General features: G+C 71.9%; 34 protein-coding genes and 1 tRNA gene. 16 read left to right on the top strand and 19 right to left on the bottom strand.

Translation table 11 applies throughout. From position 1 onward, the window contains the following. Window positions 1–208: 208 nt before the first annotated feature. A complete protein-coding gene (locus ACERUN_RS18040) occupies window positions 209–715 on the bottom strand; it encodes a cell division protein CrgA (protein WP_370291485.1) in 507 nt (168 codons plus the stop codon). Window positions 716–819: 104 nt separating this feature from the next. Between ACERUN_RS18040 and ACERUN_RS18045 the strand changes: the two genes are divergently transcribed. Beyond that, window positions 820–1,623: a DUF881 domain-containing protein gene (locus ACERUN_RS18045; RefSeq protein ID WP_370291486.1), complete on the top strand. Its 804-nt coding sequence runs from the start codon at window positions 820–822 to the stop codon at window positions 1,621–1,623. A 38-nt stretch (window positions 1,624–1,661) separates the two neighbouring features. Here the strand turns inward: ACERUN_RS18045 and pknB are convergent, their stop codons facing one another. From pknB to ACERUN_RS18080, 7 genes are all read right to left on the bottom strand, one after another. Beyond that, window positions 1,662–3,566 (bottom strand): Stk1 family PASTA domain-containing Ser/Thr kinase, encoded by a 1,905-nt coding sequence (gene pknB, locus ACERUN_RS18050; RefSeq protein ID WP_370291487.1) that lies wholly within the window; start codon window positions 3,564–3,566, stop codon window positions 1,662–1,664. After that, a complete protein-coding gene (locus ACERUN_RS18055) occupies window positions 3,566–5,119 on the bottom strand; it encodes a serine/threonine-protein kinase (RefSeq protein ID WP_370291488.1) in 1,554 nt (517 codons plus the stop codon). Before ACERUN_RS18055 ends, pknB begins: the two co-directional genes overlap by 1 nt. Beyond that, window positions 5,116–6,627, bottom strand: a complete 1,512-nt coding sequence (locus ACERUN_RS18060) for a peptidoglycan D,D-transpeptidase FtsI family protein (RefSeq protein ID WP_370291489.1) — start codon at window positions 6,625–6,627, stop codon at window positions 5,116–5,118. The genes ACERUN_RS18055 and ACERUN_RS18060 overlap by 4 nt, the downstream gene beginning before the upstream one ends. After that, window positions 6,624–8,024, bottom strand: coding sequence for an FtsW/RodA/SpoVE family cell cycle protein (locus tag ACERUN_RS18065; RefSeq protein WP_370291492.1), 1,401 nt, complete (start codon window positions 8,022–8,024; stop codon window positions 6,624–6,626). The genes ACERUN_RS18060 and ACERUN_RS18065 overlap by 4 nt, the downstream gene beginning before the upstream one ends. Before the next feature lie 72 nt (window positions 8,025–8,096). Continuing rightward, a complete protein-coding gene (locus ACERUN_RS18070) occupies window positions 8,097–9,476 on the bottom strand; it encodes a PP2C family serine/threonine-protein phosphatase (protein WP_370291494.1) in 1,380 nt (459 codons plus the stop codon). Then, a complete protein-coding gene (locus ACERUN_RS18075) occupies window positions 9,477–9,977 on the bottom strand; it encodes an FHA domain-containing protein (RefSeq protein ID WP_370291495.1) in 501 nt (166 codons plus the stop codon). Next, window positions 9,970–10,743: an FhaA domain-containing protein gene (locus ACERUN_RS18080; RefSeq protein WP_370291496.1), complete on the bottom strand. Its 774-nt coding sequence runs from the start codon at window positions 10,741–10,743 to the stop codon at window positions 9,970–9,972. Before ACERUN_RS18080 ends, ACERUN_RS18075 begins: the two co-directional genes overlap by 8 nt. Before the next feature lie 283 nt (window positions 10,744–11,026). Between ACERUN_RS18080 and ACERUN_RS18085 the strand changes: the two genes are divergently transcribed. Further along, window positions 11,027–11,110 (top strand) — tRNA-Leu (locus ACERUN_RS18085). 373 nt (window positions 11,111–11,483) lie between these two features. On the opposite strand, the gene ACERUN_RS18090 is transcribed toward ACERUN_RS18085, so the two are convergent. Next, window positions 11,484–13,409: an AAA family ATPase gene (locus tag ACERUN_RS18090; protein ID WP_370291497.1), complete on the bottom strand. Its 1,926-nt coding sequence runs from the start codon at window positions 13,407–13,409 to the stop codon at window positions 11,484–11,486. Between the two features lie 159 nt (window positions 13,410–13,568). Here ACERUN_RS18090 and ACERUN_RS18095 point away from each other — a divergent pair, with 159 nt between their 5' ends. The 5 genes from ACERUN_RS18095 to ACERUN_RS18115 all read left to right on the top strand — a co-directional run bounded on the left by ACERUN_RS18095 (window position 13,569) and on the right by ACERUN_RS18115 (window position 17,928). Next, entirely contained in the window at window positions 13,569–14,108 is a 540-nt protein-coding gene (locus ACERUN_RS18095; protein ID WP_370291498.1) for a helix-turn-helix domain-containing protein, read from the top strand. Window positions 14,109–14,143: 35 nt separating this feature from the next. After that, a complete protein-coding gene (locus ACERUN_RS18100) occupies window positions 14,144–14,734 on the top strand; it encodes a PIN domain-containing protein (RefSeq protein ID WP_370291499.1) in 591 nt (196 codons plus the stop codon). Window positions 14,735–15,594: 860 nt separating this feature from the next. Further along, on the top strand, window positions 15,595–15,993 hold the full coding sequence (locus tag ACERUN_RS18105) for a hypothetical protein (RefSeq protein ID WP_370291500.1): 399 nt from the start codon (window positions 15,595–15,597) through the stop codon (window positions 15,991–15,993). A gap of 307 nt (window positions 15,994–16,300) precedes the next feature. Beyond that, the gene (locus tag ACERUN_RS18110; protein ID WP_370291501.1) at window positions 16,301–16,645 is read left to right on the top strand and encodes a helix-turn-helix domain-containing protein; all 345 of its coding nucleotides are present in this window, start codon (window positions 16,301–16,303) and stop codon (window positions 16,643–16,645) included. 44 nt (window positions 16,646–16,689) lie between these two features. Then, window positions 16,690–17,928, top strand: coding sequence for a type II toxin-antitoxin system HipA family toxin (locus ACERUN_RS18115; protein ID WP_370291521.1), 1,239 nt, complete (start codon window positions 16,690–16,692; stop codon window positions 17,926–17,928). Window positions 17,929–18,007: 79 nt separating this feature from the next. Here ACERUN_RS18115 and ACERUN_RS18120 read toward each other — a convergent pair whose 3' ends face one another. Together ACERUN_RS18120 and ACERUN_RS18125 are read right to left on the bottom strand one after the other, a co-directional pair. Further along, window positions 18,008–19,003 (bottom strand): LLM class F420-dependent oxidoreductase, encoded by a 996-nt coding sequence (locus tag ACERUN_RS18120; RefSeq protein ID WP_370291502.1) that lies wholly within the window; start codon window positions 19,001–19,003, stop codon window positions 18,008–18,010. Window positions 19,004–19,084: 81 nt separating this feature from the next. Continuing rightward, window positions 19,085–20,662, bottom strand: coding sequence for a sulfatase-like hydrolase/transferase (locus tag ACERUN_RS18125; protein WP_370291503.1), 1,578 nt, complete (start codon window positions 20,660–20,662; stop codon window positions 19,085–19,087). Between the two features lie 321 nt (window positions 20,663–20,983). Between ACERUN_RS18125 and ACERUN_RS18130 the strand changes: the two genes are divergently transcribed. Both ACERUN_RS18130 and ACERUN_RS18135 read left to right on the top strand, forming a co-directional pair. Continuing rightward, window positions 20,984–23,959 carry a fibronectin type III domain-containing protein gene (locus tag ACERUN_RS18130; protein ID WP_370291504.1) on the top strand — a complete coding sequence of 992 codons (2,976 nt, stop codon included), beginning with the start codon at window positions 20,984–20,986 and terminating at the stop codon, window positions 23,957–23,959. Between the two features lie 171 nt (window positions 23,960–24,130). Beyond that, a complete protein-coding gene (locus tag ACERUN_RS18135) occupies window positions 24,131–25,363 on the top strand; it encodes a hypothetical protein (RefSeq protein WP_370291505.1) in 1,233 nt (410 codons plus the stop codon). Window positions 25,364–25,375: 12 nt separating this feature from the next. Here ACERUN_RS18135 and ACERUN_RS18140 read toward each other — a convergent pair whose 3' ends face one another. From ACERUN_RS18140 to ACERUN_RS18160, 5 genes are all read right to left on the bottom strand, one after another. After that, the gene (locus ACERUN_RS18140; protein ID WP_370291506.1) at window positions 25,376–27,571 is read right to left on the bottom strand and encodes an alpha-galactosidase; all 2,196 of its coding nucleotides are present in this window, start codon (window positions 27,569–27,571) and stop codon (window positions 25,376–25,378) included. Continuing rightward, window positions 27,568–28,518 (bottom strand): carbohydrate ABC transporter permease, encoded by a 951-nt coding sequence (locus ACERUN_RS18145; protein ID WP_370291507.1) that lies wholly within the window; start codon window positions 28,516–28,518, stop codon window positions 27,568–27,570. Before ACERUN_RS18145 ends, ACERUN_RS18140 begins: the two co-directional genes overlap by 4 nt. Further along, window positions 28,515–29,486 (bottom strand): carbohydrate ABC transporter permease, encoded by a 972-nt coding sequence (locus ACERUN_RS18150; protein ID WP_370291508.1) that lies wholly within the window; start codon window positions 29,484–29,486, stop codon window positions 28,515–28,517. Before ACERUN_RS18150 ends, ACERUN_RS18145 begins: the two co-directional genes overlap by 4 nt. A gap of 166 nt (window positions 29,487–29,652) precedes the next feature. Then, a complete protein-coding gene (locus ACERUN_RS18155; protein WP_370291509.1) occupies window positions 29,653–30,945 on the bottom strand; it encodes an ABC transporter substrate-binding protein in 1,293 nt (430 codons plus the stop codon). A gap of 211 nt (window positions 30,946–31,156) precedes the next feature. Beyond that, the gene (locus ACERUN_RS18160; RefSeq protein ID WP_370291510.1) at window positions 31,157–32,764 is read right to left on the bottom strand and encodes an alpha-amylase family glycosyl hydrolase; all 1,608 of its coding nucleotides are present in this window, start codon (window positions 32,762–32,764) and stop codon (window positions 31,157–31,159) included. A 182-nt stretch (window positions 32,765–32,946) separates the two neighbouring features. Between ACERUN_RS18160 and ACERUN_RS18165 the strand changes: the two genes are divergently transcribed. From ACERUN_RS18165 to ACERUN_RS18180, 4 genes are read left to right on the top strand one after another with little or no spacing between them, the layout of a single operon-like run. Then, the gene (locus tag ACERUN_RS18165) at window positions 32,947–33,918 is read left to right on the top strand and encodes a LacI family DNA-binding transcriptional regulator (protein ID WP_370291511.1); all 972 of its coding nucleotides are present in this window, start codon (window positions 32,947–32,949) and stop codon (window positions 33,916–33,918) included. A 13-nt stretch (window positions 33,919–33,931) separates the two neighbouring features. Continuing rightward, entirely contained in the window at window positions 33,932–35,020 is a 1,089-nt protein-coding gene (locus ACERUN_RS18170) for a family 43 glycosylhydrolase (RefSeq protein ID WP_370291512.1), read from the top strand. A gap of 1 nt (window position 35,021) precedes the next feature. Beyond that, window positions 35,022–36,101: an ABC transporter ATP-binding protein gene (locus ACERUN_RS18175; RefSeq protein WP_370291513.1), complete on the top strand. Its 1,080-nt coding sequence runs from the start codon at window positions 35,022–35,024 to the stop codon at window positions 36,099–36,101. Further along, window positions 36,082–37,989 (top strand): alpha-amylase family protein, encoded by a 1,908-nt coding sequence (locus tag ACERUN_RS18180; protein ID WP_370291514.1) that lies wholly within the window; start codon window positions 36,082–36,084, stop codon window positions 37,987–37,989. The genes ACERUN_RS18175 and ACERUN_RS18180 overlap by 20 nt, the downstream gene beginning before the upstream one ends. An 82-nt stretch (window positions 37,990–38,071) precedes the next feature. Here ACERUN_RS18180 and ACERUN_RS18185 read toward each other — a convergent pair whose 3' ends face one another. Continuing rightward, window positions 38,072–39,004 carry a PfkB family carbohydrate kinase gene (locus ACERUN_RS18185; RefSeq protein WP_370291515.1) on the bottom strand — a complete coding sequence of 311 codons (933 nt, stop codon included), beginning with the start codon at window positions 39,002–39,004 and terminating at the stop codon, window positions 38,072–38,074. Between the two features lie 80 nt (window positions 39,005–39,084). Between ACERUN_RS18185 and ACERUN_RS18190 the strand changes: the two genes are divergently transcribed. From ACERUN_RS18190 to ACERUN_RS18200, 3 genes are all read left to right on the top strand, one after another. Then, complete coding sequence (locus tag ACERUN_RS18190) at window positions 39,085–39,696, top strand: nitroreductase family protein (protein ID WP_370291516.1); 612 nt, start codon at window positions 39,085–39,087, stop codon at window positions 39,694–39,696. 46 nt (window positions 39,697–39,742) lie between these two features. Continuing rightward, the gene (locus ACERUN_RS18195) at window positions 39,743–40,228 is read left to right on the top strand and encodes a glutathione peroxidase (RefSeq protein WP_370291517.1); all 486 of its coding nucleotides are present in this window, start codon (window positions 39,743–39,745) and stop codon (window positions 40,226–40,228) included. Between the two features lie 190 nt (window positions 40,229–40,418). Beyond that, window positions 40,419–41,732, top strand: coding sequence for a glycosyltransferase 87 family protein (locus ACERUN_RS18200; protein WP_370291518.1), 1,314 nt, complete (start codon window positions 40,419–40,421; stop codon window positions 41,730–41,732). Here ACERUN_RS18200 and ACERUN_RS18205 read toward each other — a convergent pair. Together ACERUN_RS18205 and ACERUN_RS18210 are read right to left on the bottom strand one after the other, a co-directional pair. Further along, window positions 41,719–44,112 (bottom strand): MMPL family transporter, encoded by a 2,394-nt coding sequence (locus ACERUN_RS18205; RefSeq protein ID WP_370291519.1) that lies wholly within the window; start codon window positions 44,110–44,112, stop codon window positions 41,719–41,721. The genes ACERUN_RS18200 and ACERUN_RS18205 overlap by 14 nt on opposite strands. A 61-nt stretch (window positions 44,113–44,173) precedes the next feature. Then, a complete protein-coding gene (locus tag ACERUN_RS18210) occupies window positions 44,174–44,761 on the bottom strand; it encodes a TetR/AcrR family transcriptional regulator (RefSeq protein ID WP_370291520.1) in 588 nt (195 codons plus the stop codon). Window positions 44,762–44,872 lie beyond the last annotated feature (111 nt).

Here is a 44,872-nt window from a genome sequence, read left to right on the forward strand (position 1 = left end):
CCCCCCCCCCCCCCCCCCCCCCCCCCCCCCCCCCCCCCAACCCCCCAACCCGAGCGCCGCCGATTTCCCCAGGGTTCTCCACCGATGTGGAGAACTACACGCATGTCATTCATCCCCAGCGGTGGAAAAGCCTGTGGAAAAGCAGCGCCGCCGGCGTCCTGTCGAGGACGCCGGCGGCGCGTTGCAGCAGCGGGAGAAGGAGAAGCGCCTACTCCCAGCGCGTGGCGAAGGTGAAGCCGACGGCCATGAAGCCGATGCCGACGAAGAGGTTCTTCTGGCCGAGGTCGTTGAAGATCGGGACGTCGCTCGGGTTGTCGCCGGTGAGGAAGATGTAGAACACGCAGATCCAGATCAGCCCGACGATGAAGCAGCCCAGCATCGCCGCCACGACGCCGCGGCCGCGGCCCAGGGGCGTGGAGGGGTGGGCGGCGACGACGAGGCCGAGGAAGAGCGCGATGAAGCCGAAGAGGTAGTTCTTGCCCTCGAAGTCGGCGATGAAGCCCGGGCCCGTGGGCTGGTTGGGCTTGCCGGCCGAGTTGAGGCTGCCGAAGCCGTCGGTGGGGCGCACGCCGATGTAGTAGTAGGCGATCCAGGCGATGCCCGCCACGATCAGCAGCAGCGCGATCACGAAGCGGGCGCTCACCGCCGGTCCCTGGACGGGGTCGGCGAAGGGGTCGCTCTCCTTGCTCTTGGACAGGCGGGGCAGCTTCGCCACGTCAGGGCTCCTCGGGTCGGATACGTGCGTCGGGGGGCGCGTGTCGCCCCGCCGGGCGGAGTGTACGTCGACCGGCGGTGGGCCGGTCATGGACACTGGTCAGTATGACGGGTTCGCACGCCGACCACTCGACCGGCCAGGGCGGGGGCCATGCCCCGGGCCAGGCCGAGCGGAGGCGACCCCTGGCGTGGCGGGTGGCCACGCCGGCCGTAGTGCTGCTGTGCGGCGGCCTGCTGGCGGTGTCGGCGGCCAACAGCGACGGCACCGACCTGCGCCCCGGCCGCTACACCGACCTGGCGGGCCTGGTGAAGGCGGAGGCGCAGGACTACCAGCGCGTCGAGCGCCGCTTCACCTCGCTGTCGGCGGAGGTGGACCGCCTCGGAGCCGGCACCGGCGACGAGAAGGTCGTCGAGGCGCGGCGCTCGGCGAACCAGCTGCGCGACCCTGCGGGCCTTACGCCGCGGCGCGGCCCGGGCGTGCGCATCACTCTCTCCGATGCTCCCGAGGATCTCCTCGACGCCGCAGTGGCGGCCAAGTCCGACAACCTCAACCGCTACGTGGTGCACCAGCAGGACATCCAGGCCGTGGTCAACGCGCTGTGGAACGGCGGCGCCAGCGCGGTCACGATCGCCGGGCAGCGCGTCATCTCCACCACCGGCATCAAGTGCCGCGGCAACGCGGTGCAGCTGCAGGGCGTGCCCTACCCGCAGCCCTACGTGATCGAGGCGGTGGGCGATCCCGCCGTCCTCGAGGCCTCGGTGGACGCCGACCGCCTGGTCGCCGGCTACCGCGAGGACGCCGCCGACCCGCTCATCGGCATCGGCTGGGCGATGGAGGGTCGCGACGACGTCGACGCCCCCGCCTTCCGCGGCGTGATCGACCTGCAGTACGCCCGCCCGCTGCGCTGAGCCCGGCACCCCTCGCGGGAGCCGGGCGCAACCCGGGGTCAGGGAGTCGGCGTCGCGGAGGGGGTCGGCACCGGGTCGAGCGGGTTGAGCGGGTCGGTGCCCTGGCTGACCTCGGTGCCGTCGGGGATGCCGTCGCCGTCGGAGTCGGGGTTGTTCGGGTTCGTGCCGCGGCTGGCCTCGTCGGTGTCGGAGAGCCCGTCGCCGTCGGCGTCCGGCGGCGGGGTGGGCTTGACGTAGGTGGAGACGAAGAAGACGACGTCGGCACCCTGGTCGCGGGTCTCGCCGGGGTTCGGCACCTGCTCGGTCACGCGGCCCCTGGGCTGGCTGGAGTCGGTGGGGTCGGCGTCGCGGGCCACCGGGTTGAAGCCGGCCTCCCTGATCAGCTGCTCGGCCTGGGCGCGGGTCTTGCCGCGCACGTCCGGCACCTTCTCGGGCCCGTCGGAGACGCACAGGGTGATCTGGGTGGTGGTGTCGATCGAGGTGCCCGGCTGCGGCGTCTGCTCGACCACCGTGCCGCGCGGGTCGTCGGCGTCGCACGGCTTCACGGTGATGTTGCCCTGGCGCACGTCGGACTGGGTGAGCGTCGTGACGGCGGCCTCGCGCAGCTGGCCCGTGACCGAGGGCATCGGGAACTCGCACGCTCCGGTGGAGATGGTGAGGTTCACCGTGGTGCCCGGAGCCTTGTAGTCGCGCGCCCCCGGGTCCTGCTTGACGATCCGCCCGGCCTCCTGCTGCCCGCTGCACTCCGAGGCGGAGCTGTCGACCTTGAAGCCGGCCTCGCCCAGCTGCTGGCGGGCGTCGTCCAGGGTCAGGCCGATGACACCGGGCACCAGCACGTCGGTGGGGGTGTCGTCAAAGAGCCTGGGCAGCACGAAGGCGCCGAACACGATCAGCGCGACCAGCACGGCGGCCAGCACGGTGTAGAGCGCGGCGCGGTTGCGGCGGTCGTCGTCCGCGCGTCGGCGGCCGCCGGAGGTGGTGGCCGTCGCGGCGGTGGGCTGGACGACGGGCACGGGCGCCACCACGGCCGTCGGCGCGGTCACGGGGCCGTCGGCCGCGGCCTGCACCGGCCGACCGGCGAGGTAGCGCTCGATGTCGGCGCGCATCTGCGAGGCCGACTGGTAGCGGTCCTCGACGCGCTTGGCGAGCGACTTCATCACGATCGCGTCGATGTCGGGGGTGAGGTCGTCCTCGTGGCGCGACGGCGGCACGGCGGGCTCGCGCACGTGCTGGTAGGCCACCGCCACGGGCGAGTCGCCGACGAACGGCGGGCGGCCGGTGAGCAGCTCGTAGAGCAGGCAGCCGGCGGAGTAGACGTCGGAGCGGGAGTCGACGGTCTCGCCGCGGGCCTGCTCGGGCGAGAGGTACTGCGCGGTGCCGACCACGGCGGCGGTCTGGGTCATCGAGGACTGGGCGTCGCTCATCGCGCGGGCGATGCCGAAGTCCATGACCTTCACGTCACCGGCGGGGGTGAGCATGACGTTGCCGGGCTTGATGTCGCGGTGGATGATCCCGGCGCGGTGGCTGTAGTCGAGGGCGGAGAGCACGCCGCTGGTGATCTCCAGAGCCCGCTCGGGCAGGATCTTGCGGCCCTCGCGCAGGATGTCGCGCAGCGTGCGGCCGCCGACGTACTCCATGACGATGTAGGGCACGATCTCGGTGCTGCCGTCGGGCTGGGTGGTGCGCTCCTCCCCGGTGTCGTAGACCGACACGATCGAGGGGTGGTTGAGCGAGGCCGACGACTGCGCCTCCCGGCGGAAGCGCGCCTGGAAGGTGGCGTCGCTGGCGAGGTCGGTGCGCAGTCGCTTGACCGCGACCACGCGCCCGAGGCGGGTGTCGGTGCCCTTGCGGACCTCCGCCATGCCGCCGCGCCCGAGCAGCTCGCCGAGCTGGTAGCGCCCGCCGACCACGGGGCCGGTGGTGCCCTCGCCGGTGTTGGTCATCAGTTCCCTCCGGGTGCTGGGGGAGTCGCGTTGCCGGCGCCCGGACCGCCGTTGCCGGGCCCGCCGTTGCCCGGGCCACCGTTGCCGTTCCCGTTGCCGTTGTCCGGCTGCTGGCTCGGCGTCGGGTCGGGGGTCTCCTCGACCACGGGACCCCAGTAGAAGACGGTGATCTGGTCACCCTCCTCGAGGGTGCCGTTGCGCGAGAAGCGCGACACGGTGCCCTCGTCGCAGGTGCCGTCGTTGGGGGTGTCGTCCTGCTCCCAGGTGACCTGCAGACCGGCGTCCTCGAGATCGTTGACCGCGCGCTGGTAGTCCTCGCGGCACGCGTAGTCGTTCTCGTTCACCTCGACCGTGGTGGGCTCGGGCGGCGCCGTCTCGCTGGGCGTCGGCTCGGCGCTCGAGCTCTGCTCGGTGGGGGTGGATGCGGCGCTGGTGGGGTCGTCGGCGGCCGTGGTGGCGTCGTCCTCGCCGTTGTTGAGCAGCAGGGCCGCGGCGAGCACGCCGCCCACCAGCAGCAGCACGAGGGCGATCGCGAGCGGCCACGGGGAGCGGCGACGCTCTTCCTCCTCCTCGCCGGCGTAGGCGGTGGGGGAGTCGAGACGCTGGAACGGCGCGGTGCCCGGCACCGGCACCGGCGCGGGGACGACGGGGGGCAACACCGAGGTCGCGGGCATCACCTGCGTGGCGGCACCGGTGGCCGGCGGCGGGCCGACGGAGGGATCGCGCAGCGCGGCCGCGAACGCCGCACCGTTGGCGTAGCGCTGCTCGGGCTCCTTGCTCAGCGCGCGGGTGACCACGCTCGCGAGGCCGGGCGGCACGGAGGCCGGCAGCGGGGGGACCGGCTGCTGCAGGTGCGCCAGCGCCGTGGCCACCGGTGTCTCGGCGTCGAACGGACGACGGCCGGTGAGGCACTCGTAGGCCACCACGCCGAGGGCGTAGACGTCGGAGGCCGGCACCGCCGGGTTGCCGCGGGCCTGCTCCGGGCTGAGGTACTGGGGCGTGCCCATCACCGAGCCGGTGCGGGTGAGCGCCACGGAGTCGGCGGCCCGCGCGATGCCGAAGTCGGTGATCTTGACCTGCCGGTCGGGCGTGACCAGCAGGTTGGCGGGCTTGACGTCGCGGTGAACGATCCCCGCGCGGTGGGCCACGCCGAGGGCGTCGGAGGCCTGGGCGAGGAGGTCCTGCACGACGGCGGTGTCGAGCACCCGGCCGTTAGCGGCGGCACCGGCGAGCAGCGCCGAGAGGGGCTGACCGTCGACGAGCTCCATCACCAGGTAGGGCGGGAGGACATCCTCCTCGCCCGCGCCGTAGTCGTAGACGCCGGCGATGCCGGGGTGGTGCAGCGCGGCGGCGTTGCGGGCCTCGGTCTCGAAGCGGCTGCGGAAGGCCGGGTCGTCGGCGTACTCGGTCTTGAGCACCTTCACGGCGACCTGGCGGTCGAGGCGCGTGTCGGTGGCGCGCCAGACCACGCCCATGCCGCCGGTGGCGATGCGGGAGTCCAGCCGGTAGCGGTGCGCGGTGTCGGCGAAGCCGAAGGGAGTCTGGTCGTTCACTGCTTCAGCACCGCTTCCATCACTGCCTTCGCGATCGGGCCACCGAGCTGGCCGCCCGCGATCTCCTTGCCCGGTGCCTCCTGGATCATCACCGCCACCGCGACCTGCGCGTTGCGCGCCGGCGCGTAGGAGACGAACCAGCCGTACGGCGGGGCGCCCTCGACGCCGCGCTGGGCGGTGCCCGTCTTGCCGGCCACCTGGACGCCGGGGATCGCCGCCGGCGAGGCGGTGCCGTTGTCGACAGTGGAGACCATCAGGTCGGTGACCTGCTGGGCGGTGCCGGGCGACACCGCCTGGCGCAGCTCCTCGGGCTCGGTGGTCTTCAGCACCTCGAAGGCCGCCGACTGCAGCTCCTGCACGAGGTAGGGGCGCATCAGCTTGCCGTTGTTGCCCAGCGCGGCGGCCACCATCGCCATCTGCAGCGGCGTGGCCTGGACGTCGAACTGCCCGAAGCCGGTGCGGGCGGTCTCGGCGTCGTTGAGCTCGCGCGGCGGCTGCTTCACGCCGTCCACGGTGTCGACGACGCTCTTGGGGTAGATCGACACCGCCTGGTTGGTGAGGTCCTTGAGGTAGTCGCTGTTGAAGCCGAACTTCTCGGCCTGCTCGCGCATCTTCTCCGGCCCCACCTTGACCGCCATCTTGGCGAAGGCGGTGTTGCAGGAGTCCTCCATCGCGGCGGCGAAGGTGATCTGCGCCGGGTTGCAACCCACGCGACCCTCGTTGTCGATGACGTTCTGCTCGCCGCGGGTGCCCGGCGCCTGCCAGGTGGCGCCCGCGGGCACGCGGTCGTCGGCCTGGTAGTCGCCGTTCTCGATCGCCGCGGCCGCGGTGACGACCTTGAAGGTCGAGCCCGGGAAGAGGCGGGTCTGGATGGCGCGGTTCAGGAGCGGCTGGCGGTCGTCGGCCTCGAGCCGGTTGTAGGCGGCCTCGCGCTCCTTGGCGTTGTGCGAGGCGAGGTCGTTGGGGTCGTAGCTGGGGTAGCTGACCATCGCCAGCACCTTGCCGGTCTTCGGCTGGATCGCCACGACGGAGCCCTCGCCGTCCGGGCCGACGGTGTCGCGCAGGGCGCGGTAGGCCGCGCGCTGCGCCGCCGAGCTGAGGGTCAGCACGACGTTGCCGCCCTGGTTGGTGTCGCCCTTGAGGAGGTCGACGAGCCGGTTGACGAACAGCCGGGGGTCCTCGCCGGAGAGGATCTCGTTCTGGCTGCGCTCGATGCCGGTCTGCGAGCCGAGCTGCAGGTAGCCGGTGACGGGCGCGAACACCTGGCGGCCGGGGTAGACCCGCTGGAACTTGTACTGGTCGTTGCTCGGGTCGCTGCGTGCCACGGGGTTCTCGCCTACGAGGATCAGCCCTCGCTCGCGACTGAACGCCTCGGTGACGACCCGCACGTTCTTGGGGTCGGTGTTGTAGTCGTCGGCCTTGATGAACTGCAGGTACGTGGCGTTGGCCATGAGGGCCAGGAACAGCACCATGCAGAAGATCGAGACGGCCCGGATCGGCTTGTTCACCGCACGCCTCCCTCTTCGGTGACGACCCGCACGATCTGGGTCTGCTGGTCGTCGGGGTCGTCGGCGTCGTCCTCGAGAGCGGGCAGAGGACGACGCGCCTGGTCGGAGATGCGCAGCAGGATCGCGATGATCACCCAGTTGGCCACCAGCGACGAGCCGCCGTAGCTGAGGAACGGCGTGGTGAGGCCGGTGAGCGGGATGAGACGCGTGACGCCGCCGATCACCACGAAGACCTGGAGCGCGAAGACGGCCGCGAGGCCGGTGGCGACGAGCTTGCCGAAGCCGTCGCGCGAGATGAGAGCCGCGCGCAGGGCCCGCTCGACCACCACGCCGTAGAGCAGGAGCACGGCCATGACGGCGGTGAGGCCGAGCTCCTCACCGATGGTGGCCATGATGAAGTCGGACTCCGCGTAGGGCACCCGCTGCGGGGCGCCCTCGCCGAGGCCGCGGCCGATGAGGCCTCCCCACGCGAAGCCGTAGAGCCCCTGCACCAGCTGGAAGCTGGCGCCGGAGGGATCGACGAACGGGTGGAGCCAGATGTCGACGCGGTTCTGCACGTGGCCGAAGAGCCGGAACGCGACCGCGGCGCCGCTGAAGAACATCAGCGCGCCGACAACGATCCAGCCCGGTCGCTCGGTGGCCACGTAGAGCATCACCAGGAACAGGCCGAAGAACAGCAGGCTCGAGCCGAGGTCGCGCTGCAGGATGAGGATGCCGAGGCTCACCACCCACATCGACAGGATCGGGCCGAGGTCGCGACCGCGGGGCAGGTCGACGAAGAGCACGCGTCGTCCGGCCAGGGCGAGGGCGTCGCGGTGGACGACGAGGTAGCCGGCGAAGGTGATGACGAGGAGAACCTTGGCGACCTCGCCGGGCTGGAAGCTGAAGGGGCCGAGCGCGATCCAGATGCGGGCGCCGTTGATGGTGCGCCCGATGACGGGCAGCATCGGCAGGATCAGCAGCGCGATGGCGCCGAGACCGCAGGTGTAGGTGAAGCGCGCAAGGTTGCGGTGGTCGGGCAGCACGATGAGCGCCACCACGAAGAGGACGACGCCCAGCGACATCCAGGTGAGCTGCTGCGGCGCGAGGCTCTTGTCGTTGGCGAGGTCGAGGCGGTGGATCATCGCCAGACCGAGCCCGTTGAGCGCGGCCACCACGGGCAGCAGGACCGGGTCGGCGTAGGGGGCCACGACCCGCACGACGATGTGGGCGGCCACGATCAGCACCGTGAGCCAGGTGCCGTAGCCGACGAGGTTGGTGGGCACCTCGCCGTTGACGCCGAGACCCACGGCCGCGTACGCCCCGATCCCGACGGCCAGCGCCAGGATCAGCAAGAAGAGCTCGGCGCCCCGCCGACGGCGGTGCACGAAGCCCATCAGGGCGGAGTTGGTGGCCATTGTCCTATCCGTTGCTGTCGTGGTGGCGGCTGTCGGTCGCGGCGAGCGGTCCGTCGGAGGCGGTCACGGTCCTCAACCGGCGGAGGTGGCCGAGGGTGACGGGGTGGGCGTCGGCGTCGGGCTCGGATCGATCGGGTCGCCCGGACGCGGGTCGTCGCTGCCGGCGTCGCGCCCGAGGTTGTCGAGGGTGTTCTGCGCCTCGGGCAGGCCGTCGACCTCGATGCCGTCGCTCACCCGCGTCTGCTCCACCTCGCTGAGGTCGGCGAAGCGCAGGCTCGAGACGCGGTAGACCTCCGACAGCCCCGGCACCTGCACGCCCCGGTAGATCACGACGCGATCGCCGTCGCGGCCCACGTAGTACTGCTGCTGGCTCCACCAGTAGGCCGCCGCCCCACCCATGCCGAGCAGGCCGAGCACCACGGCGAGGGCCGAGAGTCGCCGCGCCAGGCCGAAGCGCCGCGGCGGGCGCGGGGCGTAGCGCGCGGCCTCAGGGTCGAGGATCGGGTCGCTCGGGATCGCGTAGTCGACGCCCTCGGGGATCTCGGCGGTCACCGGCTCCAGCTCGCCGGTGTCGCGGTGGCTCCTGAAGAGAGGACGACGCCGCTGCCGCGGGTCCGCTGCAGCCCCCACCACCTGGGCGTGCTCCTCGGCGGGCAGCGTGCCGGCGGCGGCGACGTCGGCGACCACGCACGTGACGTTGTCGGAGCTGCCCGCATCGAGGCTGGCACGCACCATCTCGGTGGCGCTGGCCTCGGGCGTGCCGGTGGCGAGGATCGCGGCGATCTCGTCGTCCTCGAGGACGCCGCAGGCGCCGTCGCTGCACAGGAAGAGCCGGTCGCCGGGCACGAGCTCGAGGGCGAAGAGGTCGGGGTCGACGTCGTGGATGCCGTCGAGGGCCTTGAGGATGAGGTTGCGGTGCGGGTGGACCCGCGCCTCCTCCGGGGTGATGCGGCCCTCGTCGATGAGGCTCTGCACGAAGGTGTGGTCGTTGGTGAGCTGCGACAGCTCGCCCTCGCGGTAGAGGTAGGCCCGCGAGTCGCCGACGTGCGCCAGCGCGAGGCGTCCGCCGTCGAAGAGGGCCACCGTGGCGGTGGTGGAGGTGCCGTTGAGGCTCTGGTCGGCGTCCACCTGGGCGCCGATGGCCACGTGGGCCTCCTGGATGCCGTCGCTGACGCGGGCGAGCAGGTCGACGGGGCCGGGCGGCTCGTCGAGGTGGCGCAGCTCGTTGACGGCGGTGGAGGAGGCGATGTCGCCGCGGGCCGCGCCGCCGACGCCGTCGCACACGGCGAGCAGCCACGGACCGGCGTAGCCGGAGTCCTGGTTGTCCTTGCGCACGCGGCCCACGTCGGAGACGGCGTGGTAGGCCAGCTCGAGCCGGGCGCGCGCGGTCGCTCCGGGCGACCCTGCGGCGCCGGTGCCGCCCTGGTCGTCGAGGGGAGTCGATGCCGACATCTACTTCCTCAGCTCCACGATGGTCTTGCCCACCCGGATCTGCGAGCCGAGCCCGATGGGCACGGCCTGGGTGAGGCGCTGGCTGCCGAGGTAGGTGCCGTTGGTCGATCCGAGGTCCTCGACGTACCACTGGCCGCCGGAGCTCACGATGCGCGCGTGGCGGGTGGAGACGTAGTCGTCGTCCAGGCGGATGGCGGCGTCGTTGCCACGGCCGATGAGCACCGGGGCGAGCGCGAGGTCGGCGACGATGCCGGTGTTGACGCCCTGGACGACGACCGCCTGCGTGGGCTGCCCGCGCTTGGGCGAGGGCGCCTTCGGAGCCTTGCCCGCCTTTGCCTTGCGGGGAGTCTTGGCGGGCTTGGCGCCCTTGCCGGCGGCTGCGGCGGTGGGCACCCGAGCGCCGAACATGTCGGAGCGGATCACCGAGATCGCCGAGAGCACGAAGATCCACAGGATCGCCAGGAAGGCGATGCGGATGAGGAAGAGGGTCAGCTCAGACACCGGTGCCTCCGTTCATGGCGCCGCTGGGGCTGGCGGCGTCGACGAGGCGCAGCACCAGCGAGGTGTGGCCGATCTGCACGCGCGAACCGTCGCGCAGCACCGCGCGGGCGACCTTCTGCCCGTCGACGCGGATGCCGTTGGTGGAGCCCATGTCGTGCACCTCCACCTGCAGCGGGCCCTCGCCGGGGGCGTAGGCGCCGCTGCTGTCGGTGGTGACGAGGAACTCGGCGTGGCGCCGGCTGACGCCGGGGTCGTTGATGCGCAGGTCGGCCTCGCTGCCGCGGCCCACCACGAGTCCCGGCGCCTGCAGCGGCTGCCGCGTGCCGTTGACCTCGAGGACGGCGCGGGTGCGCTGCGCGCTCGGACGGGCGCTGGGCCGCGCCTGGTTGCTCACCTCGGCCTCGGCGTGGCTGCGCACGCGGAAGCGGCCGGTCGTGAGGTCGTCGGCTGGCTCGAGCGCGATGCGCACGGGACCGGGGAAGACGTAGGCCTGGTTGGCGGCGTGCTCGTCGAGCTGCTGGCGCAGCTCGGCCTCGAGGGCCGAGTCGAAGCCCGCCATGCGCTCGAGGTCGCCGGCCGAGAGTTCGACGACGAAGCTGTTGGGCACGATGCGGCGCTGGCGTGAGAGCACCTGCGCCTTGTTGTCGAGCTCGCGCTGCAGGGCGGCAGCGATCTCGACCGGCTGCACGGCGCTGCGGAAGGTGCGCGCGAAGACGTTGCTGATGGCCTGCTCGAGCCGCTGCTCGAAGCGCTGGAGTCCGCTCACGTGTCCCTCCTCTTCTCCGTGTGGTCGTCGACGGCCGCGGTGCCCGTCTCCTGATCAACGTCGGTGACCCCACGGTGGTGCCCAGGACGTCGCGAGGCATCCGCGTGGGATGCCCCACCCGTGGGCAGGGGTCCCCGCGATCGTATCGGGGGCGGTGCTCCGCACCCGGGACGCGGCGTGCCCGGTCGGGTCGTCGCCGCTGTCCCGCGGATGTTGTTCGGGCGGTGGTTCGGTGGGGTTTTGGGTGGTTCGGCGCGACTGGGCTAACCTTGCGGGGCTTCACGCGCGAGTGGCGGAATAGGCAGACGCGCACGGTTCAGGTCCGTGTGCCCGAAAGGGCGTGGGGGTTCAACTCCCCCCTCGCGCACGTGAGTGACCGGCCCCGGGTCTCGGACTCGGGGCTTTGTCATTCTTGACGTCGCCCGGTCGGGGTCGGTATGCCCGATGTTTAGTTGCCGCCGTTGCCGCGGCGTCGTCCTCCTCGTGTGGGTATGCGTCGTCGTCTCAGTCACCTAAGTCGCGGCGGTAGGCGCGGGCGATCAATCCGTGGCAGCTTTCTTGACGCGATCTGCCAGTACCCCGTGCACCCCTCGGGGTGCACGCCCCTGGGAGAGGAGCGCCGAGAGCTCTTCGCTCGACTCATCAACGATGGAGGAGGGACAGCCGGTATGCATCTCCGGCCCCTTCGTGGGCTCGGACATGACGAACTCGCCGTGCCAGCGCGATCGAGGAGTCCTCAGTTAGCCCTGCGGCGGGAGGGCCGCGGTGATGGCCGCGATGAGAGTGGCGAATCGCTCAATGGTGGCTGGCGACAGGGCATCGAGGGAGCCCTCGAGGTTGCGAAGGAAGTGCGCGGCGACCTCGCCGTGATCGAACTCCTCCTCGGCTCGGGCGATCCGCTTCACGATCCGGTCGGTGCCCTTGAGAGTGGTCATCTTGACCTTCTTGCCATACGTGGCGTTGTAGAGGTCGAGGTACTCCTGCGGCTCGAAGAGGTCCTCGATGTCCGCGCCGGGGACGGTGCAGTAGGACGCGATCGACAGGATGCGTGCTTCCTTCACCCGGCCGGCGGCGATCGAGTTCTGGATCCGCTGGTCGCTGGTGTTGCCGTCGAGTAGGACAACGACGTCGAGATGGGTGCCGAGAAGCGCGAGGAATGTCGGGATGTTGGTTGCGCCGCCGGCAGGGATGAGGCGGCAGTCGATCGGGAGTCCGGGCTTGCCGTTGCTGGTGAGGTGGCCCGAGATCGCGGTGAGGTAGATGAAGTCTGAGACACCTTCGACGAGGACGTTGCGTCGGCCGATGAAGAGGTTCTGAGCGATGTCGTAACCCAGGGCGGCCTCGAGCGGGAAGAGGGTGTCGGGGTCGGACACGGCGCCAGCGTCGTTGTCGACGACCGTCCCGACCTCGGGGCCGCGGTCCTCGACGACGCGGGCGTAGTTGAGGTGTTCGGAGCGGACCATGAAGGGGGAGTGGGTGGAGTAGAGGACCTGCCGGTTGCGGGCCAGCTTGCTTTCGATCGCGTCCAAGAGGTCCATCTGAGCTCGGGCGTGCAGGGACAGCCCGGGCTCGTCGAGCAGCAGGATGAGGTTCTGGTCGGCCTCGAACTCCAGGAAGGAAGCGAGGAAGGAGACGAACCACTGGAAGCCGGTCGACCGGCGGTCAAGCCGGTTGCTGAAGTCGTGGCGCTGGTCCTCCACGCGGAACTGCAGCCACCGTCGGATCCGCTCGTGTCCCTGGATGGTGTAGGTCTGGGCCTCGATCGCCACCCGAAGCTTGAGGTGGTCATTCTGCTTCCAGTGTTCCCGGACCCGCTTGGTCAACAAGCTCGAGGTGGCCTCAAGCTCGGAGTTGGACTGCTCGTAGTCCGCGTCCTCCATCGACTCTGGCACCGCCCGCGCGATGCGCAGGAAGTCGGCGGCCGCCTGGATGGAGTCGTCTTCGCTGCCCTCGGAGACGGCCTCGATAACCTCCTCGAGGTTGTAACGGCCCCCCAGTTGCGAGTAGGTGCTGAAGTAGAACGTCCGCGGAAGCGCGTCGCTGAGCGCAGCGTCGACGGCGCCCCTCAGACCGCGACCCTCGGCGCCAGTGATATCCCACAGACGCTTGAGGGCGTCACCAGCGTCGGTGGCGAGCGCTGTTGCCTCGGTGTCTTCGGCAGGCGCGGCCTCGGCCAGGCCGCGGAGCGCCTTGATGAGGTCGGTCGAGTTCGCAGGCTTTCCGATCGCCTTGCCCAGCTTGTCGGACAAGGTGGCCACGAAGGCGCCTACGAATGCGCCGTAGTCGATCTGAGCCCCGATCTCGATCTTGTCCGGCTTGGCGTAGGAGCGGGAGGCGGTGAAGCGAGGCGAGGTGAGAACCTCGGCACCGAACCGGTCGGTGAAGGTCGCGACCTCGTCCTCAGTCAACTCGAAGGTCGCGGTGATGGGCACGGCGTCCTTGATCTCGCCGGTGACCTCGTGCTCCTTCTTCAGCCAGCGCGGGTACTCCTCGAGCAGGGTGAGCGGCTCGGCGGCGTTCGCGGGATTGAGGGCATGCAGAGCCTGGAGGATCGCAGACTTGCCAGCCTCGTTCTTACCGACCAGGCAGGTCACGTCGTCGACCTTGACCTCGGTCGAATCGAGCACGTTGCGGAACGTCTTGACGTGAAAGGAGATCAGCCGCACAAGCGGGCCCTTCTCTGAGAGTCCGAGAGGCACGCTCGCTTATCAGTGGTTCGGACGTCCTCCCCGAACCGGGTTCGTGGGTACAGATCCACATCGTAGGGTGTGTACGAACGAAACGAAAGAGCGTATGCTTCTTTCGTAACGAAGGAGTTGGTCACCGTGACATCGCAGGCACTTGAGCAGCACACCTACCTTCCGGAGCAGACCGAGCAGATGGCATCGGTACTGAGCTTCCTCAGAGCACATGAGGATCGCGCAGGTGCTCGGCCGGAGCCTCGCTACTTCCTTGCCGGAGCCGGTGAGTATGACCAGGTGGAGATGCCCGCGTCGGCGCATAGGGTCTTGCTGCAGGTCCTGGAGGCGATGAAGGCCGGGAGAGCCGTGACGGTGGCGCCTCAGAGCAAGCTCCTAACGACTCAACAGGCGGCCGACCTCCTAGGAGTCAGTCGGCCTACGGTGGTGAAGCTGATTGACGCCGGAGAACTGCCCGCGGAGACTCCAGGCACCCGGCGTCGGATGGTGAAGCTTCACGACCTGCTGGCCTATCGCGAGCGGCGCCGTGATGCGCAGTATCGGGCGCTGTTGGAGACCTCCGGAGACTATGCCGAGGAACCCGAGGACACAGAGACGGCCGAGGAACGGTTCCGGCGGATTCGCGCCGAGGTGGCGGCGGAACGGCGGGCACGCGCGGCAAAGTAGAGCGCCTGGATCGTTAGGGCTGAGAGGATGGCGGCGTGTTCGCCGCCATCCTCGACACCTGCGTGCTCTGGCCGAGCGTCCAGCGAGACTTCCTGATGTCGATGGCTATCGAGGGCCTGTACCGTCCGCTGTGGAGCGAGGCGATTCTCGAGGAACTGCACCGCCACGAACAGCGCAAGCTCGTCGACCGCGGCACCGACGCGGCTGTAGCTCTGATCGCAGCCGACAAGTTGCTGAGTAACCTGCGTGAGCATTTCGATGATGCACTCGTAGTCGGCTGGGAGCCCCTAGAGGGCTCCTACGGGCTGCCTGACGTTGATGATGAGCATGTGGTTGCGGCCGCCGTAGTGGGCGGCGCTGGTGCCATCGTGACCGAGAACCTCAAGCACTTCCCGGTCGACTGCGTGCCGGCAAACATCCAAGTCCTCACGGCGAAGGAGTTTGCTGCCAACACGGCCGACGTTAGTCCCGAACTCGCAGCGCGCGCCATCTGCCAGATGTCGTCCCGGCGGACCGGGGAGTCGCCTCACGAGATCGTGCGACTCCTGGTCTCGCGCTACGGAATGGACGAGGTCGCGGAGGTGGTCCTGCCGGTGCTTGACGAGGTGGCCGAACGCCCCACGTAGCGACTGCCCGGGGGCGGGATTCCGAACCGTGGCGCCTGCCTGTGAAGCCTGGCCCGAGCGCCGCAAGGACCGGAGTCGCCCGGCGGCAGCGGCGTGCGCTTGCAAATCTGGGCGGCGACACCCGGCGAGATCGGTTCAATCGACTCCCAGCCGATTGAGCGCTGACGGCAGTGCTGGCGGCACGTGGTTCTGGAGGGTGGTCGACCAGCGGACCCTCGAGGGCATGGACACCTCCGGGCGAGCTCCCGTTCGCCGATTCGACCTCGGACCGGGGTGCGCTGCCTACTGGACCACCGTAGTCGTCCGTGGGCGCTGGGTGCTGGCCCGTTGCCACGACGGACCTGTCGTCTTCGATCTCGACGGCGTGGTGGCGCCCTACAAGCTCCCCGACACCAGGTTCGGAGCAAATCAATGGCACCTTGGCGCCGGTTTCGTGTACGCGCCGAACGTCGGGCCCGACGACTCGATCCAGGTCACTTCTCTCGACGTCGGGCACGAGACGAGTTACGTCGGTAGGGGGGGTCGCTCGCGTCGCCGATGACGATGCTGGCGCGCAATCTTTGGTCTGGTCGGATGCCTTCGGGCGTGTCCACCGCGCCGACCTCGACTGGCTGACCACTCCCCACCTCGGCGCCGACCAGACCGCGCCGAGCCTGGTCGCGACCACGGGATCGGCACGCTACGTGCCTGGCGAAGGAGTGTCCGGCAGCTCGGTTGCACTCACCTTCGGTTGGCGGTTCGACGACCCGTCTCCTCCGCGCGGAGCCGTGCCTGCGGGTGTCGCCTCCTACAATGTCCGGGTCCGCACCCTGAGCCCGACCGGAAGGTTGTCTGCGTGGTCGACGATCCGTTCCGCCCCCATGCAGCGCTCCGTGCGGCGTTCGTACGCCGACGAGTGGACCGCCTGCTTCCAGGTCCGCGCGCGTGACCTTGCCGGCAACCTGTCGGCGTGGTCCCCAAGCCGCTGCACCAGCGTCGACGGACGCGATCCAGAGGTCACTCGGGCGACGATCGATACTTCACGGCTGCGAACGCTCGGCTTCGTCTTCCGTGCCAGCGACCACTTCGGAATCAGCCACTATTCAGTGCGCTACCGCAGGGGGGCGAACGCGGCCCGCTGGATCGCGCCGTCGGAGTGGCGCCACCTTGCCACCACCTCGGTCCGCCTGGGGCGTGACGGAGGTCGTACCTGCTTCGAGGTGACAGCGGTGGACCGGGTCGGCCACCGCGACCGGGTGGTGCGGTGCGTGCGCCGGTAACGGTCAGGCTGGTGCGGCGGCGCGCAGCTCCTCCAGCAGCGGCCCGGCCGCCTCGGCGAGGAAGCGGTCCTGGCCGTCGTCCGCGACTGCACGAGCGCGCGTCGTCGGATGTCTTGCTGGGCTACCGCTCGGGCGAAGGGATGGGGATTCCTCGGTCGGCGAGGCTCTGTTCGGCGCGAACGACGAGTTCGCCGTCGGCCGCCGAACTCGTCGACTGGTTCAACCATCGCCGTCTGCCGTCGGCTGTTTCGCATTCTCGGTGTTCCTGGAAATGTCGCCGAACAACGACAAATGCTAGTGTCGCCGTATGGCGACAGTGCGCGTTCGGAGGGCCAGTGACCTCGGCCCGGCGTTGCGCGACGTCCGCACGGCCGAGGCCATCACCCAGTCGGCCCTGGCCAACCTTGCAGGCGTGGGCCGCCAGTGGCTCAACGCCTTCGAGATGGGCGACAAACCCACCGCCCCGATCGACATGGTCATGCGCGTCGCGGCTGCCCTCGGTGTGAGCATCAACCTCGACGCCAGCCCGAACGCCAGCGGCAAGGCAACTGCGCTCGTGCCCTCCCATGCCACCGAGACAGGTCTCGCCCCCACCGCAGCAGAGCAGGAGGAGGTCGTCGACCTCGACGCGCTACTGGATGACCTGTCGTGACGGCCAGGCATAGGTCCGCAGACGAGTTCGTCCTGCACGTGGTCATGAACGGTCGCGTCGTCGGCGAGGTTCAACGGACCGGCCCGAAAGCCACCCGACTGCGCTACGACACCGACCCCGGCCCGACGCCACTGTCAGTGGCGATGACGGACCGCTCCCAGCGGTACCGTGACAAGGCACTCACCCCGTGGCTCGAAGGACTTCTGCCCGACCGGCCCGAGACGCTGTACCAGTGGCGAAGGCGATTCGGCATCGCTGACGACCTGAGCGCATTCGCGCTCCTGCGTCACGTCGGCGAAGACGTGGCCGGCGCGGCCCAGTTCGTGCGCCCCGACCGGCTCGACGTCGTCCGAGGTGGGGGTGGCGTCCTGAAACCCCTGACCGACGCCGACATCGCCGAGATGCTGCGGCGCGCGAAGGCCAACATGCCCGTCAGCCTCGACGACGACGCCGTCGGCAAGTTCTCCCTCGCGGGCGCCCGAGCCAAGATCGCTCTGCATCGCACCGGCGGCCCCGGCGATGGTTGGTCCGACCCATCGGGCGCCGTCCCGTCGACCCACATCCTGAAGCCCGCCATCCCCGGCATGGACGACCAGGACCTCCTTGAAGCCGTCACGATGCGCACCGCCAGAGCCCTCAAGCTGACGGCCGCGCCGGTGGCCATCGAGGAGTTCGACGATGAGCGCGCCATCGTCGTCACCCGCTACGACCGGCGCCGCACCAGTGACGGCAAACGCTTCGTGCGCGTCCATCAAGAAGACATGTGCCAGGCGCTCGCGGAGTGGCCCGGCCGCAAGTACGAGAGCCAGGGTGGGCCGGACGCCGTCCGTGTCGCCGACCTCATCCACACCACGAGCAGCAGGCCAGCCGAGGACACCCGGCGGTTCGCCCAGGCCCTGATCTTCAACTGGCTCACCTGCGGCACCGACGCCCACGCCCGCAACTACTCCCTGCTGCTGTCCGGCGACACCGTCCGTCTCTCCCCGCTCTACGACCTCAACAGCCACCTCGCCTACGCCAACGGCAGCGGCACAGACCTGTCGATGAGCGTTGACGGCACCTTCCGCGCCACCAGCGTCACCGTCAGCACGTGGAAGCGCGCCGCCAGGGCCCTGCACGTCGACACCGACTGGCTCCTCGCCGAGATCGACAGGCAGGCAGCCGAACTCCCCGCGGCCGTCGCCGAGGCCGCCGCGAGCTCGGACGTCGCCCGCTACGACAGCCCCACCATCGCTCGGCTCGTCGACAACGTCGAGCCGTGGGTGACCCAACGCATCGGGTGAGCACTGCCGCGCTGGCAGGCGCAGGTGCCGCCGTTCTCGAGGCCGAGGACGAGTCAAGAACGGAACGCCGGAAGGCTCGTCAGTCGGGGGCTGCCGCGCGCAGCTTCTCGAGCAGCGGCCCGGCGGCCTCGTCGAGGAAGCGGTCCTGGCCGTCGTCCCCGATCTGCACGAGCGCGATGTCGGTGAAGCCTGCCTCCCAGTAGGCGCTGACGGCCGCGACGACGGCGTCGAGGTCGGGGCCGCAGGGGATGGAGTCGGCGACGTCCTCGGGGCGCACGAACTGGGTGGCGCCGGCGAAGCCGGCCGGGGTGGGGAGGTCGGCGTTGACCGACCAGCCGCCGGCGAACCAGCGGAACTGCTCGTGGGCCTTCGCGATCGCGGCGTCGCGGTCGGGGTCCCAGCAGATCGGGATCTGCCCGATCGCGCGGGCAGAGCCAGTCGCGCCGATCTGCGGGGCGCCGTCCACGCCGTTCCAGCTCTCGACGAGCGAGGACTTCGGCTCGACGGCGATGAGGTGGTCGGCCAGCGGTGCGAAGCGCTCGATGCCGCGGTCACCGGCCACGGCGACGCCGATGGGCACGCCCTGTTCCGGCACGTCCCAGACGCGCGCGGAGTCGACCTGGAAGTACTCGCCGCGGTGGTCGACGAGGTCGCCGGTGTGGAGCGAGCGGATGATCTCGATGGCCTCGACGAGCATCGCCTGGCGGTCCTGCACCGCCGGCCAGCCCGCGCCGACCACGTGCTCGTTGAGGTTCTCGCCGCTGCCGAGCCCGAGGGTGAAGCGACCCTCGGCCAGGATCTGCAGCGTCGCGGACTTCTGGGCCACGACGGCCGGGTGGTAGCGCAGCGTCGGGCAGGTCACGTAGGTCATCAGCTCGACCTGCGAGGTCGCTTGTGCGACCGCACCGAGCACCGTCCACGCGTAGGGGGCGTGACCCTGCTCGGTGAGCCAGGGGGAGTAGTGGTCGCTCGAGACCTCGAAGTCGAAGCCGGCGTCCTCGGCCGCCTGCGCGTAGCGCACCAGCTCGCGCGGCCCGCTCTGCTCGGTCATGAGGGTGTAGCCGAACCTCGTCATCGCACGTCTCCTGCTCGCTGTGGCACCGACGTCGACCGATACCCGCTCCACCGCCGAGCATCCGCGCCCGGGGTGCGGGGGTCAGCGGCGGGCGAGGCGGCGGGCCGAGCCGGTGGACGACGGAGCGACCGTCGTGTCCGGACCGCTGAGCGACGAGGCGTCGTGGAGGTCCTTCGGTGCGGTGTCGCCCGCGCAGTCGCGGTAGCGCAGCGTGAGCTGCGCCAGCGTGGCGCGCACGTCGGCGTACTCCGGGAGGTCGGCGAGGTTGCGGATCTCGAACGGGTCGGTGGACCGGTCGTAGAGCTCGGCGCCGCCGCGGCGGTACTCCACGTAGGTCCACGCGCCCACGCGCAGGCCGGCGAAGATCTCCCGCGCCTCCTTGCGGGCCCCGACCGCCGACCACGCGGCGATGGGGACGACGCGCACCTGCGGCGCCGCGCCGACCAGCGGGCGGATGTCGATGCCGTCGTGGGGCCGGGCGGGGGGCACGCCGGTGGCGGCGTACACGGTGGCGGCGAGGTCGGGCACGGTGACGGCCGTGTCGACCTCCACCCCGCGGGGCAGGCCGGGGCCGCGGAGGTAGAGCGGCACCCGCAGCGCCTCGTCGTAGTGGAAGCGCTTGCCGTTGAGGTTGTGCGGCCCGATGGCGTAGCCGTTGTCGGAGTGGAAGATCACGAGCGTGCGGTCGAGCTGCCCGGAGCGCTTGAGGGTGCGGAACAGCGCTGCGACCGCGCGATCGAGGCCGCGCGCCGCCTCGATGCGACGCCGGTAGACGATGCCGAGGGCCCGCTTCTCCAGCGCGTCGAAGCGCTGGGTGTTCGCGGGCGCGTGCGCCGGGACGGTGGGGTCGCCGTCCGGGAAGGAGTTCGGGAACAGCGGCAGCGGCACGCGACGGTAGCGGTCGCGGTCCTTCGGCGCCGGCACGGTGGTCTCGAAGCGACCGGCCGGGCTGTCGGGGAACAGCGTCTGCGGATCGCCCGGCCCGGCGGGGCCGCCCACGTGCGGCGCCACGTAGTTGACCCAGGCGAACCAGGGGCGCTCGCCGCGCTCGGCGGTGATCATCTCCTGCGCGTGCCGCGTCATCACGTCGGTGGTGTAACCGCGCGAGCGCTGCACGGCGCCGTTGATGTTCATCAGGGGGTCGAAGAAGTTGTAGGTGGACGGGTCGACCGTGGCGCGCCAGTCGGTCCAGCCCCGCGGCACGTGCGTGCGGTCCTCGCGCCCGTAGCCGTTGATGTACTTGCCGGTGAAGAGGGTGTCGTAGCCCGCGCCCTGCAGCGCGGTGGCCAGGGTGTCGCGGTCGTCGAAGGCGATGAAGCCGCCGTTCGGTCCGTTGACGGTGCGCGCGCCGTGGTTGTGGGCGTACTGCCCGCTCAGCAGCGAGGCCCGCGACGGCGCGCACAGCGGCGTGGGTGCGAGTGCGTCGCTGAACGCGACGCCGCCCCTCTCCATCAGCCGCCGCACGCGCGGGAGGTAGGGCATGTCGATGCTGGCGAGGTCGTCGATCGTGATGATGAGGACGTTGGGCCGCTCGGTGCTCGATGACGGGAGGGCCGCGGCGGGCGGCGGGGTCGCGCGGGTGGAACCGTCGGCCAGCGATCCGAGAGCATCGGCATCGAGGGGGAGGGCGATCCGCAGATCGCGAAGCCGGCGCGTCATGGTGACTCCCTAAAGACAGTAGTTCACTCAACTTTATCAGTAAACCGAACAGAAGAGTCCCATGGGCTCGCCGGATCGCCCCGAATGCCCCGCCGCGACCCACGCAGGACTGATCGTTCGATCAGTCCTGCCCCGGTGCGTGAGCGCGCACGACATCTCCCCGAAATGGGACTTCGGCTCATCTGGCGCCCGATCTTCGGAATCGGCTGCGGACCGATGCATCGATGGTGCTGAATGACCCACGCGTCTGCTCCCAGGCGCCCGCGTCGGCATCTCGGCTCTGCATCGGTGCGCGATCAGCAGTTCACACAGGGGTGACACATGGGGTTCTCGATCAGGTTCTCGACCCGCAGGACGACGGCCGCGGCCGTCGCTGCGGCAGCCGGTCTCGCCGGCCTGGCGGCGGTGGGTGGGGCATCGCCCGCCGGGGCGGCCGCGGCCTGCCCGACCAGCTTCTCTCTCGACGGCAACGTCTGCGTGCTCGATCTCGAGTACGCCGGTAAGCAGGAGACGTTCACCCTCCCGTCGTCGGTGGGCGACGTGACCGTCGAGGTGGCCGGAGCCTCGGCCGACAGCCTCGGCACGAGCGGCGGCAAGGGCGGCAAGGTCCGCGGCGTCCTCAAGGGCGCCGGGGGCAAGGAGCTGGTGTTCGTGATCGGCGCGCCCGGTAACTACGCGACCAGTGGGCGAGCTTTCGGCGGCGGCGGCGCGAAGGGCGTCAACGCGGGCGACCAGACCGGCGGCGGCGGCACCTTCCTCGGCCTGACCTCGACCAAGACCATCGTGGCCGCCGCAGGCGGTGGCGGCGGCAACAGCGGCAACCCGGCTGCGGTCGGCGGCAACGGCACCGGGGCACCCAAGCCCGAGATCTACTACAGCAAGACCCGCGCCTCGCGCGCGGGCACCTCGACGGTTCCGCCGGACTTCGGCACCGGGCCCGCGACGATCACCTCCGCGGGTGCCATCACCCCGGGCCTGGGCGGCAACGGCGGCGACCCCGGGGTCTCCGCCGGTCAGCGCCTCGGCGGCGGTGGCGGCGGCGGCTACTTCGGCGGCGACGGCGGCGTGCAGTCCCTCGCCAGCACCGGCGGCTACGGCTACTCCGCTGGCCTGACCGGCTCGATCGCCACCGAGTCGACCCTCGGGCTCAACAGCGGGGTGGGCTACATCCGCCTCACCACCGCTCCCCAGGTGCCGGCCGCCACGGCGCCCGGCTCGCCCACGGGCGTGTCGGCGGTGGCCGGAGCGGCCTCGGCCACCGTGTCGTGGACGCCGCCCGCCTCCGACGGCGGCTCGCCCATCACCAAGTACGTCGTGGTGTCCTCGCCCGGCATGAACCGCTGTGAGACCACCGGGCCCACCCAGACCTCCTGCGTGGTGCCCGGGCTGACCCCGGGTACGTCGTACACCTTCCAGGTGGGAGCCCTGAACAGCGTCGGCGGCAGTGTGCCGTCCGCGCCCTCCGCCGCTGTGACCCCGCTGTCCGCGTGGACCGTGACGCCGGAGCCGCTCGCCAGCGGCCCGTCGCCGTACGGCCCCAACGGCGTCGCCGGAGCGGCCATCGTCGGTATGCTCGGCGTGCCGGGACCGGTCCAGAACGCCGAGCAGGCCTACCAGTGGCAGGTCTCGACCGACGGCACCGCGTGGACCGACGTGTCGGGCGCGTCCGGAGTGGTGCGCGCGAGCGCGGGCAGCACGTCGTCCGGTGGACCCGGTGGGTTCCAGATCACCTTCCCGCCGGTTCCCCCGCCGCCGGTTCGGCTCGCCAACGCCGTCCAGGGCTCCTACTACCGACTCGGCGTGACCTACAAGGCCAGCGGCTACCCCGACGTGACGAAGTACTCCACCGCGGTGGGGCCGGTGCTCGGCACGTTCAGCTTCACGGTGACGCCCTCGACGACCGCACCGAAGGCGGGTCTGCCGTTGACGGCTCAGGTCAGCGACGCCACGCAGGGTGACGTGACGTACTCCTACCAGTGGATCGACGCGACCGCGAACAGCTCGATCTCCGGAGCGACGAGCGCGAGCTTCACCCCCACCGCCGACCTGATCGGCAAGAAGCTCAGCGTGCGCGTGATCGGGAAGAAGACGGGCTACACCGACACCTCGGTGACCGCCAGCGCCGGAGTCGTGGCGAAGGCGACCACCGTCCCCGGCGCCCCCACGGGCGTGCAGGCGGTGGCCGGCGACGGCTCCGCGACGGTGTCCTGGCTGCCCCCGGTCTCCGACGGCGGCACGAGCATCACCCAGTACACGGTCACCGTGGTCGGCCAGGACACGGCGCTCGACCTCCTCCCGCCGTTCACGCCGGGCTCCGACGGCCGACTCTCGCTGGCGGTGCCCGACCTCATCAACGGTCAGGCGTACACCTTCACGGTCACGGCCTCCAACGCCGAGGGCGTCTCGGCGGCGTCCGAGGCATCGGTCGCCGTGACCCCCGCGGTGCCCGCCGTGGCACCGCAGGTCACCACGCAGCCCAAGGATGCCGACGTCATGGACGGCCGCGTCGCCGAGTTCACCGTCGAGGTCAGCGGCACCCCGGTCCCGACCGTCACCTGGGAGCGCTCGCTCGGCAACGGCCCGTGGACGACGCTCACCACCGCCGACTCCGCCACGCTCAGCGTGACCGGATCGGCCCAGGTGGACGGCGCCCGCTACCGCGCGGTCGTCACGAACTCCGCCGGAACCGTCCGGTCCGAGGCAGCCACCCTGCGCGTCTCGCGCCTGCTGCGGGCCCCGCAGAACCTGAAGGCCGTGCGCGGCGACGGGACGGTCTCGCTCACCTGGGCGCCGCCGTCGGTCGCCAACAACCCCCAGCGCCCCACCGGCTACGTCGTCGTGCAGACCACGGCCGAGGGCTCGAAGACGGTGTGCCTGGTGCCCGGGGGAGCCACCCTCGGGTGCACGGTGGAGGGCCTGACCAACGGCAAGCTCCACACCTTCTCGGTGGCGGCCGTGAACGGCGCCGGTGCGGGCCGCACGGCCTCGGTGAAGGTGGTGCCGCTGCGTGCGGTGACCTTCACCGCGCAGCCGGAGTCCGTCACCGTCGCGGCCGGTGGGTCCTTCTCGCTGAGCGCCTCGGTCGACGCCGACCCGGCCCCCAGCCTGCGGTGGGAGGTCAAGGGCTCCGACGGCAAGTGGCGCAACGCCGGCAGCGCGGTGACCGGCACGTCGTCCACGCTGACGGAGAAGAAGGCCCTCCTCGCGCGCAGCGGCTGGCAGTACCGGCTGAAGGTGTCGCAGCCCGGCGCGAGCGTGGTCTACAGCCGCGTCGTGACGGTGACCGTCACCAGGTAGCGCCGAGCGGGACCGGTCCCCCGGTCCCCGCCGCGGAGGAGCTCCGGCCCCCGATCCGACACCAACCCCAGGCCGGATCGGGGGCCGGTCCCGTTCGCTGCGCCACCGACGCCGCGCGGTCATTCGCCCGGATGTCTGCACGGTCGAGAGTCGACGGTGGATGATGCCGACATGCTCCCCATCGGGCCGCGACGGCGACTCCTCCTCACGGTGCCGGTGACAGCACTTCTCGCCGTGCTCGCGCCGCCGGTGGCCTCCGAGGCGACGAAGCCGGTCGGACCCCACCTGCCCACGCGCGTGAACGCGCCCGGGCCGTGGTCGGACGACGAGACCGTTGACGGGCCGATCGCCGCCGTCGGCATCGCCATGCGCCGCGAGCCGCGCGGACTCACCGACGACCTGGAGCGTCTCGCCCTCTTCGCCGTCTCGGCCACCGACGGCCACTCCTACTGGCTGCCCGCGTCCGATGCGTCCCTCGACGATCTCGCCCTCTCACCCGACGGCCGCTACGTCGCCTGGGCCCGCACGACTCCCGCGCCCTCGGGATCGGCGGAGGGACTCTTCGGCGACGATCCCGACCAGGGCGAAGACCCCATGACCGACGACGAGGACGTCCCTCCCGCGGCCGACGGCTTCTCGCTGCTCGACACCCGCAGCGGCCTCGATCGGCAGCTCGCCGTGCCTGCGGGCGAGCGGTACGACCTGGCGATGACCGGCCTGGCCTTCTCGGGGGACTCCCGCCACCTCCTGGCGAGCAACGGCGAGACCACCGGCGCCGGTGGAGCCCTGACGACCGACGCCGCATGGGACGTCGCCACCGGCCGGTACGTGCGGCTCGAGCGGCCCGGCAAGCGATCCGGTGTGGTCTACGGGTCGTCGCCCGAGGGCGTCGTGCTGATCCGCGGGCGCGACGTGGTCCGCCGCGAGGGCGTCACGGGTGCGGGGACCACGACGCGCTTCGCCACCGACGTCGTGGACGCGTCCTGGGCACCGGAAGGAAGCGGCTTCGCCTACATCGCCGCGCCGCGCAAGGGCGGGGACTCGGTGCTCCACGTCGGCCGCGACGTCGCCGCCGCGCGCACGACCACGGTCGCGCTCGCCGACGGCCCGCCCGGGCGCATCGTGGGCTGGCGCGACGCCGACCACGTGGTCGTCGACCACTTCCGCCGCGACCTGGACGTCGTCGACGTCCGCGACGGGTCGGTGCGCACCATCGACCTCGCGGGCGGCGGCAAGCAGCTGAACACCCCGATCTACGCCGCGGACCTGTGGCAGGCACCGCTCGTCGACCCGCCGGAGCGCGAGGGCCTGCGCGACCCGCGCGTGATCTGGCGCTGGGCCGCGATGGCCGGTGCCGTCGTCCTCGGGGTGGTGGTGCTGCGCCGCATCCGCGTGCGGCCCTGACACGAGGCCGGCTCAGCGTGCCTGCAGCTCGATCACGCACGCCGTGCCGGGCGGACGACGCGGCAGCCACAGGCCGCGCTCGGCCAGCTCGGCGCCGGTGACCGTGTCCTCGCCGATCGGCCCCAAGGCCGGGAGCGGGGCGCTCTTCGACACCTCGCGCCGCTCGACGCGCCCCACCCAGCGCGCGGTGAACGAGGCGGCGGACTCCAGCCCGGGCACGCGCACCCACACGCCGCGGTTGTGGGTCGACTCGTCGAGCTGGGCGTGGCTCAGCACGGCCCGCCGGCCGTCGGGTGCCACGACACCGTGCAGCACCACCGCAGGATCGGACGACGACGGCCGCACCGTGCGCCCGCCGTGCAGCAGCGGCCGCAGCCGCCGGTGCTCGCCGACCCACAGCGCCAGCACGTCGAGGTCCTCCTCGGAGGCGGTGGTGAGGTCCCACTCGATGCCGAGGGCGAGGGGGAGCGCCACCGCGCAGCGGAAGTCGAGGTCCCAGGTGCGCCCGGTGGTGTGCGAGCGGGGCGCGCTCACGTGCGCGCCGAGGTACTCCGGCGCCACCAGCTGCAGCGCCCAGCGCTGGATGGAGACGCGCGCGTGGGCGTCGGTCATGTCGGAGGTCCACACGCGTTCGACCCGCGTGAGCGTGTCGAGGTCGATGCGTCCGCCGCCCGACGCGCACGACTCCCACGCCACGTGCGGGTGCCGGCGGCGCAGCGAGTCGAGCAGCCGGCGGTAGGCGAGGGTCTGCTCGCGGGCGGCGGGGCGGCCGCCGGCGCCGCGACTGATCGCCTCCACGAGGGGCCGGTTGTGGTCCCACTTCACCGCGTCGATCCTCGCGGAGGCGAGCACGGCGTCCATCCGGTCGTGCACGTGCGCCCAGGCCTGCGGAACCGTCAGGTCGAGCACCTGCTGGTGGCGCTCGAGCAGCGGGTCGCGGTGCACGGGTCCGAGGATCCACTCGGGGTGCGCCCGGGCGAGGTCGGAGTCGGGGTTGACCATCTCGGGCTCGAACCACAGCCCGAACTCCATGCCCAGCTCGTGCACTCGGTCGGCCAGGGGAGCCAACCCGTCGGGCCACACGGCCGGGTCGACCTCCCAGTCGCCGAGCCCGGCGTGGTCGTCGCGGCGGTGCAGGAACCACCCGTCGTCCAGCACGAAGCGTTCGACGCCGACCCGAGCGGCGCGCTCGGCGATGGCGAGCAGCCGCGGGAGGTCGTGGTCGAAGAACACCGCCTCCCACACGTTGAGGGTGACCGGCTGGTGGCCGCGACGCCCCGGGTGTGCGGCGAGCTCGCGCTCGTGGAGGTGGAAGCGGTGGGCGATGCCGTCGAGCCCGTCGTCGCTGACGGCGAAGAGCACCAGGGGCGTGGCGTAGGAGGCTCCCGGGGCGAGGACGACCTCGCCGGGCAGCAGCAGCTCGCCGCCGCCGATCGTCGCCGGCGTGGCGGAGTCGCGCTCGACACGGTGCACCGTGTTGCCGGCCCACGCCACGTGCACGGCGGCCACGCGACCGCGGTCGGTGTCGACGCCGGGCGAGCCCACGCACACCAGGCCCGTGCCCTCCAGCCCGGGTCGGCCGCCGCGGGCCTCGCGCAGGTAGAGCCCGTCGGTCACGGTGCTGCGCTGCGGGCTGCGCTCGCGCTCGTGGCGCCCGGTGAAGTCGACGACCTCGACCGCCCAGTCCGCCACCGGCAGCACTACCTCGAGGCCGTCGAGCGCGTAGTCGCCCTCGCCGATGTTGGTGAGCTCGTAGCGGACGCCGAGCAGCCCGCCCGCCTCGGCGGTGGCGCGGACGTCGAGGGCGAGCCCTGCGGCGTCGTCCTCGAGTCGGGCGCGCCACTCGCGGGTGGTGGTGGAGGTGGAGACGACGGTGAAGCGCGTCGTCCACCCGTGGTCGGGGGCGGCGGCCGGCAGGCGCCGGTGCCCGCGCAGGTGCGGACGGGTGAGCAGCCCGTGGGCGTGCTCGCCGAGCAGCAGGAGGGTGGCGCCGCGCCCGGCCGGCAGGGCACCGGCGACCGTGGCGCCTGCCCGCAGCGGTGCCAGCTCGAGTGCGCCCGCCCTGAGGTGCAGGCGCGCGCCCCCACCATCGCGCGCCTGCACCAGCGGCAGCACCGTGCGGCTGCTGAGCGGGGAGCGGGGCGCCGTGCGGTCACCCCCGTGACCGGTCACGGCCCCCGCTCCCCAGGTGACGCCGGAGGAGCTCATCCCTTCACGGCGCCGGCGGTGAGGCCGCGCACGAAGAACCTCTGCATGGTCAGGAACACGAAGATCGGGAGGACCATCGTGATGAAGCCGCCGGCCGTGGTGAGGTTCCAGCCCTGGCCGAGCTGCCCGCGCAGGCTGGTGAGGCTGACCGTGACCGGCTCGTTCTCGCCGGGGCCGATGAACACCAGCGCCACCAGCAGGTCGTTCCAGACCCACAGGAACTGCAGGATGGCGAAGGAGGCCAGCGCCGGCATCGACATCGGCAGCACGAGGCGCCAGAAGGTCTGGAAGTGCGAGGCGCCGTCGATCTTGGCCGACTCGATCACCGTGCCGGGCAGGGTGACCATGTAGCTGCGCAGGATGTAGACGGCCAGGCTCATGCCGAAGCCGATGTGCGCCAGCCACACGGCCGGGAAGGTGCCGTTGATGCCGAGGTCGCCGTAGATGCGCAGCAGCGGCACGAAGGCGACGAAGTTCGGGATGACGAGCAGGCTCACGATCACCAGGAACAGCGCGTCGCGACCCGGGAACCTCATGAAGGTGAACGCGTACGCCGCGAACGCCGCGATGAGGATCGGGATGACGGTGGCCGGCAGCGCGATGGCGAGGCTGTTCACGAACGCCCCGGCCATGTCGGCGCCGTTCCACGCCTCCTTGTAGTTGTCGAAGGTGAAGCCCTGGAAGGCGTTCTCGCCCACCAGCGCCGTCCACCACCCGGTGTTCTCGGCGTCGCGCAGCGGGCGGAACGAGGTGATGAGCGTGCCCAGGATCGGGGTGAGCCAGAGCAGGCACAGCACCGTGAGCACGATGCGGGCGAACCACCCGGCGCGGGCCGGGTTGGGATCGAAGTGCGTGGCCGACTTGCGGGCGCGGCGGCCCTGGACGGCCTCGCCCTTCTCGTTGCGGCGGCGGGCGGGCTTCGCGGGGGTGGGGACGACGGCGGTCATCGTGCTGCCTCCTCGGCCCGGAAGTGGCGGACCTGGTAGACGAGGATGGGGAGGACGGCGACCATCAGCAGGACGACGATCGCCGATGCCTTGCCGTTGTTGAAGTACGTGCTGAGCTGGTTCCAGAACTCGTTGGCGAGCACGTTGGTCTTGTAGTTGCCGTTGGTCATCACGTAGACGATGTCGAAGATCTTCATCACCGCGATCGTCACGGTGATGAAGACGGTGATGACCGTTCCCTTGATCTGCGGCAGCACCACTTGGAAGAAGATGGCACGCTCGCCGGCGCCGTCGATGCGGGCCGCCTCGAGGGTCTCGGCCGGCACGCCCTTGATGGCCGACGAGAGCAGGACCATGGCGAATCCGGCCTGCATCCACATCAGCACCAGCATCAGGAGCATGGAGTTGACGCGGAAGCCGCTCTGCTCCAGCCAGGAGACCGGGTCGCGGCCGAGGAGGCCGATGGCGGCGTTCTGCAGACCCACCTCGGGCTTGGCCTCGTAGACGAAGCGCCACACCACCGCGGCGCCGATGGCGCTCACGGCCATGGGCAGGAAGATGATGGTCTTGCTGAGCTTCTCCGAGCGCGGGCCGAGGCGGTCGGCGAGGGTGGCGACGACGAGTCCGAGCACCACGGTGCCGGCGGGGACGATGATCACCCACAGCAGCGAGTTGAGCAGGGTGACGGAGACGAAGTCCTTGTCGTCGAAGAGGTCGGTGTAGTTGTCGAACCCGACCCACTCGACGCCGGCGGCGTCCTTGAAGCTGGCGATCACCGTGGCGGTGGCCGGGTAGAGCAGGTAGACGCCGATGGCCAGGAAGGCCGGTGCGACGAACAGGTAGGGCTTGACGCGGTGCTCCCAGCGGCCGGGGAGCAGCTCGGCCAGCTTGTTGAGCACGAAGTAGAGCGCGACGGCGAAGCCGATGCCGGCGAGCACCGTGAGGAGCGCGGTGACGAGCTTGATCATGGGCGGGGGCCCTCGATTCGAAGTCGGGTGGTGGCGACCGGTGAGCGCCGGTGCACCGGGGAGCGGTGCGCCGGGGGCGGGTGGGGATCACCCGCCCCCGGCACCGGTCCGCGAGCGGACCTGGATCACGCGGCCGAGCTCGCCTCGACCGGCTCGATCGCCTCGATCAGTTCGACGGCCAGCTGTCGTCGATGTTCTTCAGCGTGTCGTCGAGCGACTGCTGGTCGCTGATCCACGCCGTCATCTCCTTCCAGAAGGTGCCCGCACCCACCTCGCCGGGCATCTGGTCGGAGCCGTCGAAGCGGAACGCCGTGGCGTCGTAGGCCACCTTCGCCATCTGCGAGGTCAGCTCGTCGGGGTAGAGGCTGAGGTCGAAGGTGGTGTGGGGCGAGATGAAGCTGCTCTTCGGAGCGGCGTCGACGCCGAGCTCGGGGTCCGACATCCACTTCATGACCTGGCGGGCGTTCTTGGAGTCGTTGAGCAGGACGGCGAGGTCGCCGCCGCCGAGGACGGGGTTCTCACCGCCGGCGCTGGCGGCCGGGAAGCCGAAGAGGCCGATGTCGCTCAGATTGACGCCCGTGCCCTCGGTGATGAAGTTCGGGATGAAGGAGCCCTGCTTGAACATCCAGCACTTGGGGCCGGACTTGTCGAACATCGGGAAGCCGGCCTTCGCGAAGCCGGTGCTGGCGATGGACTTGCGACCGCCGAGCACGTTGCCGTCGGTGAACATCAGCTTCTCGAACTCGGCGGCGGCCTCCTTGACCACCGGGGAGTCGAACTTGACGTCGTGCTTGACCCACTTGTCGTACTCGTCGACGCCGCCGTAGCGCAGGATGAGGTCCTCGAACCAGTCGGTGGCCGGCCAGCCGGTGGCGGTGTCGGACTCGATGCCCATGCACCAGGGGGTGCCGCCGTCGGCCTTGATCTGGTCGGTCAGCGCGTTGAGCTCGTCGATGGTCGTCGGGGCCTGGTAGCCGGCCTTCTCCCACGCGGCCTTGTTGTAGAAGACGAAGCTCTTGACGTTCATCTGCACGAGCAGGCCGTAGAGCTTCTTGTCGACCGTGCCGGTCTCGAGGGTGCCGGGGATCATCGTCTTCTTCAGCGCGTCGACGTCGACGACGTCGTCCAGCGGGGTCGCCGCGTTGCGCTTGACGATGTCGCCCACGACGCCGGGCTGCGGGATCAGCGCGATGTCCGGGGTGTCCTTGGCCTGGATCTTCGTCATGATCAGCTGGTTGATGTTCTCGACCTTCTCCAGCTTGACCTTCACGCCCGAGCCCTTCGACTTCTCGTCGAGCCAGGTCTGGAAGCCGTCCACGATCGGCTGGTCGACACTCATCCAGACCTTGATGGTGGTCGGGCCGTCGCCGCTCGCGTCGCTGTCGCCGCTGCCGCAGGCGGTGAGGCCGGTCGCGGCCAGGGCGAGTGCCGACGCGGCGATGATCTTGCGCGCGTTCATGGGTTCTCCTCGTGGGGTGTGATGTCCACCGGCCCGGCCCGGGGGAACGGGAGCGTCCGATCGTTGTGACCGGTGTCACTGCTGAATCGAATCAGCGGAATCATGCGCCCTCCTGCCCGGGGGCTGTCAAGCGTTTCGTGAGAATTGCCTGAGCGTGGCCGTCCGGTGTCGCGATCACGGGGCGTGATGAGCCGGGGCCGGCGGGCGGGCGTTACGCGGGGTTGGCGACGACCCATGCCGCGGCATCGCCCGGGAGACGGCCGTCGAGGAGCGGAGCGCTCGTCAGCAGGACCTCGCCCGGAAGCTCCACCGGTCGCTCACCCAGGTTCACGACCACGGCGACCCCGGCGTCGCGGCGGAAGGCCACCACGGCGTCCTGGTCGTCAGGGTCGTCCTGGCCCACCCAGGCGAAGCCGTCGCCGGCGAAGCCGGGGTGGGTGCGGCGCAGCGCGAGGGCCCGGTGGTAGAGCGCCAGCATGGACGACGCGTCGTCGGCCTGCGCCTGCGCGGTCAGCCCCGCCCATCGCTCCGGCTGAGGGAGCCAGGGCGTGCTGCCCGGCGGGCCGAAGCCGAAGGGGGCGCTCGCGCCCGACCAGGGCAGCGGCACGCGGCAGCCGTCGCGGCCGGGCACGGTGCCGCCCGAGCGGTGGTGCACGGGGTCCTGGCGCAGATGGTCGGGCAGGTCCTCGACCTCCTCGAGGCCGAGCTCCTCGCCCTGGTAGAGGTACGCGCTGCCGGGCAGCCCGAGCAGGAGCAGGGCCGCGGCGCGGGCCCGGCGTCGTCCGAGCGCAAGGTCGAGGGTGCCGTCGGGGCGGCGGCCGAAACGGGTGACGTGGCGGGTCTCGTCGTGGCTCGACAGCGACCACGTGGGCGGAGCGCCGGTAGAGGCCAGCGCCGCGAGGGAGCCCTCGATCGCCTCCCGCAGCGCGCGGGCCGACCAGGGAGCGTGCACCAGGTCGAAGTTGAAGGCCGTGTGCAGCTCGTCGGGTCGCACGTAGCGGGCCAGCCGCTCGGGCGTGCGGACGACGGCCTCCGCGACGCTCACGAGCGAGCGGCCGGTGGCCCGCTCGCCCTCGTCGAGCACCCCGCGCCAGCGCCGGAGCACGGCGTGCACCTCGTCGACGTCCCAGTGGGTGTCGTTGAGCCAGGGGCCCTGGGCGCCGTCGTGGGCCGCCGGCGCGGTGGCGTCGGGGAGCCCGGGTCGCTTGGCGAGCGCGGGCACCGCGTCGAAGCGGAAGCCGTCGACCCCGAGGCGCAGCCAGTGCCGCAGCACCTCGTCGTACTCGGCGGCGACCTCCTCGAGGTCCCAGGCGAGGTCGGGCTGCTCGGGGGCGAAGGTGTGCAGGTACCACTCGCCGGGGCGCCCGTCGGGCTCACGGAGCCGGGTCCAGGCCGGGCCCCCGAACGCGCTCTGCCAGTTGTTGGGCGGTTCGTCGCCGTCCGGGCCGCGCCCGGGGCGGAAGTGGAAGCGCCGGCGAGCCGGCGAGCCGGGGGCGGCGGCCGCGGCCTCGACGAACCACGGGTGCTCGTGCGAGACGTGGTTGGCGACGACGTCCAGCACGACCCGCAGGCCGAGCTCGTGGGCGCGGTCGATGAGCTCGGCGGCGTCCTCGAGGGTGCCGAGGGCCGGGTGGATGCCGCGGTGGTCGCTCACGTCGTAGCCGCCGTCGGCCAGCGGCGAGGGGTACCAGGGGGCGATCCAGACGCCGTCGACGCCGAGGTCGCGCAGGTACGGCAGCCGGGCGATGATGCCGCGCACGTCGCCGGTGCCGTCGCCGTCGGCGTCGGCGAAGCTGCGGGGGTAGATCTCGTAGATCACCGCGCGCCGCCACCAGGGCGAGCCCGCCGGACCCCGTGCGTCCGGGGCGCTTGACGGCGCGGAACTGACGTGCGAATGTGTGGCGTCGGTCACTGCTGAATCGTCACAGCAGGCAGGTTCGGAGGTCAACAGTCGTGGTCAGGGCGAAGTCGGGGTCCGCGCGTCGCGCGACGCTGAGCGACGTGGCGCAGGCCGCGGGCGTCTCCGCCACCACAGCCTCCTACATCCTCAACGGCCGCGCCCAGCAGATGCGCATCGCGGGCGACACAGAGGAGCGCGTGCGCGCCGCCGCCGAGTCGATCGGCTACCGCCCCGACCGCAACGCCCGCTCGCTGCGCACCTCCAGCACGGCCGCCATCGGCGTCATCACCGACTACGTGGCCTCCGGCATGTTCTCCTCGCGGATGCTCGCCGGCGCCAACGCCGCGGCGCTCGCCGCCGACCACGTGCTCGTGATCGGCGAGACCGACGGCGATCCCCGCGTCACCCAGCTGCTGGTGAGCGAGATGCTGGATCGCCGCGTCGACGGCCTCCTCTTCGTCACCCGCACCTCGCTGCGCCTCACCCTGCCCGCCGAGCTGCCCGACGACCGCACGGTCGCGCTCAACTGCGTGGACGACGCCCGCGCGGTGCCCTCCGTGCTGCCCGACGAGGTTGCGGGCGGGCGCGCTGCGGCGCAGGTGCTGCTCGACGCCGGCGTGCGCGCCGGCGTGGTCGTGGTCGGCGTCGACCCCACCCCCAACGCGATCGCGGGACCGGCCCGCCTCGAGGGCATCTCGGGTCGCCTCGCCGAGGCCGGTGTCGGCATCGCCGCGGTGCTCGACTGCGACTGGACGGTCGACCAGGCCTTCGCCGCGGTGTCGGCCCACCTGGCGGCGGGCGGGCGGCCGCGGGCGCTCGTGTGCCTCAACGACCGCATCGCCATGGGCGCTTACCAGGCGCTCGCCGAGTTCGGCCTCACCATCCCCGGCGACGTGGCCGTGGTGTCCTTCGACGGCTCCGAGCTCGCCGGCTGGCTGCGCCCGAAGGTCGTCTCGGTCGAGCTGCCCTTCGCCGCGATGGGACGCCGGGCCGTCGAGCTCGTGCTGGACCCCGACCCGCCGTCCCAGGTGCTCGTCGACATGCCGGTGCAGGCCGGCGCGTCGGTGTCGTGAGCAGGTAGCGACCGTGTTCGAGCTCGCCGACGCCTGGGTGTGGGACACCTGGTACACCCGCGCCGACGGGCGCCACCACGCCTTCCACCTGCAGGCGCCGCGCAGCCTCGGCGACCCCGCGCTGCGCCACCACGCCGCGAGCATCGGCCACGCCACGAGCACCGACCTGCAGCACTGGCGATCGAGCGGCACGGCGGTGCGGGCGTCGTCCACGGGCTTCGACGACCTCGCCACCTGGACCGGGTGCGTGGTGCGCGACGACGCCGGCACCTGGCACCTGATCACCTCGGGGCTCTCGCGGGCCGAGGGCGGACGGGTGCAGCGCATCGGAGGCCGCTCCGCCGAGCGGGTCGAGGGCCCCTGGGGGGAGCCGCGGTGGGTGCTCGAGGCAGACCCGCGCTGGTACGCCGTGCTCGGCGCCGCGGGTGCCGACGAGACCCACTGGCGCGACCCCTGGGTGGTGCGCGGCGACGACGGTCGCTGGCACCTCCACGCCACCGCGCGGGCGGCGGGCTCCACCGCCGCGGTGATCGCGCACGCGACCTCGGCCGACCTCCTCACCTGGCAGGTGCAGCCGCCGCTCTCGGCGCCGAGCCGACGCTTCGGCTGGGCCGAGGTGGTGTCCTTCCACCGCATCGACGGCCGCTGGTGGCTGCTCTTCTCCTGCCTGGGCGACCAGCTGGGCGGGCCGGACGCTGCGATCGAGGACGCCGGTGGCACCTGGATCGTCGCGTGCGACGGCCCGGGCCGATCGGTCGACCTCGACGCCGCGGTGCGCCTCACCACTGCGCGCCTCTACGTCGCCCGGCTGGTGCCGGCCGATCCCGTCGCGGCGCCCGACGCCGAGCGCTGCGATCTGTCCCTCGAGCAGCTGCGGCTCATCGCCTTCGTCGACCGCGACGCCGACGGCCGCTTCGGCGGCCGGCTGACCGACCCCCTGCGCCTGGCCTGCGCCGAGGACGACGCCCCCGCGCTCGTCGACGGCGACCCGGCCTGGCACCCCCACGAACGCCCCGCTCGGGCGGGCCTGCCGGCCCTCGCGACCGGCTCATCCATCCACGACGGATCGTCCGGCACGTACCTGCCGGTGGAGGAGAACTGACATGGCAACCGTCCGCTTCGAGAAGGCCCAGCGCTGGTACCCCGGCGCTGACAGCCCCGCCGTCCCCGGCATCGACCTCGAGATCAAGGACGGCGAGTTCGTCGTCCTCGTCGGCCCCTCGGGGTGCGGCAAGTCCACGACCCTGCGCATGCTCGCCGGCCTCGAGGAGGTGACCGACGGGCGCATCTTCATCGGCGACCGCGACATCACCGACATGCAGCCGAAGGACCGCGACATCGCGATGGTCTTCCAGAGCTACGCGCTCTACCCGCACATGAGCGTCGCCGACAACATGGCCTTCGCGCTCAAGATGGCCAAGATGAGCAAGGAGGAGCGCGAGGTGCGGGTCAAGGAGGCCGCCGAGATCCTCGGCCTCACGCCCTACCTCGAGCGCAAGCCGAAGGCCCTGTCGGGCGGCCAGCGCCAGCGCGTCGCCATGGGCCGCGCGATCGTGCGCAAGCCGCAGGTCTTCCTGATGGACGAGCCGCTGAGCAACCTCGACGCCAAGATGCGCGTGCAGACCCGCACCGACATCGCCCGCCTGCAGCGCGAGCTCGGCGTCACCACGGTGTACGTCACCCACGACCAGGTGGAGGCGATGACGATGGGCGACCGCGTGGCCGTGATGGACGCCGGGCGCCTGCAGCAGGTCGACACCCCCCTCAACCTCTACGACCGGCCCGCCAACCTCTTCGTGGCCGGCTTCATCGGCTCCCCGCAGATGAACCTGCTGCCCGGCCGCGTGATCGACGGCTGCATCGACCTCGGCGGTCTCCAGGTGCCCGTGCCCGCGGGCTCGGCCGTGCCGAGCGACGGCCGGGTCGTCGTCGGCATCCGCCCCGAGGCCTGGCGCCTCGTGGGCGAGGGCGAGGGGCTGCCGATCTCCGTCACGGTCGTCGAGGAGCTCGGCGCCGACGGCTTCGTCTACGGCACCTCCGACCTCGCCGGCGAGGAGGTCAATCTCACCGTGCGGGTGCCCGGTCGGCACGCGCCGGCGAAGGGCGAGGTGGTGCGGGTGGCCGCCGACCCCGAGCAGGTGCACATCTTCGACGCGGCCAGCGGTGAGCGACTCTCTTCCTGAGCGGTGGGCGGGCGCCGTCCTCGAGGCCCTCGGCCCCGCGGACGGCGACGCCTGGCTCGCTCGGCTGCGACTCGTCGAGCCGGCGCTGCGCGAGGCGCTCGGCGTCGTCCACCCGGACGGCGGGGAGGCGTTGCTCGACCGCCTGCTCGAGGTGGCGCTGGCGGCCGCCTCGGCGCGCCCGGAGCCTTTGCGCCGCCTCGATCGCCGCCGCGAGATCGATCCCGCGTGGTTCCTGCGGCCCGAGATGGTGGGCTACGTGGCCTACGCCGACCGGTTCGCCGGCGACCTCGGCGGCGTGCGGCGGCGGCTCGACCACCTGAGCTCGCTGGGCGTCCGCTACCTCCACCTGATGCCGCTGCTGGCCCCCCGGGAAGGGGAGAACGACGGCGGCTACGCGGTGGCCTCCTACGAGCAGGTCGACCCGCGGCTCGGCACGATGGCCGACCTCGAGGCGCTGGCGGACGACCTGCACGAGCGCGACATCGCCCTGTGCATCGACTTCGTGCTCAACCACACCGCCGACACCCACCCGTGGGCGCTCGCGGCGCGGGCCGGCGACGAGCGGTACCGCGCCTTCTACCGCTTCTTCGACGACCGGGAGGGGCCCGACCGCTACGAGCGCTCGCTCGTCGACGTCTTCCCGGCCACCGCGCCCGGCTCGTTCACCTTCCTTCCGGACGCCGACGCCTGGGTGTGGACGACCTTCCACGACTACCAGTGGGACCTCGACTGGTCGAACCCCGACGTGCTCGTGGAGATGCTGGCGACCCTGCTGCGCCTGGGCAACCGCGGCGTCGACGTGCTGCGCCTCGACGCCGTACCGTTCCTGTGGAAGCGGGAGGGCACGGTGTGCCAGGGCGAGCCCGAGGCTCACCGCCTGCTGCAGGTGCTGCGGGCGCTCAGCCGGGTGGCCGCCCCTGGTCTGCTGCTCAAGGCCGAGGCGATCGTCGGGCCCGACGAGCTCGTGCGCTACCTCGGCGGCCACGAGCCCGTGCGCGCCGAGTGCGACCTCGCCTACGACAACCAGCTGATGGTGATGCTGTGGTCGACCCTGGCCACCCGCGACACCCGGCTCGCGGTGGCGGCGCTGAGCCGGCGGCGTCGTCCGCCGGCGGGCACGGGGTGGGTCACCTACGTGCGCTGCCACGACGACATCGGGTGGGCGGTGGCCGACGAGGACGCCCGCTCGGTGGGCCTCGACCCCGAGGCGCACCGCCGGTTCCTGGCCGACTTCTACGCCGGTCGCCACCCCGGCAGCTTCGCGCGCGGCCTCGACTTCCAACCCGACCCGGTCACCGGAGCGGTGCGCACGTCGGGCTCAGCCGCCTCGCTCGCCGGGCTCGAGCAGGCGGTGGTGCGCGGCGACGCACGCGGGGTGGCGGCGGCCGTCGACCGGCTCCACCTGCTCCACGCGATCGCCTTCACCCTGGGCGGCATCCCGCTCGTCTACATGGGCGACGAGCTCGCCCTGCCCAACGACCTCGCCTGGGCCGACGAACCCGGCCACCGCGACGACAACCGCTGGATCCACCGCCCCCGGTTCCCGTGGGACGACCTCGCCGAGCTCCGCCAGGGCGCGGCCGGGCGGGTGGAGCGGGGTCTGCGCGACCTCGTGGCGCTGCGGGCGCGGTCGGCGTCGCTGCGGGGGGACGCAGACCTGCGCTTCCTCGACACCGGCGACCCGCGCCTGCTCGCCTTCGTGCGCCACCACCCCGCGGCCCACCCGGTGCTCGTGGTCGGCTGCTTCAGCGACAGCCCGGTGCCGCTTCCCACGCGCCTGCTCGACGAGGCCGGCGTGGTCGGCGCCCCCGTGCTCCACGCCTCCGCCCCCCTCGCCGACGCCCACCTCTCCCCCTGGCACGTGCTGGTGGTCGGCCGCCCCGACTGACCGCCGAGGGGGCGGGGATCGTGCGCCGAGAGGGCGGGGTTGGTGCGCCGAGAGGGCGGGGATCGTGCGCCGAGGTGGAACGTCAGTGCCAGGCGGGGCCGAGCTCGGCGAGCCGCGGCGGGTCGGCGCCCGGGCGCGACACCGTGACCCCGGCGGCCTCCGCCGCGGCCTCGAGGACGACGCGCAGCGCCGCCGCATCCGCCGGCACACCGTGGGTGAGCACACGGGCGAGGAGAGCCGCGGAGATCGTGTCGCCGGCCCCGATGGTGTCGGCGACCGTGACGACGGCACCCGACACCTCCACCGCGGCGCCCGCGACCAGACCGGCCAATCCTTCGCCGCCTCGCGTGAGCACCGCCAGCGCCGGGCCGAGCCCGCGCAGCTCGTCGAGGACGTCGAGCGGGTCGCGGCCCGGCTGGAGGAAGTCGGCGTCCTCGTCGCTGAGCTTCACGATCGTGCAGTGCCGCGCGAGGTCGAGCACCCGCGCCCAGGCCTCGGCGGCGGGCCCGAGCAGGGCGGGGCGCACGTTGGGGTCGAAGCTCACCGGCACGTCGGCGGCCGCCGCGGCGGCCACGGCGTCGTCCACCACGCGGGCGCCGGGGGAGAGGTAGGCGCTGATCGAGCCGAGGTGCAGCGCGCGGGAGGCGGCCGCGAGGCCGGCGGGCAGCGGTGCTGGCGCCCAGGTGATGGCGAAGTCGTAGGTGGCCGCGCCGTCGGCGCCGATGGTGGCGACCGCCCGGCTCGTGGTGCCGCCCGGCTCGAGCGAGGTCGGGGTGAGCGGCACGTCGTTGGCGGCCAGGTGCGCGAGGACGACGCGCCCGTCGTCGTCCTCGGCGAGGTGGGTGTGCAGCAGCGCTGGCACGCCGAGGCGCGCCAGACCGATGGCGACGTTGAGCGGCGATCCGCCGGGGTGGGCGACCTCCTTCCCCTCAGCGCCCTCAGCGCTGCGGACGACATCGACGAGCGCCTCGCCGACGACGAGGACGGCGGGGGGCTGGTCGGCAGGGGCATCCACGCAGGCGATCGTAGGGGCCGCGCGCCGTCGGCGGAGGCGATCCGGGCGGCGTCGCACGGCCGTGCCGACATACTCGGGGCATGGAGCAGCCCGCGCGCATCAACCACCCCGACCTGGCCGAACCGTTGCGCTCGCGCTGGAGTCCGAGCGTCTTCGACGCCGCCCACGAGATCGCGGCCGCGGACGTCGAACTGCTGCTCGAAGCCGCCCGCTGGGCGCCGAGCGCCGGCAACCGGCAGCCGTGGCGCTACCTCGTGCTGCCCCGCGGCAGCGCCGGGCATGCCGCGCTCGTCGAGCACCTCTCGCGCGGCAACGCCGGCTGGGTGCCGCGCGCCTCGCTGCTGCTGGTCTCCACGATCGCCCGGGGCGCCGACGGCAACGACTTCGGCGACCTGCACGTGCCGCTGCACGACCTCGGCCAGGCCACGGCCCACCTCACCCTGCAGGCGCACGCGATGGGCCTGCACGTGCACCAGTTCGCCGGTTTCGACCACGCCGCCGTGGCCGCCGCGCTCGGCGTACCCGACGACGCCCTCGTGCTGGCGGGCATCGCGGTCGGGCGCCGCGGCGACGCGGCTGAGGTCGACCCGCGCGACGCCGAGCGCGAGCAGCGCGAGCGGGTGCGTCGTCCGCTGGGGGAGATCGCGTTCGGCGACCGCTGGGGCGAGGCCTGGACGCCGGCCGAGGGCTGAGCGCTCGCGAGGGCTACGGGCTGGACCGGCCTGGGAGACTGAAGGCATGACCACGCTGCACGACTTCTCCGCCACCTCGATCGACGGCAAGGAGGTCGACCTCTCCGAGTACCGCGGGCAGGTCGTCCTCGTGGTGAACACCGCCTCCCAGTGCGGCTTCACGCCCCAGTACAAGGGTCTGCAGGAGCTCTACGACAAGTACAGCGACCAGGGCCTCGTCGTCCTCGGCTTCCCCTGCGACCAGTTCGGCCACCAGGAGCCGGGCGCGGACGACGAGATCGCCTCCTTCTGCGAGCGCAACTTCGGCGTCGAGTTCCCGCTGTTCTCCAAGATCGAGGTCAACGGCGACGGCGCCCACCCGGTCTACAAGTGGCTCAAGGACCAGAAGGGCGGCCTCACCGGCAAGGGCATCAAGTGGAACTTCACCAAGTTCCTCGTGGGCCGCGACGGCCAGGTGATCGACCGCTACGCCCCGACCACCAAGCCCGAGAAGATCTCGAAGGACGTCGAGAAGGCGCTCGCCGCCCAGTAGTCATCGCACTCGCACAGGGCCCGGCCTCCGCCGTCACGGTGGACGCCGGGCCCTCGCGCGTCCGTGGCCGGTGCGCCGGCCGCCGACTGTTCCCCTGGGGCTGGGCGTGCGTTCATCGCAGCCTCACCGGACCCCACCGCATCCCCTCTAGCGTCCCGCGGGGCGGCCGCGGGGCGTCGGGAGGTGGGACATGGATGCGCAGACCGCTGCGGGGAGAACGGGCGGGCGACTCGCGGCGATCGGGGCCGACCGCGTCGTCGTGCTCGCGGTCGCGGCCGTCGTCGGGTGGTGGTGCCTCCGCCTCGTCGACCGGGGTCTTCCCGGCCGGTCGCTGGTCGACCTGCAGGTCTACCGCATGGGCGGTGCGGGCGTCGGGCACGGCGACCTCTACTCCCTGGCCCTGCCGTCCAACGGACTGCCCTACACCTACCCGCCGTTCGCGGCCGCGCTCACCGCGCCGCTCGCCCAGGTGCCGCTTGGAGCGCTGGTGGTGCTGTGGACCGCGGCCGGCGTGCTCTGCCTGGCCTTCGTGGTGGGTCGCGTCCTGGCCGTCACCGGGGTCCCGCCCCGCCGTCGGGGCACGGTGGTGCCGGTCGTCGTCGTCCTCTCGCTGGCCCTCGAGCCGGTGTGGTCGACGCTGTCGTTCGGGCAGGTCAACCTCTTCCTGCTGGCCCTCGTGGTGGGCGACGCCCTGCGCCCCGTCGGCGCCTCGCAGCGATGGGCGGGCGTCGGCATCGGCATCGCCGCCGGCATCAAGCTCACCCCGCTGATCTTCATCCCCTACCTGGTGCTCACCGGCCGTTTGCGGGCGGCGGCGATGGCCACGGCCGCGTTCGCCGGCACCGTCGCCATCGGCTTCGCCGTCGACCCGCGCTCCGCCACCGACTACTGGACCGGGGTGATGTGGGACGCCGACCGCGTGGGGGGCGTGGCCTACGCCGGCAACCAGTCGACCCTCGGCGTGCTCACCCGCTGGGGCGGCGGCGAGCCGGCGTCCTGGGTGTGGCTGCTGGTGGCGGGGACGCTCTCCGGCGCGGCGCTGCTCCTCGGCGTGCTGCTCCACCGCCGCGGCGAGCCGGCCCTCGGCCTGTGCCTGGCCGCGACCGCGATGCTCCTCGCCTCGCCGATCTCGTGGGACCACCACTGGGTCTGGTGCGTGCCCACCGCCCTCGCGCTCCTGAGCGCGCTGCGGCACCGGGACCGTGCGGTGCGCATCGGCGCCATCGCGAGCTGGGTGGCCGTCTTCGCATCGGCCTGCGTGTGGTGGGGTCCCGAGAGCGGAGGGGTCGAGCTCCGCTGGACGCTCGCGCAGCAGGTGCCCGGCAACGGCTACTTCCTAGCCGCGCTCGGCCTCCTCGGCGTAGTGCTGTTCGCGGCGCTCCCGCGCGGACGACGCACCACGCCCGCGGACGAGCGACGGGGCCGCCCCCTCGTCCGAGCGAGAGGAGCGGCCCCGTCGTCAGCGGTTCCGGATCAGGACCGGAGCCGGGTCACACCCGGGTGAGCTCCGGGCTGCCGACGCCCCCGGCACCGTCGCCGCGGTCGCTGCCCGCCTCCCGCGTGGACAGCGGGGTGCGGTCGAGCGAGGTGCCCTCGACGTCCACGTTGGGGAGGATGCGGTCGAGCCAGCCCGGCAGCCACCAGGCCTTCTCGCCGAGCAGGAACAGCAGGGCCGGGATGAGCACGAGGCGCACGATGAAGGCGTCGAAGACGATCGCCGAGGCGAGCGCGAAGCCCATCGACTGCACGATCGGCTCGCTCTGCAGCATGAAGGCGGCGAAGACCGCGATCATGATGGTGGCCGCCGCGGTGACCACGCGCGCGCTGTTGCGGAAGCCGTCGATGACGGCCTCGCGGGTGCTCATGCCGTGCACGTGCGCCTCGCGCATGCGGGTCACCAGGAACACCTGGTAGTCCATCGCCAGGCCGAAGACGAGGCCGATCAGGAAGATCGGCATGAAGCTGACGATCGGCTGCGGGTCGAAGAGGCCGAAGGTGCCCTCCTGGAAGATCGCGACCGTGACGCCGAGGGTGGCGAGCACCGACAGCAGGAAGCCGAGGGTGGCGGTAAGCGGCACGAGGATCGAGCGGAACACCAGCATGAGCAGGATGAACGCCAGTCCGATCACGATCGCCAGGTAGATCGGCAGTGCCGAGCTGAGGCGGTCGGAGATGTCGGTGGTGATGGCGGTCAGGCCGGTGATGCCGATCGTCGTGCCGGTGCTGGCCTCGATACCGCCCTGGCCGTCGCGCAGCGCGAGCAGGAGGTCCTGCGTGGCGGTGTCGTCGGGGCCGGTCGAGGGCGTGATCTGCACGAGCGCGCCGGTCGCGGGGCCGGTGACCTCTCCGGTGGCGGGGTCGATCGCGGCATTGGTGGCGAGGACCTGCGCGTTGGCCACGCCGTCCTGCTCACCGGCCCAGGCGGCGACGTCGGCGAAGGCCTGGTCGCGCTGGCCCTCGGGCACGTCGCGGGCGTCGACCACCGTCACGAGCGGGCCCTCGCGACCGGGGCCGAAGTACTCGCTCATGAGGTCGGAGGCCTTGCGCTGGGTGGTGTCCGGAGCGGCGGTGCTGTCGGTCGGGAAGGCCAGCTGGAGATCCTTGAGCGGCACGGCCAGCGCGCCGAGCGCGATCACGACGACCGCGGCGAAGGCGAGCGGCTGCTTGCCCACGAGGCGTGCCCACCGCACGCCGTTGTTGAGCACGTGGCCCTCGGCGTCGCGGGCGGGGCGGTAGCGGCGCACCGTGCCGCCGAACGCCTTGGTCTTCAGCATGCCGAGGATGGCGGGCAGCAGCGTGAGCGCCACGAGCACGGCCACCAGCACGGTGGCCGCCGCAGCCAGACCCATCGCGGTGAGGAACGGGATGTTGACCACCGACAGGGCGGCGAGGGCGATGAGCACCGTCAGGCCCGCGAACACCACGGCCGATCCGGCGGTGCCCACCGCGATGCCGGCCGCGTGCTGGCGGTCGTCGGTGTGCTGCAGCTCGTTGCGGTAGCGCGCGAGGATGAACAGCGCGTAGTCGATGCCGACGGCGAGGCCGATCATCGAGGCGAGGATCGTCGTGGAGGAGTTGAGGTCCATCACCGCGGTCAGCGCGGTGACGCCCGACAGGCCGATGCCCACGCCGAGCACGGCGGTGACGAGCGGCATGCCGGCGGCCACGAGGGCGCCGAAGGTGAGCACGAGGACGACGAGCGCCACGCCGATGCCGATCGCCTCGGAAGTGAGGCCGAGCTTGGGCTGCGTCTTCGAGCCGGCGCCGTTGATCTCGGCGGTCAGGCCGGCCTCCCGCGCGGTGTCGAGCGCCGCGTCGAGCTTCTCGACGGAGCTCTCCTTCACGTCCGCGGGGGTCTTGACGTCCCACGAGAAGCTCATGACGCCCACGCGGCCGTCCTCGGCGGACGGCGAGACCGCGGCGGCGTTGGTGCGCGCGGCGGCGACGTCGCCGCCGGCGGAGGTGGCGGCGTCCACGAACTGCTTCTGCTGCTGCGCGGCGAGCTCGACGGGGTTGCCGAGCTGCGGGTTCGCCGGCTGCTCGGGGGTGTCGGCCTTCATCTGCGGCAGCGCCTTGATGTCGCTGATCAGCTTCTCGACGACGGGGCCGTAGGTGGCGTCGTCCAGCGTGCTGCCCTCGGGGGCGGCGAGGACGACGTTCACGCTCGCGTCGTCGAAGGCGTCACCGGATGCGGGGAAGAGGTCCTTCTGCAGCGTCGCGGCCTTCTCCGAGGGGATGCCCGGGATGGAGAACTCGTCGGAGAAGGGCTTGGAGATCGCGCCGGCGAGGCCGCCGACGACGACGGCGAGCAGCAGCCACCCGCCGATGAAGACGGGCCAGCGCCGATAGGCGGTGGTGCCGAGACGGTAGAGCAGGCGGGCCATGGTGGGGACTCCTGGTGGTGAGGCGGCGGGATCTCCGCCGGGCGGGGGTCGGGAGGTGGGATCAGGTGACGATCAGGCGGGCGTCGGCGACGACGCCCGCGAGGTGATCGGCGAAGGGGAGGTCGGGGTCGGCCTCGAAGCGCTCGAGGGCCGCATCGAAGAAGGTCGCCACCAGGCGCCCGATCAGACGGGCCCGGGCGGTCGGGAAGTCGGCGCCCTCGCGGGCGCGCACGTGCTCGACGAAGGTCGCGCTGAGCTCCTCGAAGCGCTCGTGCACCATCGCCAGCAGCCGGGAGTCGCCGAGGATGGCCGCGCGGCCGGCCGCGATCGCCTCCTGGTCGCTGGCCTGCTCGGCCACGATGTCGCGGGCCAGCACCATCACGTCGTCCAGGAGGTTGGCGGTGGGCCCACCGTCGACGAAGACGGCGAGGCGGTCGGCGGAGAGCTCCGGCATCGGCCCGAGGACGACGTCGGCCTTGGCGTCGAAGTAGTTGAACACCGTGCGCCGCGACACGTCGGCCTCGACGGCGAGGTCGTCCATCGTCCAGCCGTCGAAGCCCTTATCGAGCGTGAGGCGCACGGCGCACTGCTGCAGACGGAGCGCGGTCTGGTGGCGCTTCGTCTCTCGGCGTGTGCACTGCTCGGTCACGAGTGCAATCTTGCACCATCATTCAAAGGAGTGCAGAAATGTGACGGTGGTCACGGGGGTGGCTGGGGGCTGGTTCCGGGCGTCAGGGGGTTGGGGGGGGGGGGGGGAGGG

Source organism: Nocardioides sp. (genome assembly GCF_964229035.1).
Lineage (GTDB): Bacteria > Actinomycetota > Actinomycetes > Propionibacteriales > Nocardioidaceae > Nocardioides.

Excerpts from the sequence above, each read along its gene's own strand:
- ACERUN_RS18045 (WP_370291486.1), top strand. The coding sequence starts at position 820 with ATGACGGGTTCGCACGCCGACCACTCGACCGGCCAGGGCGGGGGCCAT.
- pknB (WP_370291487.1), bottom strand. The coding sequence starts at position 3,566 with ATGACCAACACCGGCGAGGGCACCACCGGCCCCGTGGTCGGCGGGCGC.
- ACERUN_RS18065 (WP_370291492.1), bottom strand. The coding sequence starts at position 8,024 with ATGGCCACCAACTCCGCCCTGATGGGCTTCGTGCACCGCCGTCGGCGG.
- ACERUN_RS18070 (WP_370291494.1), bottom strand. The coding sequence starts at position 9,476 with ATGTCGGCATCGACTCCCCTCGACGACCAGGGCGGCACCGGCGCCGCA.
- ACERUN_RS18105 (WP_370291500.1), top strand. The coding sequence starts at position 15,595 with ATGCAGCGCTCCGTGCGGCGTTCGTACGCCGACGAGTGGACCGCCTGC.
- ACERUN_RS18110 (WP_370291501.1), top strand. The coding sequence starts at position 16,301 with ATGGCGACAGTGCGCGTTCGGAGGGCCAGTGACCTCGGCCCGGCGTTG.
- ACERUN_RS18115 (WP_370291521.1), top strand. The coding sequence starts at position 16,690 with ATGAACGGTCGCGTCGTCGGCGAGGTTCAACGGACCGGCCCGAAAGCC.
- ACERUN_RS18120 (WP_370291502.1), bottom strand. The coding sequence starts at position 19,003 with ATGACGAGGTTCGGCTACACCCTCATGACCGAGCAGAGCGGGCCGCGC.
- ACERUN_RS18125 (WP_370291503.1), bottom strand. The coding sequence starts at position 20,662 with ATGACGCGCCGGCTTCGCGATCTGCGGATCGCCCTCCCCCTCGATGCC.
- ACERUN_RS18130 (WP_370291504.1), top strand. The coding sequence starts at position 20,984 with ATGGGGTTCTCGATCAGGTTCTCGACCCGCAGGACGACGGCCGCGGCC.
- ACERUN_RS18135 (WP_370291505.1), top strand. The coding sequence starts at position 24,131 with ATGCTCCCCATCGGGCCGCGACGGCGACTCCTCCTCACGGTGCCGGTG.
- ACERUN_RS18140 (WP_370291506.1), bottom strand. The coding sequence starts at position 27,571 with ATGAGCTCCTCCGGCGTCACCTGGGGAGCGGGGGCCGTGACCGGTCAC.
- ACERUN_RS18145 (WP_370291507.1), bottom strand. The coding sequence starts at position 28,518 with ATGACCGCCGTCGTCCCCACCCCCGCGAAGCCCGCCCGCCGCCGCAAC.
- ACERUN_RS18150 (WP_370291508.1), bottom strand. The coding sequence starts at position 29,486 with ATGATCAAGCTCGTCACCGCGCTCCTCACGGTGCTCGCCGGCATCGGC.
- ACERUN_RS18155 (WP_370291509.1), bottom strand. The coding sequence starts at position 30,945 with ATGAACGCGCGCAAGATCATCGCCGCGTCGGCACTCGCCCTGGCCGCG.
- ACERUN_RS18175 (WP_370291513.1), top strand. The coding sequence starts at position 35,022 with ATGGCAACCGTCCGCTTCGAGAAGGCCCAGCGCTGGTACCCCGGCGCT.
- ACERUN_RS18190 (WP_370291516.1), top strand. The coding sequence starts at position 39,085 with ATGGAGCAGCCCGCGCGCATCAACCACCCCGACCTGGCCGAACCGTTG.
- ACERUN_RS18195 (WP_370291517.1), top strand. The coding sequence starts at position 39,743 with ATGACCACGCTGCACGACTTCTCCGCCACCTCGATCGACGGCAAGGAG.
- ACERUN_RS18200 (WP_370291518.1), top strand. The coding sequence starts at position 40,419 with ATGGATGCGCAGACCGCTGCGGGGAGAACGGGCGGGCGACTCGCGGCG.
- ACERUN_RS18205 (WP_370291519.1), bottom strand. The coding sequence starts at position 44,112 with ATGGCCCGCCTGCTCTACCGTCTCGGCACCACCGCCTATCGGCGCTGG.